This is a genomic window from Nostoc sp. KVJ20, from assembly GCF_001712795.1.
Taxonomy (GTDB): Bacteria; Cyanobacteriota; Cyanobacteriia; order Cyanobacteriales; family Nostocaceae; genus Nostoc.
Map to the genome: position 1 here is coordinate 1 of NZ_KV757764.1, position 43,370 is coordinate 43,370.

At 39.6% G+C, this 43,370-nt stretch carries 42 protein-coding genes; 26 read left to right on the forward strand and 16 right to left on the reverse strand.

Annotated elements, in window-relative coordinates; genetic code table 11:
- Positions 1–220 precede the first annotated feature (220 nt).
- The 9 genes from A4S05_RS35720 (at position 221) to A4S05_RS35760 (ending at position 4,836) form a co-directional block, all read left to right on the forward strand.
- Positions 221–826 (forward strand): hypothetical protein, encoded by a 606-nt coding sequence (locus A4S05_RS35720; RefSeq protein ID WP_256091380.1) that lies wholly within the window; start codon positions 221–223, stop codon positions 824–826.
- 76 nt (positions 827–902) lie between these two features.
- On the forward strand, positions 903–1,223 hold the full coding sequence (locus tag A4S05_RS35725; protein ID WP_069074493.1) for a hypothetical protein: 321 nt from the start codon (positions 903–905) through the stop codon (positions 1,221–1,223).
- 57 nt (positions 1,224–1,280) lie between these two features.
- The gene (locus A4S05_RS35730) at positions 1,281–1,607 is read left to right on the forward strand and encodes a hypothetical protein (protein WP_069074494.1); all 327 of its coding nucleotides are present in this window, start codon (positions 1,281–1,283) and stop codon (positions 1,605–1,607) included.
- Entirely contained in the window at positions 1,600–1,815 is a 216-nt protein-coding gene (locus tag A4S05_RS35735) for a hypothetical protein (protein WP_069074495.1), read from the forward strand. Before A4S05_RS35730 ends, A4S05_RS35735 begins: the two co-directional genes overlap by 8 nt.
- Positions 1,816–1,859: 44 nt before the next feature.
- Complete coding sequence (locus A4S05_RS35740) at positions 1,860–2,621, forward strand: hypothetical protein (RefSeq protein WP_069074496.1); 762 nt, start codon at positions 1,860–1,862, stop codon at positions 2,619–2,621.
- A gap of 65 nt (positions 2,622–2,686) precedes the next feature.
- A complete protein-coding gene (locus A4S05_RS35745) occupies positions 2,687–2,956 on the forward strand; it encodes a hypothetical protein (RefSeq protein WP_069074497.1) in 270 nt (89 codons plus the stop codon).
- Positions 2,953–3,276: a hypothetical protein gene (locus A4S05_RS35750; protein ID WP_069074498.1), complete on the forward strand. Its 324-nt coding sequence runs from the start codon at positions 2,953–2,955 to the stop codon at positions 3,274–3,276. The genes A4S05_RS35745 and A4S05_RS35750 overlap by 4 nt, the downstream gene beginning before the upstream one ends.
- 38 nt (positions 3,277–3,314) lie before the next feature.
- Positions 3,315–3,704: a MerR family transcriptional regulator gene (locus tag A4S05_RS39760; protein ID WP_084227386.1), complete on the forward strand. Its 390-nt coding sequence runs from the start codon at positions 3,315–3,317 to the stop codon at positions 3,702–3,704.
- Between the two features lie 46 nt (positions 3,705–3,750).
- A complete protein-coding gene (locus A4S05_RS35760) occupies positions 3,751–4,836 on the forward strand; it encodes an RNA-guided endonuclease InsQ/TnpB family protein (RefSeq protein WP_069074499.1) in 1,086 nt (361 codons plus the stop codon).
- Between the two features lie 254 nt (positions 4,837–5,090).
- On the opposite strand, the gene A4S05_RS35765 is transcribed toward A4S05_RS35760, so the two are convergent.
- Positions 5,091–8,321 (reverse strand): AAA-like domain-containing protein, encoded by a 3,231-nt coding sequence (locus A4S05_RS35765; RefSeq protein ID WP_141699905.1) that lies wholly within the window; start codon positions 8,319–8,321, stop codon positions 5,091–5,093.
- Between the two features lie 36 nt (positions 8,322–8,357).
- On the reverse strand, positions 8,358–9,650 hold the full coding sequence (locus A4S05_RS35770) for an AAA-like domain-containing protein (protein WP_069074501.1): 1,293 nt from the start codon (positions 9,648–9,650) through the stop codon (positions 8,358–8,360).
- 197 nt (positions 9,651–9,847) lie between these two features.
- Between A4S05_RS35770 and A4S05_RS35775 the strand changes: the two genes are divergently transcribed.
- Both A4S05_RS35775 and A4S05_RS35780 read left to right on the forward strand, forming a co-directional pair.
- Entirely contained in the window at positions 9,848–10,222 is a 375-nt protein-coding gene (locus tag A4S05_RS35775) for a TRADD-N-associated membrane domain-containing protein (RefSeq protein WP_256091381.1), read from the forward strand.
- Between the two features lie 30 nt (positions 10,223–10,252).
- Positions 10,253–11,977 carry a strawberry notch C-terminal domain-containing protein gene (locus tag A4S05_RS35780; protein ID WP_256091382.1) on the forward strand — a complete coding sequence of 575 codons (1,725 nt, stop codon included), beginning with the start codon at positions 10,253–10,255 and terminating at the stop codon, positions 11,975–11,977.
- 331 nt (positions 11,978–12,308) lie between these two features.
- On the opposite strand, the gene A4S05_RS35785 is transcribed toward A4S05_RS35780, so the two are convergent.
- The 4 genes from A4S05_RS35785 to A4S05_RS35795 form a co-directional block, all read right to left on the reverse strand.
- Positions 12,309–13,427, reverse strand: coding sequence for a hypothetical protein (locus A4S05_RS35785; RefSeq protein WP_069074502.1), 1,119 nt, complete (start codon positions 13,425–13,427; stop codon positions 12,309–12,311).
- Positions 13,428–13,460: 33 nt separating this feature from the next.
- Positions 13,461–14,141 carry a uracil-DNA glycosylase gene (locus A4S05_RS35790; protein WP_069074503.1) on the reverse strand — a complete coding sequence of 227 codons (681 nt, stop codon included), beginning with the start codon at positions 14,139–14,141 and terminating at the stop codon, positions 13,461–13,463.
- Between the two features lie 92 nt (positions 14,142–14,233).
- Positions 14,234–14,395 carry a hypothetical protein gene (locus tag A4S05_RS41035; RefSeq protein ID WP_176727208.1) on the reverse strand — a complete coding sequence of 54 codons (162 nt, stop codon included), beginning with the start codon at positions 14,393–14,395 and terminating at the stop codon, positions 14,234–14,236.
- Positions 14,396–14,632: 237 nt separating this feature from the next.
- Entirely contained in the window at positions 14,633–15,049 is a 417-nt protein-coding gene (locus A4S05_RS35795; RefSeq protein WP_069074504.1) for a hypothetical protein, read from the reverse strand.
- 523 nt (positions 15,050–15,572) lie between these two features.
- On the opposite strand from A4S05_RS35795, the gene A4S05_RS35800 reads away from it, so the two are divergent.
- Positions 15,573–15,770: a DUF2811 domain-containing protein gene (locus A4S05_RS35800; RefSeq protein ID WP_069074505.1), complete on the forward strand. Its 198-nt coding sequence runs from the start codon at positions 15,573–15,575 to the stop codon at positions 15,768–15,770.
- A gap of 78 nt (positions 15,771–15,848) precedes the next feature.
- Entirely contained in the window at positions 15,849–16,022 is a 174-nt protein-coding gene (locus A4S05_RS42390; protein ID WP_176727209.1) for a hypothetical protein, read from the forward strand.
- Positions 16,023–16,064: 42 nt separating this feature from the next.
- Here A4S05_RS42390 and A4S05_RS35805 read toward each other — a convergent pair whose 3' ends face one another.
- From A4S05_RS35805 to A4S05_RS35820, 4 genes are all read right to left on the reverse strand, one after another.
- Positions 16,065–16,517, reverse strand: a complete 453-nt coding sequence (locus A4S05_RS35805; RefSeq protein ID WP_069074506.1) for a DUF1392 domain-containing protein — start codon at positions 16,515–16,517, stop codon at positions 16,065–16,067.
- 116 nt (positions 16,518–16,633) lie between these two features.
- The gene (locus tag A4S05_RS35810; RefSeq protein ID WP_069074507.1) at positions 16,634–18,880 is read right to left on the reverse strand and encodes an SF1B family DNA helicase RecD2; all 2,247 of its coding nucleotides are present in this window, start codon (positions 18,878–18,880) and stop codon (positions 16,634–16,636) included.
- 207 nt (positions 18,881–19,087) lie between these two features.
- Positions 19,088–20,041 (reverse strand): ParB/RepB/Spo0J family partition protein, encoded by a 954-nt coding sequence (locus A4S05_RS35815; RefSeq protein WP_069074508.1) that lies wholly within the window; start codon positions 20,039–20,041, stop codon positions 19,088–19,090.
- Position 20,042: 1 nt separating this feature from the next.
- Positions 20,043–20,795: a ParA family protein gene (locus A4S05_RS35820; protein WP_069074509.1), complete on the reverse strand. Its 753-nt coding sequence runs from the start codon at positions 20,793–20,795 to the stop codon at positions 20,043–20,045.
- 257 nt (positions 20,796–21,052) lie between these two features.
- On the opposite strand from A4S05_RS35820, the gene A4S05_RS43965 reads away from it, so the two are divergent.
- From A4S05_RS43965 to A4S05_RS35865, 9 genes are all read left to right on the forward strand, one after another.
- The gene (locus tag A4S05_RS43965; protein WP_069074510.1) at positions 21,053–21,592 is read left to right on the forward strand and encodes a hypothetical protein; all 540 of its coding nucleotides are present in this window, start codon (positions 21,053–21,055) and stop codon (positions 21,590–21,592) included.
- 130 nt (positions 21,593–21,722) lie between these two features.
- A complete protein-coding gene (locus A4S05_RS35830) occupies positions 21,723–22,229 on the forward strand; it encodes a hypothetical protein (RefSeq protein WP_176727210.1) in 507 nt (168 codons plus the stop codon).
- A 417-nt stretch (positions 22,230–22,646) separates the two neighbouring features.
- Positions 22,647–23,606 carry a ParM/StbA family protein gene (locus A4S05_RS35835; RefSeq protein ID WP_069074512.1) on the forward strand — a complete coding sequence of 320 codons (960 nt, stop codon included), beginning with the start codon at positions 22,647–22,649 and terminating at the stop codon, positions 23,604–23,606.
- 5 nt (positions 23,607–23,611) lie between these two features.
- The gene (locus tag A4S05_RS35840) at positions 23,612–23,902 is read left to right on the forward strand and encodes a hypothetical protein (RefSeq protein ID WP_069074513.1); all 291 of its coding nucleotides are present in this window, start codon (positions 23,612–23,614) and stop codon (positions 23,900–23,902) included.
- Positions 23,903–24,061: 159 nt separating this feature from the next.
- Positions 24,062–27,271: a DEAD/DEAH box helicase gene (locus tag A4S05_RS35845; RefSeq protein ID WP_069074514.1), complete on the forward strand. Its 3,210-nt coding sequence runs from the start codon at positions 24,062–24,064 to the stop codon at positions 27,269–27,271.
- Between the two features lie 5 nt (positions 27,272–27,276).
- Positions 27,277–28,113 (forward strand): SWIM zinc finger family protein, encoded by an 837-nt coding sequence (locus tag A4S05_RS35850; RefSeq protein ID WP_069074515.1) that lies wholly within the window; start codon positions 27,277–27,279, stop codon positions 28,111–28,113.
- A 134-nt stretch (positions 28,114–28,247) separates the two neighbouring features.
- Positions 28,248–30,464: an AAA family ATPase gene (locus A4S05_RS35855; protein WP_069074516.1), complete on the forward strand. Its 2,217-nt coding sequence runs from the start codon at positions 28,248–28,250 to the stop codon at positions 30,462–30,464.
- A 170-nt stretch (positions 30,465–30,634) separates the two neighbouring features.
- Positions 30,635–31,237: a hypothetical protein gene (locus tag A4S05_RS43970; protein WP_256091383.1), complete on the forward strand. Its 603-nt coding sequence runs from the start codon at positions 30,635–30,637 to the stop codon at positions 31,235–31,237.
- A gap of 119 nt (positions 31,238–31,356) precedes the next feature.
- Positions 31,357–32,412: a J domain-containing protein gene (locus A4S05_RS35865; protein WP_069074517.1), complete on the forward strand. Its 1,056-nt coding sequence runs from the start codon at positions 31,357–31,359 to the stop codon at positions 32,410–32,412.
- Between the two features lie 48 nt (positions 32,413–32,460).
- Here A4S05_RS35865 and A4S05_RS35870 read toward each other — a convergent pair whose 3' ends face one another.
- On the reverse strand, positions 32,461–32,841 hold the full coding sequence (locus tag A4S05_RS35870) for a hypothetical protein (RefSeq protein WP_069074518.1): 381 nt from the start codon (positions 32,839–32,841) through the stop codon (positions 32,461–32,463).
- Positions 32,842–33,008: 167 nt separating this feature from the next.
- On the opposite strand from A4S05_RS35870, the gene A4S05_RS35875 reads away from it, so the two are divergent.
- Complete coding sequence (locus A4S05_RS35875) at positions 33,009–33,860, forward strand: Rpn family recombination-promoting nuclease/putative transposase (protein ID WP_069074519.1); 852 nt, start codon at positions 33,009–33,011, stop codon at positions 33,858–33,860.
- Between the two features lie 172 nt (positions 33,861–34,032).
- On the opposite strand, the gene A4S05_RS35880 is transcribed toward A4S05_RS35875, so the two are convergent.
- A complete protein-coding gene (locus A4S05_RS35880; RefSeq protein WP_069074520.1) occupies positions 34,033–34,707 on the reverse strand; it encodes a hypothetical protein in 675 nt (224 codons plus the stop codon).
- A 392-nt stretch (positions 34,708–35,099) separates the two neighbouring features.
- Between A4S05_RS35880 and A4S05_RS35885 the strand changes: the two genes are divergently transcribed.
- Positions 35,100–35,345 (forward strand): hypothetical protein, encoded by a 246-nt coding sequence (locus tag A4S05_RS35885; protein WP_069074521.1) that lies wholly within the window; start codon positions 35,100–35,102, stop codon positions 35,343–35,345.
- Positions 35,346–35,544: 199 nt separating this feature from the next.
- Positions 35,545–35,886 (forward strand): hypothetical protein, encoded by a 342-nt coding sequence (locus A4S05_RS35890; RefSeq protein WP_069074522.1) that lies wholly within the window; start codon positions 35,545–35,547, stop codon positions 35,884–35,886.
- 161 nt (positions 35,887–36,047) lie between these two features.
- Here A4S05_RS35890 and A4S05_RS35895 read toward each other — a convergent pair whose 3' ends face one another.
- Complete coding sequence (locus tag A4S05_RS35895) at positions 36,048–40,847, reverse strand: hypothetical protein (RefSeq protein ID WP_069074523.1); 4,800 nt, start codon at positions 40,845–40,847, stop codon at positions 36,048–36,050.
- Positions 40,848–40,896: 49 nt separating this feature from the next.
- Between A4S05_RS35895 and A4S05_RS35900 the strand changes: the two genes are divergently transcribed.
- Positions 40,897–41,427 carry a hypothetical protein gene (locus A4S05_RS35900; RefSeq protein ID WP_069074524.1) on the forward strand — a complete coding sequence of 177 codons (531 nt, stop codon included), beginning with the start codon at positions 40,897–40,899 and terminating at the stop codon, positions 41,425–41,427.
- Positions 41,428–41,655: 228 nt separating this feature from the next.
- On the opposite strand, the gene A4S05_RS35905 is transcribed toward A4S05_RS35900, so the two are convergent.
- From A4S05_RS35905 to A4S05_RS35915, 3 genes are all read right to left on the reverse strand, one after another.
- Positions 41,656–42,057 (reverse strand): hypothetical protein, encoded by a 402-nt coding sequence (locus A4S05_RS35905; protein WP_069074525.1) that lies wholly within the window; start codon positions 42,055–42,057, stop codon positions 41,656–41,658.
- A gap of 259 nt (positions 42,058–42,316) precedes the next feature.
- Positions 42,317–42,835: a hypothetical protein gene (locus tag A4S05_RS35910; protein WP_069074526.1), complete on the reverse strand. Its 519-nt coding sequence runs from the start codon at positions 42,833–42,835 to the stop codon at positions 42,317–42,319.
- On the reverse strand, positions 42,751–43,370 hold a 620-nt coding region (locus A4S05_RS35915), incomplete at its 5' end, for a hypothetical protein (RefSeq protein WP_069074527.1). The genes A4S05_RS35910 and A4S05_RS35915, both read right to left, overlap by 85 nt.

Here is a 43,370-nt window from a genome sequence, read left to right on the forward strand (position 1 = left end):
CTGTTTCAACAAAAATCATTACGGCAATCGCCAAAACTCTTGGTGTAGAACTGATTGAGATTATGTCTGACTTACGTGTTGAAGTTTCCAAAAATATTTGTACTTCTAGTTGATTTTTGTACTCTGAGTTGTTATTATAGAGATATGAAAACAAAAGACGACCGCCCCAGCCTACGAAACTTGTGCGATCGCCCTTTGACCCTTTGCAGGAATCTATATTATGACTCAATCAGTTTACACACAGCAAACGGCTTCTAGCTTCAACTACAACACATCAACAACAGTTACAGAAGTTCCCTTCAAAGATGAGCAAGCCCTAGCTCAAGCAGAACTGAACAACTATATCGAAACCCAAGCTGAAGCTGTAGCCCCAACCCAAGATCCTCTCACCAGCAGAGATCGCCGCATCATTGGCGAGATTATCGAAGTTGAACCCGAATCAGTTCGCACAATCTGGATAGAAGGCGGAATCACAGTATGGGTGCAATTAGTCAGTGGTGGACGACTACCATTCGATCGAGACTGGTTCGCCAAAAGAGTTGCACAGGTGAAAGCAACGCTCCCAGAAACACCTCTAGAACGCAACGAACGTCTAAGCAAAGAACTGGAAACAGCTTGCATCAGATTCGGTTTAACTTACGGGCAGATTGACTGGCTTTCCTTCAGCACAACTCTATATCTGAATCACCACCGTGTTGGCTTCGTCGGGTACAACAGAGCAAATCAGTGGTACAGCCGACGTACTCAACTGGGGAGCAGCTACACATTTGACAGCGTTGATGCTGCCATCGCATCACTCGGAGTCAGGCAAGCAGTAGCAGCGTAAATATCGAATGTAGAAAAAGCGATTGCAACCAAAACAAGTGCAATCGCTTGCTACTTCACCATAAGATGGCTTAATCATGGCACACGTCACAATAACTACGCCCTCAGTCAAAACACCTGATTGGGACGAACACGGCGAAAAAATACTCCTGCCACCAACAGATGCAAACGCACAGGTCATAGAAATTTCCGTTTACAAGCTGGTGTATTGCAATGGTGCTTGTCCCAAAAATTACCGTGTCTATAAAGCTGGCTCAATGCTTGGTTTGGTCTTTCAACATATAACCCATTGGTCAAACGAGGTGGATGAGATCCGCTATCCCCAGCCATTGAATGCAGTAATCGCACTAGAGAATTTTCTCAAAACTACAAGTATTGACAAGACTGTTGCAGCGTAAACCAGAATTCTGACTCCTGGCTCCTGAATTCTCCCTAACTATTCACCAATTAAAACAATGGAACCAACAATATCAATTCCACAAGGTTGGAAATATCCACGTTTTACCTTTGGACAACGTACAGAACGAGGCGTGATTATAGGCTTAAAGTACTACTCCGAAGATACACTTTTAGCTCATGAATTTGGCGAAGGCTGGCGTTATGTACTGCTGCCTGACAAGAATTGTGAAGACGAAGAATACCACCTTGAAGACGCACTGGAATTACTCACACCACAGGAATTAAAAGCACAAATAGAAGCAGAGATTAACAAACGTTTACGTCAAGTTGAATTGCTGACACACGAGCTAAAAGCAATTCCTGGAGGCATAGCTAATGGCTAAACCGCCTAAAAACTGCTCTGACCTCACGGCTGCTAGCTTGCTGCTTTTCTTGCGCCGCTATGGTGGTTCTGCTCCTTTACACAGTATTAATTTCTCACGAACAGTAATCCAATCTTTGCTTGATAGAGAACTAGTGCGAGTACAGAATACCAAACACGGTTTTTTACTGACGATTACACAAGATTCTGACAAATTGCCGACTAACTAAGCCCATTAACTCACTAAAACAAACACAACAAATACAACACCATCATGGAAACCATCAAAATCAACAACAGCGTTTTTCTCATCCCACCCAGTCAACCAAAACTACAAGCTAATTGTGCTAAAGAATACGGGCAATTTCTTCTCGATTGCCCTCCAAAACTGACAATTTTAGAAGCACAGGCAGGTGGTTATCTCAAAGGAAATAAGGCAGACTTTGCGATCGCAATCTCTCGCCCTGACCGTCTACTCACAATCAACGAGAACTTCACCAATGAACCATTTACCGAATTGTGGGTGATTCCAGTGACAGGCGGACTTAAAGACCAGTTCAAGGGGCCAGCTTCCATGCTTTTGAGTTTTCTGATGCACCGCCGGAGTAAGGATTCATTTGCTGGACTGTACAACCATTTCGCTCATCGTGCTTTCCAACAATGGTGTGAGGATGGAATGCCCGGAGATCCGAAAGAATTCTGCTACGCCGCGATCGCATCTGTCCTCAAAAACTACATCTTCTGCGCCGAGTTCCAGAAGGTAGAAGGTGCGTTGGGAACGTATTGGTTCATTCAGTGGTCGTACCGTAACCCACAATCTGATTTTGAGCATGATGCTCTCGTTGCAGCCGAGATGATTCGCTCTGGTGCAGAATCAGGGGCAACACTGCAATGGGTGACTAACGAGACTTACGAACGCTGGGCATCAAACGCGATTGTTACCGTGCCTGCATTCCCGGCTGTTTCGGAAGCAGAGGCAAGAGCATCTTTACAAGCTCAAAATCACCAAGTATTGCCACAAGGTAACAAACGGTAATTAAGCATTATAAAGGCGATTCGCTCAAGAGTCGCCACTACATCAATTAGCAACAAAATCAATCAATGAAAATCGGTACTGTCTCGATTAGTTATTCGAGAAAATTTAACTTGGGCAACTACGAATCTCTCGAAGTAGGCTGCTCTCTCTGGGCGCAAGTGGAAGATGAAGAAGATGCTTCGGGCGTAGTTCAATTCCTCTATCACCAAGCCAAAGCAGCAGTCAAAGACGCTGCAATGCCCCTGATTAAAGCTAACGAATTTCAAATCAGTAAAGCCAAATCCCAAAAGAAGGTGGCAACTGATGAGGGTGTTGGGGAATTAGAGGATTTATGAAACAACTAACAGGTTCTATTCCGATCGCAGCACTACCACCATCTACTGCGGCCTGGAGCAAAAAAGAACTCCTTGAAACAATTGAATGGCTCCAATCCGAGGGAGCAGCAACCCAAACCAATCTCAAACTATTGACTGCAATTGTTGAATCAATTCTTTGGTCTGAAGAATCCTATACCAGATTTTTGCAATGCGGGTTTGATGCTGCAATTGAACTATTTGATATTACTTCTCAAAACTGGGAGTTTGAAGAATCAACGTCATCACCTCACAACCCCAGAAATTGGGACGAATACAAGCGGCTAGAAAAACACCAATAATATTTCTTCAGCTTATTTAGTCATAAGAGGAATAAGAAATGAAAAGAAAATGGACTCCTGAAGAATTAGAAATACTCGAAGAAATGTCTGAAGCATATATACCCAAGCAGATAGCATACAGACTCAGAATCCGAGGCTATCATCGTACAACATTAGCTGTTCATAAAAAGCTCTATGCGTTGGGTTATTCTGCACGTCCCACTCTGGACAATTATAGTTGTAACCAAATTGCTCAAGCTCTCTCCTTAAACCCCTGTACTGTTGCTAGATGGGTAAGACTAGGTTGGCTTAAAGCCATGCGACGTTCTGCTAGAAATTATTTAGTCAAGAGTCGGGATTTAAAACGGTTTTTCAAGAATCCTCCACAATCAATCAAAAAGCGGATTGCTGCGATAGATCCGCAAGTTGTTCGGTATTTAGTTGGGTAATCAACTTCGCAAATAGCATAACTAAGTAGTTACGGAGATTAGATAGATGCTGCTAGGCTTTAAAACTGAATTGAAATTAAATAATAAGCAGCTTACAGCATTTTTAAAGCATTGCGGAGTGGCAAGACACGCTTGGAATTGGGGGTTAGCTTTGACCAAGCAAATATTAGATCACAACAAAGCTAACCCAGCAGAGAAGATTAAGTTTCCTAGTTATTTTGATTTGTGTAAATGGTTAGTAGCATTAGTCAAGAAAGAAAATCCTTGGTATTATGAATGCTCTAAATCAACACCCCAGCAATCACTAATAGCATTAAGAATCGCTTGGGATAGATGTTTTAAAAGAATCTCAGGTATTCCCAAATTTAAGAAAACAGGTCAGCATGATAGTTTCACTTTAGAAGGAGATGTAAAAATTTTAGGAAACAACAAAATTCAAGTCCCTAAAATTGGAGTGCTTACAACTTATGAAAGATTACCTCAAGTTACGCCTAAGTCAGTTACAATTAGCCGTAAGGCTGACAGATGGTTTATTAGCTTCAGGCTAGAAGTGGAACAACAAGAGTCAAACTTAAAGAGTATTGTAGGTGTGGATTTAGGAATAAAGAGTTTAGCTACTTTGTCAACAGGAGAAGTAATCGAAGGAGCTAAATCTTATAAAAGGTACGAAAGTAAATTAAGCAGACTACAATGGTTAAATAGACGTAAGGTTATTGGGTCAAATAACTGGAAGAAAATTCAATTAAAAATTGCTAAGTTACACAGAAAGATTGCTAACATCCGTAAAGATACACTACACAAACTTACAACACTGTTAGCCAAAAACCACGGAACAGTAGTAATTGAAGACCTCAACGTTAAAGGGATGTTAGCTAATCGTAAACTGGCTAAAGCAGTTTTAGATATGGGCTTTTATGAATTACGTCGGCAACTAACTTACAAATGCAAGCTCTATGGCTCAAAACTTGTAGTAGTTGACAGATGGTTTCCTAGTTCTAAGACTTGTTCTCACTGTGGCACTAAAAAAGAAACTCTGCTGCTAAGGCAAAGAGTGTTTGAGTGTAAATATTGCGGTTTTACCTCTGATAGAGATTTAAACGCCGCCATCAATTTGTCTAAAGCTGTCAGTTAGACAGTATTAGCCTGTGGACTGGTTGAAGCCGACTTCTCCAGAATGAAACAGGAAATAAACAAAGCCTAAAACGATTTAATAAAGATAATTTATCTATTTATAGATAGTTTTAGGCAGGAGTTATGTAACGGATGAAATGTCCACGCTTTATTAAGATGTTGATAATAGTTTAGCTATTAAAAACTCTACTATTCCCAAATAGTCTGTATAGAAGCATAACTATTAAAGCCGTAACTTCTTAATATTGGCTCTCACTAATTAGCAATTCCATAGTAAATTTGAAATGCTTCGATAGCTTCTTGGGTTTGTGTTCCCCAGATCCCATCTAATGGGCCATTGTAGAAGCCTCTAGCATTTAACCATTTTTGTAACTCACGAATTTTATTGTTATATCTACGAGGAGTAATTTCAAGATTATTAAAAAATTTTTTAGTTAAATTTTGAGAATTGTCTAAACCTTGTAGGTTAATATTTCTTGTATTCAATTTTGAAATACTCATATCATTAACTAATGAGCTGATAGCTATATCACCAACTACTGGGCCTACAGCCCTAGGTAGAAAAGGAACTGCTAGAATAGATTGTTGAGTATTAACAGTTTCTATTCGCTGACTAGATGCTGATTTTCGATTACTGTTACCATCTATAAAAGAAAGCCCTATATTATATCTTTCTCTCAATCTTGTGATAATTTTCTCACCACTTGATAAGGGATAAGATTGAGAGATAGTGGTGATATCACTTGTGTTGGGTGAAAGTAGATTTAATTGTCTGGGGTTTTTATGCACTCTGTTTAGATTTTGGGGGTATAACTCAGCTATATTATTAAGAGAGATTGACTCAGTACTACTAATACCAATTGCTCCACGACCTGTAATAGTAAAACTACCTCTATTTTCAGATCCAAGCTTACCAGTATCATCCTTTAAAATAAGGTTATTAACATTAATACTGATATTTCCTTGGTGTCCACGAAACGTGCCATTGTCATCATATAAAGGCTCAGATATCCCCAAAATTTCACTAGCATTAATAGTTATATTTCCTCCATTTCCAGAAAATACGTAAGGCTTCTCCTCTAAAGGCTTAGATACCCTTGTTAACAATTTTTCTAATAAATGTTGACAGATTCTACCATTAGTATTTATTCCTAAAGCTTTTTGGAATTTCAGTACAGAGGCTTCAGTTAAATCATCAAACTTTCCCGTTAATTCACCATTATAGAATCCTAATTTTTTTAATTGCTTTTGTATTTCAAGTGCTGCTGAAGCATTACTACCAAACTGTAATATCTCTCTACGCCTACACTCTCTGTTTAATGAAATTAAATCTTTATTATTTCTATTTATGCTGGTACTTGAACTTCTAGAAAGCAATGATGATTTTTTTGAATCAGTTATATTTATTTGAGAATTATAATAAGTATCGATTATTATTGGTTCTACATTCAAAGTTGTTGATGTTGGATAACCACTTGGCGAAACTGTGCTAACTTTGTCATTAATATTGGGAAACTCTATAACAGTTTTTTTCTCAGTCAAACTAGTGATACGGTCTCTCGCTACTACAGTTGACTCTCTTGGATCAAATTGAGAAGCTAAACTGTCTCTACCTTCATTATTTGTACCGTGTGTTATGGCGTACAATTGCTTTAAGTCAGATACTGCTTCCTTAAGTTTATCTTGAGCTTTTGTGTATCCAACTTTAAGCTCTTGATACTTCTGTGCTTCTTTTTCTAACTCTTCATTTTTCTTGTTGATTACTAAAGAAATTTTTTCTAGTTCTATTTTTGCATTTATAAGATTTTGTTTTTCGATTTGAGTTTGCTTTTCTGCTCCTTTTTGCTTTTTCTCAGCCAGCTTAATTTTTTCGGAAGCTATATTATTATATTTTTCAAGATTTGCTTGCTTTTTTTTAACATTCTCTACCTCTAAATTTTTCTCATTAATTTGTTGATTAACTTCTTGGCGTTCTTTTTCAGCGTTGTACAACTTTTGATTAGCTTTTTGAGTTTCTATCTGTGCTAATTTTTCTTTTCGTAATGCTATATTTAGATTCGTGCTAGTAAATATTAATAGCATTACTGCTATCGATGAAATCACAGCTAATCCAGTAAATCCCTTACGGATGGTTTTTTTAGCTTGATGCTGGGCTTCTGCTAATATTTGATTTGCTTTTTCTGCTGCTTCTAAAGCAAGTTTAACCTCTTTTTTTTCTAATTCTTGGCTTGCTGATAAAAACTGATAATCTTCGTTACTCAAACTTTTATCTGATGCCCAAGTTAAGGCTTCTTGTAGTGCTTGCCCTCGTAGTAATCTTGATTGATCTTGATAACAAGAAACAATCCAAGCATTTATGGCTTCAGCATAGGGACGCAGAGTAGCAAGTTCTTCGTCTACCCAATTTGAGGTAAAAATTGAAGCATATATGCGATTATAAACTTTTAACTTGCCTTGCTCTTTGACAACTAAGCCTGAAAGTTGAAGTTCTTTTTGTGCAGGACTATTATCAGCTAATATTTCTCCTTGTTGAAGAATTTTTTGATAAAGTCCTAGTAGCCGACCAGCACGTTGCTTACTCCTAATAATACGGTCACGAATAGTTCTTAGATGTTCTGGGTTATCCTGGGCTTCCCAATTTTCAAGCAAGTATAATTTTATTAGTTGTTCTACCCACTCGGACTCTTGCACAACAGGAAGGGGAAATTCACACGTATAGATAATCTGACAGAGCTTTTGAGTTAAAAATGGTTGACCACCTGTCCAGCTTAATACTTGCCTTAAAACTGCTTGTGGGTTGCTAACTTTATCTGTTAATCCTGCCGCTAAAGTTTGAGTTTCATATAAGTTAAAACCACTCAACTCAATAGCTCTCCCAATATTGAAAGGTGTGCGAGTTTTATCTTTAATTAAATCAGAAGGAGTAGCGACACCTAGCAAAACAAATGAAAGCCGTCTATATAAAGGATTATTAACGCGCTGGTTATAACAGGCTCGGATAAATGCAAAAAAATCATCTGTTGAAAAATTTAAACTGAGAGTACTATCAATTTCATCAATAAAAATAACAATATTTTCAATAATTTCTAATAGTAATACCTGCTCAATAAATTCACTTAATTTCTGCACAGATGGTAACTGTTCGCGTTCACGCCACCAATTTCGGCGATTGACTCTATCAGATAACTCAAATTTTCTGACTAGCTCGTAAAAAATTCCCATGTACCACCCATCTGGTGTTACATTTTGGCTACCAATTGTTGTTAAATCAATAGCAACACATCGAATCCCTTCTTCTTCTAGCCTTTCCATTGTACGGACACGTAGGCTAGATTTCCCCATTTGCCGTGAATTTAATACATAACAAAAATCTCCGCTCTTTAATCCTTCATATAAGTCTTTATCTGCTTGTCGAACAACATAAGTAGGAGCATCCGCCGCTAAACTCCCACCAACTTGATATCTGTATGTTTTACTTTCCTTCATGCTCATTTATCTGGTTGTATTGAAAATAATAAATACTTACTCATTGACAAGATGTTCGCGGAAATATTGAGAATATAAATTACATCGTGATTCAATGGCATTTCCATGCAGTTTTACCAAGCCTAAACTTTGCAACTTAAATATTTGATTCGGTTCTAATTGCACAGAATTAGCTGTATTAACTATTTTTTTCATCGCTACAGCTAATTCTGGATATTGTTTAAGATTGTATAAGTGTCCCCGTAAATGGTCATTATAAATACCTGATTCTGTATCAGCCTCCTGTAAGAGCTTTACAAGGCTGATTTTCTGGGTATTTAAATAATAAATTGCCCGTTGCACTAAATAGGGATGCCCCCCTACTAAGTCCATTAATTCTAAAATTTGTGATGTATCTAAATTAAGTCCTTGTCGTCTTGATAACTCTTGTATTTGCTCACTTGTAAACTCTGGTAGTTCTATACCTAGTCCAACATTAAATGGTGAACGATTAATATTTAATGGAATGTATGCTTCTGTCGAGTGTGCCAAAATTAATCGTAGCTTTCGCCACATTTGGCGGCTTTTTGCTTCCTCATGCCATGCTCTGAGCATACCTAAAAAGTCTTCAGCTATTTGGCTATAAGAAAAAATTCGATCTACTTCATCTAAGCATAAAACCAATGGTCTATCTATTTGGGCTAATAAGTGTTCCTCAAAGTACAGTGTACAGTTATAATTACTTCCTAATCCCTTCTCCCAGTAATCATCAAGTTGGGGTGATAGTTTCATCTGTCGGCAAACAACAACACAGAACCAGCGTAAAAATTCATCTAAATTCTTTAAGACGGTTCCATCTGCTAGGAGCAAGCTCAAACGTACTGTTATGTAATTTTGCTTCTGTGCCTGATGAATAATATTGTTTATCAGCCAAGTTTTTCCCATTCGCTTAGAAGCTTTGATTCTCAGCAAAGAACCAGGTTGCACAATTGTTTCATAACAATGAGATTCAATGGGAGGCCGCTCTATATAATTAGAAGCTTTTATTTCTGATTCTTCTGGGAAAAGAGCAATAGGAGCTTGTTCTGTTTCTAAATCTAAAGTCTGGTAAGAATTATTAGCATTATGAATTTCAAAGTCAGCTATCTTATCTAGCTCAAGCCCTAGCTTCTGACAAATTTCATAAAAATTTAAATAATCAACGGGTCGGCCATTGAGAAAATTACTTATTGTAGCCAAGGATAACTGCAAGTTTTCAGCTAAATCTTTTTGGCGAGGAAAACCACTCCGCTTGACAGCTAATTTTACCTGTTCAATATGCTGTTGAGAAACTTTGATTGATCTGGACATAGCTCTCTTAATTGAGCAGAACTGTTCAAATCATAATATTTTTCCCTATTCTAGGACGATAAGTTAGTTATAACTCAGTCATAAGTCAGTTATCAGATGTATGTAAGCTACAACTCAGTTCAACTTTATACTTTCTCAACTTTGAACTAAAGCACCTAGTAGCTTTAATAAAATTGTTGTCGTGGAAAGACAGACAGATGAAAGCAATCTTCAGAAAAACTAATAGGCCTACTTCTGTAGTGCTTAATCAACAAGAGAAAGTTGAGCAAGAACTTCCCTCAAATGGTCAAGATTTAAACTTGATTAGTTCCAACAGTATTCATCAAGAGCGTCTTCGTCAAGCCCGTGTTAGTTTTAACCTTGCTTTTGGATTGACAGCCGCAAGTGGGCTTATCAGCTTTGTAGGTGTTATTCTCCTATTTTCAGGCAATGTATCCGTAGGAACAGTTACAGCAGTCGGAGCAGTTACAGCTGGAACTGTTAGTGGCTCATGCCTTAGACTTGCTAAGGATGCAAATAACAGGCTGAATGACACAGCAAAAGCCTTAGATAACGAGGAAGATGAGTCATAGTAGTACGAGATCATTGCATTCCCAATCCATTTGCACTCCATCCACTCATCCTCTGACGGCTCAGAAAGATCCGAGCCAGTCTTTGACGCTGATGGCTCTCCGGTTATCTCCCAAGAAGCTGTAGCCTTGAGAGATGCCTTAGTAGATAAGTTAGCATGTCTTGATCCAATCCCTGGCGCATTAGAACAATTGCTGTGGCATTTTGGTCACAAGCAAATTGCCGAAGTAACTGGTCGCAGCAAGCGAGTTCTGAAAGATGATTCAGGGCGTTTGTTCGTTGATTCACGGGGTAGTGGGGCGAATATTGCTGAGACTGCTGCGTTTATGCAGGGTGACAAACAAATCCTCATCTTCAGTGACGCTGGTGGCACAGGCAGAAGTTATCATGCTGATCTAAATGCTGCGAATCGTCGGCGGCGATCGCATTATTTGTTGGAAGCCGGCTGGAGAGCAGACAACGCAATCCAAGGACTTGGGCGATCGCACCGCACCAACCAAGCATCAGCACCCGTGTTCAGACCTGTTACCACTAACGTCATCGGTGAACGCCGCTTTATCTCAACCATCGCTCGAAGGCTGGATAGCTTGGGCGCACTCACAAGGGGGCAAAGGCAAACCGGAGGCAATGGGATATTTGAAGCTAAGGATAATCTGGAATCGAACTATGCAGAACACGCGCTGTATGAGTTATTCAGGCAAATATACCAAGGTCGATTTTATGAAGTGCCTTTAGGAAAGTTCGAGCAAATGACGGGACTTAGCTTAACCTCTCACGAAGGCGGGATGAAAATCGACTTGCCCCCATTGCGGCAATTCCTCAATCGCCTGTTGGCTTTACGCATCGATATGCAGAACATCATTTTCGAGAGGTTTGAGTTGTTGCTAAGTCAACAGATTGAAGCAGCGATCGCGGCTGGTGTCTATGAGATGGGTGTGGAGACTTTACGGGCTGAACGCTTTACTGTTGACAGCCAGGAAGCTGTGTACACCCACCCTGCCACAGATAGCGTCACCAATTACTTGAAAGTACAACGCACCCAGAAGAACAACATCAGAACTGCTGACGAGATGTTAGAGTTCGCAACTCAATATCGTGGAAAGCTCATGATCAACTCCAAGTCAGGCAATGCTGCTGTGTCAATTCCAACACATAGTATTTACGACTCTGAGGGTGGAGTTGTACCAAGAGTGTTACTCGTCCGCCCCCAAAAAGAAACCCGTATACCAGTCAAGGATTTAGAATCTTCCACTTGGAAAGCGGTTTGTGTCGATGCGTTCATTGCAGCGTGGTCGAAAGAGGTAGATGCGCTGCCCAAGTTCACTACCGATTATCTGCACTTAGTCACCGGTATTTTGTTGCCCATTTGGAAAATCTTGCCGCAGCACAATAGCCGAGTCTTCCGGTTGCAAACCAGCGATGGACAAAAGATTCTCGGTCGGGTGGTGAATGCTCACGATATTCAAACCGTGCGCGAACAACTTGGACTCAGGAACCAACTGCTTTCTCCAGAAGAACTTGTGAAGCTGGTACTGAACGAGAAATATACACAGCAGTTGCCGGGTGGTGTAACCTTGCGACGTTCTTTGATTGCTAATGAAGCTCGCATAGAACTGGTTAATGCTATCTCAGTGGCAGAGCGGCTCTTAGCTGTGGGTTGCTTCACCGAGATCATCAACTGGAAAAAGCGAGTATTCATTCCGGTTTCAGACAAAGCCCCAGCTATTCTAGCGGCTGTAATTGAAATCTTGGGATAAGTCAAAAGCTGATGTATCTAATAAATACATCAGCTTAGTTTTCGCTCAAACAAGAGTGTGAAAAAAGGGAAATGGGAAAGGGAATAAGTAACTTAAAAGCTCTTGTTTCAAATATGGACCGGAGGCGGAGCGGCTCCGGCTCCGCACTGCTAAGTTATCGCACTACGTGCCTTAAAAATCTTCTTTTTTTATTCGACCTATTTAAAAATAGGGGCTTCATACCATGAATATAAAAAGTTCTTTGTATATTGCCCTTTCCCCTTTCCTTTTCCCCCCTTCTTGGTAATCGGCATCACCGTGTCAGAAAAGAAAAATTGTACACTTAGAGAATTTACAATAATCCAACTTTTTTCAGGCGCGATAGCAATCCAGTCCGGGTGCTATAATTTTTTTGCATCTGCTTAATAGAAGATTTGAACTCCTCTAGCTTTCCTTGATATTCAGCCAATTCCCGTAAGTCAACTAGATGTGCAACTGCTTGGTCATAAGTTTTGGATTGCTTGAATTCAAGTAACTTATATATATCTGACCATACTTTATCTTGATTTTTAGCTAGAACTTCTAACTTCCGGATTTTTTCCTGTTGTGCTGCTAATTTTTCTCGTTGCTGACGCTGTTGCATTTGCTCATTAGCATTTTCTAGTAACTGGGAGAATGAGCGTCTGTGAGTATCATGATTGCTATCACTTTTGGGAATCTTAAATAGTTCTCGCAGTCGGTTTAGAAGTTGTATTCCAACATTAATTTCACCTGTTGCCACTTTCAAAAGGAAATAGTCTTTTTCCTCTGATGACAAAGCTGTAATCCACTCTTTTATGGGTTCAGTATTTTCTTTTTTATCAATACTTACTTGAGATGCCGATGCAATTAAATCCTGGTCAATATCAAATAACTCTATAAAAGTCTCAATTGCAGCAGGTAGTTTTTTCAAGTTTGCTGGGACAGGTGGTTCAACTAAATCTTCTTCATCTTCCCCTTCTTCAATTGCTATTGAAGCTGCTTTTAACCAAGCCAGGTATAAAACTCGATAATCTCCTTGCAAAATATCATCACGCAACTGCACTAATTGTGCTAGCCATCCCTCCCCTTCTATCCAATCTCCATATTCTTCGTCCTGGATACTAATATCCACAATTACATAGTTTTTGCTCCTTGATACAGTAATTTTATCAGCTAAACAATAAGGTTCAAAAACTGATGGAGCAACCACTGTTTTAGGGAAACGAAACATTAATTGTCGCGTCCCCCAATTCGCCATGTATAACATGATGTCGAAACACTTTTCTAGAACTTCCTTGGGTTCACCTCGAAAGTCTCCATAGCTGTAGGTAAAAATTGCGTTTGTTGCACTCAGTTGTACCCGACTAGATAAACTACTTATATATGCTTGTTCTGATGCAGTTAATGGTCGGTCTAATGCCTGGAATTCGTAATACTGGTACTCGCTCATAGTTTTCTTTATCTTTAATAAAGTATTTAATTTTTAAATATTTGGTATTTGCCAATTAATTTCTGATTGTCCATAAGAAATTAATGCAGAATTAATAGCTGAAAAGGGCTTGCTGCCAAAAAAACCATTGTGAGCAGAAAGTGGTGAAGGATGTGCTGATTGAATTATGATATTTTTGTTAGTATCTATCAGCTTTAATTTCTTTTGTGCATCCTTACCCCACAGCACAAAGATCACAGGTGCAGGTTTCTGGCTAATTTTACTAATTACCACATCTGTAAAAGTTTCCCAACCCTTATTTTTATGGGAATTTGCCATACCTGCTCTGACACTTAGTACTGTATTTAACATCAATATACCCTGTTTAGCCCATGTTACAAGATAGCCATTATTTGGGGTTTCAAATCCAATATCTTGTTTAAGTTCTTTAAATATGTTGCCAAGTGATGGAGGCGGTTTTATCCCTGGTCTTACTGAAAAACATAAACCATGTGCTTGGTTTTCATTGTGATATGGATCTTGTCCCAGCAATACGACTTTTACTTGGTCGTAAGGTGTCAGTTCAAAAGCAGAAAATGTCTCTTCTTTAGCTGGATAGATAGTATAAGATAACCTTTCACTTACTAGAAAATCTTGAAGTTTAGTAAAGTAAGGTTGTTTAAATTCTTCAGCTAGTACTTTCTGCCAATCATTAGGAAATTGCAAATTTATCATTCGATGATTATTTAGCATCTAGACATATTATCCTACATCTCGTAACCTCAACAATTCCGTGTTTTTCACAAATAACTAACACTCTGATGCAATTAGAGAATATCTTCTAAACCTGGAAACAGAGGCGCTTCTTCCCGAGCGTATTTAGCTAGATAATCTCTAAAGGATGTACCACCAGTACCAACATCAGCACCAACTGTTTTTAGTTGTGTAATTCCCAACCCTAGATGAGATTTATGAAATCGCCTTTGCAAATTATCATCAGCACTAAAGCACTTTTACAACTAATTACTTCCTCAATATATATATGGGATTTTTAGTAGTGATTCTCACTAATATCCAACATAGTATTAATTAGCAGTAAAGGTTGAAACGTGTAAGATTCAGGCATATTGATCGATATATTGATTGATATTGTTACTTTTTTATCAGCCAAACAATTTTATATTTCTATTTCTATTTCAAAAATCATTAAATCTGTAGAAATTTGATTAATCTAAATACAATGCTGAACTTTGAAATGCCTCTTCTGGTGTCCCATAAAAAGTACCATTATTAAATAAGCTAGGTTCGTATTTTTCATTACTATAGGTATAAAAAGCCTTTGTCCATTTCTCTTCATTCCCTTTGTACCGCAATCGACACAGATGAATTGGTGTATTCTTGGCTCTCTCTATATATTCAGAGCGTGTTATTTTAAACATTGATAGGTCATCATTGTCTGGTAAAAATGGTTCTTTATAAGCATCTATGTAACAGAAATATCCCTTAAAACGCACATCAATACGTATGTATTTTCCTGCATAATGCTGCTCTGCATAAGCTAATATCCGTTGCTTTGTTCTCTGTTTGACTTGCTCCGGGATTTTTACCCCTCCTGAATGTGGATCGTTTACCCATCCTCTCATGATTAGCTCCTTGGGAATACTGAGGCTGATATTACACTGCAACGGCAGAGATTACAAATCTGAACTTTTTGCAATTCTTATCATTACCTCTACTTTTCCTGGCAGATTCCACAGACTTTCCACAGCTATTTCTGCTGTTTTCCACAGTTGTTTTACAAGATAATCGGCTTCTGTTCACCCAATGGGTATTTTGTCATGTCTGTAGCAATCAGTCTGCTTTACTGAGTTATTATTACGCAACGTAAACAAAACCTACTTTTAACCCTAGCTTTCACGTAATTATTTATTTTTTCTATATTTCTCTTTAACATTTTGCAACATTGACAAACTGAGCCAATCAGCACAAAATAAATCCACTAGCCTTTGCCGCCTGTTCCATTTTGAGCATCAACTAACTGTATAAAACTATTCAGTTGTTAGTGCCAGTGGTTCGGCTAGCATTGAATGGGTGAAACTGTACTTGCACTGTATCACCTCTAGCTTGTTGTCCCTATTGATTTGCTTTTTCTGAAGCTTTTATTATATGAACTCAACCCAAAACATCTTTACTACTCTTCCCGAAACGCTACATCAATCTCTCAATACCTACTTAGAAAAACATCCTGATTGGGATGAACATCGCCTTATTACCGCAGCCATCTCCCTGTTTCTGCTGCAAAATGCTGATGGCGATCGCGGTGTTTCCCAAGTCTATCTCGAAACTCTGTTTCGTCGTGGCTAATGTTATTCCCTAGAAGCCATACTAAATAACAAGGTCAATCAAACTATACACTCAGAAAGATTTTTTCAGTCAGGATTAATGGCAACGAAAAACGAGGTAAAAGCGGAAACATCTACTATTGTAGTATCGCAACTTTCAGATGCAGCAGAAGCCCAACTCGTAGAAAATGCTGAAGATGTGGCTCAACCAATGGAAAATTCCCTGGGTAGTGACGACATCTTAAACTCACTCAAAACCAAGAGGAGCGGGTGATAGTAACCTATAGCCTTATTCTTGAATATCAAATGACAATATTTATACACTAACATTAACTAAATCTACATCAGCAAGCCATATTGTTCTGCTTTGGGCAGATACTTCTTCTAAAGTTGGGGAGCGCCACTCTACCCCATAAAGCCAATTCTCTTTGAGACTAAAAATTCCTTGAATAATACGGCGTGTCGGCCGTTCACCGAAATCAACCTCAACTATGTCCCCCAATCTAAAAGCTGGAGTAGAAACAGTGGGCTTTTTTAGGACATTTGTTGTATGAAATTCTTGTTCAGCTAAGTAGAGAGTTTCATTCTGGCAAACAATTGCATAAATCCATTCTTGTCCTGACCACTCAACACCACAGCAATAACCTGACAAGTCTGAGATTGGCAACAAAACTTTTTCTAACATTTCCACTGCTAATGGAGGCATGGTCTTACCCCACCCAGGAGAAATATGCCAACAGGATTCTAAGGCGGTAATTTGGTTAATCATCTGGGAATATAATCCTCTTCTTTATATATTCACTCCGAAGCATCAGTCTGATCCGGAATATAATTTAAAGGCTTCACTCGCTATAGCCATTTTCTATTTTTAATAGTCAAAACATATTACCAATGCAGTCCTGCCTGAAGTAACCTCTGCTGTAACCTTGTATACCTTTGTTGGTCATCAGTAGAGCGCACCGCTAGAGAGATCGCTTTTTTTGCGCCAACTACGATCGCTAACTTCTTGGCACGGGTCAGCCCGGTGTAAAACAGGTTCCGGGTCAACATCATATAGTGCTGCATATAGATTGGCAGAACTATCACCGGATATTCTGAGCCTTGGCTTTTATGAATAGAAATGCTCCAGGCAAGGGCAATTTCATTAAGGTCAGCGTAATCGTAAACCACAGTCCGCTCACCATACAGTACTGTAACTTCCTGCTCGACAGTATCAATGGTGAGGATTATTCCCAAGTCGCCGTTGAAAACTTCGCGGTTGTAGTCGTTGGTTAGCTGGATGATGCGATCGCCCTCGCGTAACAAATTCCCACCTCTGTTAATCTCCACCTTGTCGGGGGCGGGTGGATTAATCAACTGCTGCAACACGGTATTAAGATTGCGAGTACCTACAACTCCCCGTGTCATCGGGCAAAGCACTTGGACATCAGTGGCAGGATTAAAACCCAGGCGAGGGAGCAAGTCTGTAATCAATTCGCAGATTGCTTGCACTCCATGTTCAGGCTGATGACCTCCACCGTGCCAAATACAATCAGACATGGGATTATCAGAAATTGGCTCGATTGTTGGGTACTGGCCCCGGTTGATTTGGTGAGCAGCAGTGATAATTGCACTTGTTTGAGCTTGGCGGAATACCTGAGTTAACCGCACTACTGGCACGCAACCAGAATTAATCAAATCAGCAAGTATTTGACCTGGGCCTACAGATGGTAGCTGGTCAATGTCACCCACCAACAATAGTAGAGCGCCAGCCAATACTGCTTTAACTAAGGAGTAAGCCAGAAACAAATCAAGCATCGAAGCTTCGTCAGCGATAATTGCCGTGTGGGGCAAAGGATTTTCGCTATCGCGCTTGAAACCCCTTGAGCGGGGGTCAAATTCTAACAAGCGATGAATAGTTTTAGCTTCCAGCCCAGTCATTTCACCTAAACGTTGAGCAGCCCGTCCAGTGGGCGCAGCCAACGCAATAGATTTACCCATTGCTTTCCACAGGCTGACAATGGTGTGAGTTGTGAAGGTCTTTCCAACGCCAGGGCCACCAGTGAGGATCATGATTTTGGAATAGGCTGCTGTTTCTACAGCTTGGCGTTGCTGTTCTGAAAGCTGAATTTTACGGCTAGCAGTAAAGCGGTCAATCCAATCACGCACACGCTCAATGTCAGTGCCAACAGGTTTTTCCAAGCGTTGGCGTATCAGTTGAGCTAAATTCTGTTCCGTATGAAAGTAAGTCGGCTTATAGCAAAGTAGCCTTTTTTCTTCATCCCGCTCTCTAATCAGCTCCTCTACAAGAGCCATATCTTTAATAATGATCGCAACCGCTTCTTCTGTGGGCTGATGAGATTCGGTTGTCAGCAGTTTGATTACCGACTCAATCAGTTCACTTTGTGGCAGGTAACAGTGACCATCTTCGGCAGCTTCACTTAGACAATGGATAATCCCCGCACGGTAACGAAATTCTGAGTCAGGCGCAATTCCAATATTTCTTGCAATCTTGTCAGCAGTTAGAAAGCCAATCCCGTAAATGTCGGCTGCTAACTGATAAGGGTTCTTGGTAACAGTGGCAATCGCTTCATCCTTATATTGCTTGTAAATCTTCACAGCATAAGTGGTAGAAACGCCATGCCCCTGGAGAAACACCATTACTTCTTTGATCGCTTTCTGAGTTGACCAAGCGTTTTTGATTAAAGTAATCCGCTTTTTAGCGATGCCCTGAACTTCAATTAATCGCTCGATCTGGTTTTCGATGATATCGAGGGTTTCAAGTCCAAAGTGAGCTACGATGCGTTTGGCTGTTACTGGCCCAACACCTTTTATGAGTCCACTGCCTAAATATTTCTCAATTCCAGTGAGAGTGGCTGGTTTGGTTTCTTGATAATTGATGACTTGGAACTGTGGCCCAAATTGTGGATGGTCACGCCAGAAACCAATTAGCTGTAGAGTCTGCCCTGGCTGGATATTAGCAAAGCTGCCAACAATTGTTGTTAGTTCAGTGCTACGCGGGCGAGTCAGCCTTGCCACTGTGTAACCCGATTCAGCAGAATAAAAAGTTAAACGTTCTACGACTCCGGTGATGGTTTCCTGTTGAGAGAAGGCGCTTACTTGTTGAGGGGAAAGATTAGGAGGAGTGGACATTGCTTATGATCAGATGCCGCACATTATTATAATACTGGAATTCAGATGAATATAGTACATAAATACTATATATTTTTGAGATTACAGTAATATTAGATGAGAAAGTCAAAAATGCTGCTTCGCTATACGATGACTACGAGCGCAAGCTATGCAAGCTACGCCTCAAAGGTTGGTAAGAGTGAGATGTGTTGTAAAAAACCGTAGATTTTACTCTAATAAAGCTTCAATTTGCCCTAACAACTTCTCTAAAACTTTTGCTTTATTAGGATCTTCCCAGACTTTAGCTTGCTTAATTCGCTGATAGGCTTCCTTCATCCGATTAGGCAGGATATTCGGCTGAGAAGACTTAGGAGGTTGAACTGATTGAATGTAACTTTTGATATCTCTAACTGAAAGATTTTCTTCAATAGTTTTCACTAGAAGTTGATGTCGCTGATCTTCGTCTTTCAATTGAGCGATGATACGGGCTTTGGTATATTCTAGTTGTCCTTGGCGCAAAATTTCTAGAATATCTTTAGGTAAATTTAGTAAAGGTAGGCGATGACTACGAAAACTGTCTGGAGTCACCCTACCTATTACTGAAAATATCTTTTCTACCATTTCCCATTGATTACGAACAACGTTGTTCGTAGTTTCTGTTTTTTGCTTTTGGAGGTTAGCAATATGATTGAGTAGGGAAATAACTTCTCCTTGAGAGCATTCCAAGCGGATAGATAACAGTTGCAAAATAGCTTCAGTTTCCTCAACCGGATTTAAATCTTCCCGTTGCAAATTTTCGAGGAGGGCGACTTGGAAAGCATCTTGGTCATTGAGATGGCGGATAATAACCGGAACTTGCTCCATTCCAAGAGTTTGAGCAGCACGGTAGCGACGTTCACCAGCTATCAATTCATAATTACCGGATTCTAACGGTCGGACAAGCAGTGGCTGCAAGATGCCATGTTCACGGATAGAAGCAACTAGGCTTTCCATTGCTTGAGTTGAAAAATAACGCCGAGGCTGATGAGCCGCTAGGTGAATTTGAGTTATTAATAAAGATTGTTCAATAGATTCGTTTTCCGAAAGTTGAGGATTCTTGGTAACTCCTACTAAGTCCAGGAATTGTTTGGTTTTATTCGGAAATTCCATTTCATCTGCCATTGACAAGCGCCGCTTCGCCATATTACTCCTGTTCTGCCATTTCTCTGGCGATTTCTTGATAAGGTTCAATCAATTTTCTTTCTGTGGTATACCGATGAATTGGTTGACGCGCCAAGTTAGACTCTGGAAACTGAACAGACTTAGGAACTGGTTCAAAAATTTTGACCCCAGGGAGTTTAGTTTTAAGAGTTTTGAGAGCATCTTGGGTCGTGAGTGTACGGTCTGCCATTGTAGGCAAGACTCCTAAAATTTGCAAATTGGGGTGAGTGTCTTCATCACGAAGACTTTCAATAGTTTCCAATAATTGTCGTAAGCCTTCCAAAGCAAAGAACTGACATTGAACGGGGATCAAGACTGCATCTGCTGCCATTAGTGCATTTAGAGTCAACATCCCTAAGCTAGGTGGACAATCAATGAGGATATGAGCAAATTCTTGCCGTAAAGGATTCAATTTCTTTCTCAGGATTCGGCTATTATCTGCCGAGGTCAAAATTTGCTTTTCTCCAGATGCTAGAGATATGTCAGCCGGAATCAGCTTGATTCCATACTCGGTGTCAATAATAGTTTCAGATGCGCTCTGTTTACGATCTGTAAGTACTTCATAGGCAGTCATCTGCCCTGGCTGAATCTTGATTCCTAGACCTGTGGTTAAATTGCCTTGGGGATCAAAGTCAACTACAAGGCAGGAGGAACTTTCTGCCAGCAATCCACTTAGTGCAATAGTAGAGGTTGTCTTGGCTACTCCTCCCTTTTGATTAGTAACTGCGATAATCATATTTTCTTAGTACTATGCGATTTTTGATGAAAAAACATATATATATTAGTTACAGAATGAACTGATTCTATGACAATTTAAGTAGACCGCAAAGATTTTCACAAGTTTTACACCAAAGTAATGAAAAACTAATGTTCCAAATTGCTTGTTACCTAAAAAGCTAACTATACTTTCATTCTGGCGATGAGGAGCGATTTAGTGAAATAAATTGGCGCTTAAAATAAACTTATTTCCCCAAGTCCACATAAAATTTTCTGATGAAATCAAAAGAGCGATCGCCCAAGCCACCTAAACAACAGCCAAAACCCAACGAACCAAGTTCAAAGCTTGACCTTGTTGCTTATAAACCAGTAGATAAACAGCAGCCAATCTCTCAGCCTAACATTACTCCCAGTGTTGATCTGCCGTCAGTTGAGCAGCCAGCCCAAGCAGAGGTAATACCTCTTGTAAGGTCAAAGACAAACGCTGCTGGAAAACCGCAACATTTAGAGAAAAGTAAAGCCAAACGTACCTCTGCTGACAAGAGAAAATCCAAATTACCGCAACAGCCCAAGCAACAGGGTCAATTGACAAAGAGCGATGAAGAAGAAGAAGAAGAAGAAGAAGAAGAGTTACCGCCAGAACCCTGTCAGCACATGCAATTCCTGGATTGCAACTCGGAGGTAGGGCGTGTGATATTCGAGTGCTACCACTGCAAGCAAGGGATAATCAGCGAGTACACTGGAGATCCCGTAATGGGCGAGTACAAAGGACGACCAAAGAGTGATTTTCACAAAGGTAAAATGCCCCAACTGTGAGCAAACAGCGATTAGGCTGGAAGCAAGGGAAGTACTTTCAACAACAGCGATTCCTTCACCTTGGCAGGAATGATGGCACACTCCCTCTTCAAGAGTGATTGGAGAAAGATATTTACGATTGATAATGCAAATGAGATTTTTACACTCAATAATAATTGTACTAACAGCACTGACACTAACTAGTTGCAGCACTACTACTGCTGAACAGTATGAAGCTACAGCACTCACCAGTTACTCCTGGCAAGTTAAGTATGCTAATGATCTAACTAGTCAACCACAGCCACGCATTGAAACCTTTGCTAACACTTCAGTGTTGAATAGGAATGGATTGAAACCGGCAGGAGCAGTTGTTGGCCCAGATGACAAAGGGCTATGGTGGCCTACTGTACCGCCACGACCAAGTGTTGATGAAGTTGAACAACGCAAAAAATCTCAATCCGAGGCAGGCAAACCTGAATTGGTGAAGAATGTAAAGTACAAATTGACTTATGGAGTGGGTAATTCTCAGCAGACACTGCCTGCTAATTATGATGTTTATCGGCAAGTAGTAAAAGCTTACCCCCAAAAAATTCCTTTGGAATTAACTTTGGGTGTGAATGATAATTCAGTTGAGAAAGCTGAACCTGTAATCAAGTAATAACGCACTCATTACTTAGTTAGCAAGAAGTTAAAGATCAAAACTGAATTGCTTTTCAACAAAAAATTGACAGTAAAGTATAAATCAAAAAGTCAACGATGATCTAAATTAATTTTTGCTGCGTTGATAAAAAGATTTCAAAAAATCCTTTTGGGGGCTATATGGGGGCTATATATACCCCAATAATAGCTCAAGGCTTTGGTGAGATTTTGACCCCTATATAGGGTGCATATAGGTGCTAAATGGGGTATATTTGACTGGTTAATATTTTGTACCCCATTTAGCCCCCAAGGGGTTATGATAAGCTCTTGAGATTAGGCAAAAAAGGGGAAGTTATTTTATTCTTCTTTCTCTTGCTCTTGCAGATCACTTCAACAGATAATTTTCACTTTCTCAAAGTGTATTACCTTTGTATTTATGTCAAACATTCACACGTTGCAAAAAATTTTTCCTGCGGGTTTCGATAACGGTTACGGAAGCCTAAAACTTTTAGTCGATGGCTTTGAAGTAGTTCGTGTCCCCAGCTATATAACTAATGCCGAGATGGAAGATGTACCCGGACGAGTAGTTTTTAACGGTACTGCTTATACAGTTGGAGAGTCTGCTTACCGTACAGGAAATTATTTTGACCGAAACACAGACAGTAATGAAAATAAAGTCAACAACGCGTTGCTGACTTTATTGGGTGCATTGGCGCATCTCCCACACCGTAAAGCTTGGCACTTAAAATTAGTCGTCAGCTTACATGATGTTGCTCTGGCATCAGAACTACAAAAAGTACTCAATGGAGAATATCAGCCAATACTTGCTGGCAAACAATCAGACGTGAAAGTAGAAGTGCTGAAAGTTGTACTAGAGGGGATGGGTGCATTATTTGGGCATCCACTGCCAAAAAAATTAACCATTTTAGACTTTGGGAATGGTACGACCCTGTATTCTCGTTACAACCGCGGTCAGCGAGAAGTTCACACTGCTTACCCCATCGGTGTAGAAGTTCTCATCGATGATATTTCCCAAAAAATGAAACATTTGAATGGCGGAAAAATCGGAGACCCATCCAAAATCCGATTTTGTTTGGAAATGGGGCATACTCGATACAGTCGTGACATCGATATCAAAGATATATACAGTGCAAGTTTGAAAGATTGGTATGAAAAATACTTGAAGAAAGTGGTGAATCTGACACTTGATGCCAAGCACCAGGGGGATGAAATCTGGGCGATTGGTGGAGGCTGTCTCTTACCAGGATTTAAGAAGCTGTTGGAGAAAAACGGCTTCAAAATCCTGGACAATCCGGTAGAAGCCAATGTCTTTGGGCTTTTAGAGATGGCAAAGACCATTTCTGCCAAGAATTCAGCATCTACATCTATTAAGTGATCGCAATGGCAGACAAACTTGACTTAACCCCAGAAAAAGTTCGGATCAAAGATAGCTACCGTGAGCGGATATTTGCCGAATCACAGCAACTAGGCAAGAGTTACCTAGAGACGCTCTACTTTATTATTGATTGTTATTTTGCTTTCAGAAAGGGTGCATTTCCCACACAACAAGTAGCTTTCACGCCGACTAATACTGAAGATAACAAACTTATTCAGCCGACTCAAGAGCCATCTATTATCGAAAACCAAGAGGATTCTGATGACCAAACCTTCACTCTTGATTTTGAGTTGTAAGGGAAGTATGGGACTGCTGCTTCTATAGTGCGTAAGTCAAGCGATCGCACGATAGCGTCATCGCTTTCTTTTGCATAAAGAAGACAATTCTAGCACCTCTGTTTGCTAAAGTAATTCTAAGGCGCGTGAAATTCCAAACCATCCAGAGGCATTATAACTATGAGAATACTTCATGGCACCTGGATACCAAACGAGGAAACTGACTTTATTCAGTCAGGGTCTTTTTACTTGTGGGTAGAAACTCAATTATCCCAAAAAAGTTACACCAATAGTCAACAAATTCATCCTGGACACTTGGAAGAATCCCAATTAATCGCCTTTTTAGTAGAAGAATTGGGAATTAAAGAAGACAACACTAAATTTTCCCAACGCATATCTCCTAAATACTTTGCCTTACCAACCACCAATAATCAGCCCCTACCCTCACCAGAATTAACCAAGTATTTAGAAATTGAGTTGACTGATAGCTATGAAGAATTTCAATATTGGCAGATTGATTGTTATGAAACAGTAGTGTCTACCAAAAACGGAACAGCACTTAATATTATTAAACTACTTAAAGATATCCATTTTTTAGCAATATATAATGCCCAGAAGTTTCAAATTGGTTCAGATTTATTATTTTGGTATCATTACACCCAAAGTTTTCAACAAGTAATCCTCAAAGACCAATTTATTCCCGCACTGAAGTATCGACATTTATCAACGGAAAATCCCCACAAAAAAGGCAAAAAAAAGACTGCTAAAGCAGCATTTGAAATTTATGCCACCTGGGAAATTATTTCCGAACAATATGAAGCAAATATTCTTAAATATATTGACTATATGCCACTAATATGTGTGGCAGGTAAAGCAACAGTTAGCTATCCTATTGAGTTTTTTGATCAAGAAACACTATTGCGTCACTTTTCCGAATATGTACTTGACGATTTAGTGACTCACACCCCATCAACAGCCGCTTTTGACAAACAAATTTCTGATTCTCTAATTGAATCTTGCTTTTATCCTCGTCAGCATAACCCACTCACAACAAATACTGCCCTTGAGGAATATCGGCAATGGTTGATGTGGAAAACCAAAATTACCCGCACTCAAGCTGATTCACCTTTTCATCTGTGCTTCCAGTTACATTCTCCTGATAATGAACAAATAGACAATTGGCAAATTCAATTTCTAGTAGCCAGTAAACAAGATCCATCCTTGAAGTTAGCGTTAGCAGACTACTGGACAATGAATCAATTTACCAAAACTGGCGTACATAAAGATTTTGGTAAAGATTTTGAAACAAATTTACTGCTGAATCTGGGGTATGCAGCCAGGATGTATCCCAAACTATGGCTTGGGTTGGAAACAGCGAGTCCAATCGCAATGCAAATTACCTTAGATGAAGCATTTGACTTCCTTCAAGAAAGTGCTTGGGTACTGGAAGACTCAGGATTCAAAGTAATTGTACCTGCTTGGTATACTCCGGCAGGTCGTCGTCGCGCCAAAATTCGCCTCAAAGCATCGGGTAGCAAACTTGCTGCAACGAAAGGGGAAACAAAAAGCTATTTTGGCTTAGACTCACTGGTGGAGTATCAGTATGAGTTGGCAATTGGGGAGCAAACTGTCACACCTATTGAATGGGAACAACTGATTAATGCTAAAACTCCCCTAGTGCATTTTCGCGGTCAATGGATGGAATTAGACCGGGATAAAATGCAGCAGTTACTCGAATTTTGGCAGTCCCACGGTAACGAACAACCCCAGATGACCTTACTGGAGTTTCTACAACGCAGTGCTGAATTGGGGTCAGAATGGGAAATTGAACATGACGAAGCTTTGTCAGAGATGATAGCAAAGCTACAAGATAAAAGTCGCCTAGAACCAATTTCTGAACTTGATAATCTGCAAGGCACACTCCGAGAATATCAAAAGCGTGGTGTTTCCTGGCTACAATATCTAGAAAACTTGGGATTAAATGGCTGTTTGGCAGACGATATGGGTTTAGGTAAATCCGTGCAGGTGATTGCCCGATTAGTGCAAGAGAAGGAGTTACATGAAGCTCTGAAAGTAGGAGGAAAAATTACTTCTTTATCTGCCCTGCCCACACTATTAATTGCTCCGACTTCTGTTGTTGGCAACTGGCAGAAGGAAATTGCCAAATTCGCACCTCATTTAAAAACTATGGTGCATCATGGTAGCACTAGGCTACAAAATCTAGCTGATTTCAAAGCTGCTTGTGAACAAAACGATGTGATAATTAGCTCCTTTACTCTAGTCCGCAAAGATGAAAAGTTATTGAGCGGCATCGAGTGGCAACGTTTAGTACTGGATGAGGCACAAAATATTAAAAATCCGAAAGCTGCCCAAACTAAAGCTATTTTAAAATTAAGAGCTAAACATCGGCTGGCATTGACAGGCACTCCTGTAGAAAACCGCTTACTGGATTTATGGTCAATTTTTAATTTTCTCAATCCTGGTTACTTGGGTAAAGAAGCCCAGTTTCGGAAAATTTTCGAGATTCCGATTCAAAAAGACAATGACCGTGTGAAATCTGCCACCTTGAAAAAACTGGTAGAACCTCTAATTCTGCGAAGGTTAAAAACTGACCAATCTATTATTAATGACTTGCCAGACAAAGTTGAACAAAAACTTTACACTAACCTGACCAAAGAGCAAGCATCGCTTTATGAAGTGGTGGTACTAGATGTAGAAAAACAATTGCAATCAGCAGAAGGAATTCAACGCAAAGGATTGATTCTTTCAACCCTGATGAAATTGAAGCAGATTTGTAATCATCCAGCCCAATTTCTGCAAGATGGGAGTGATTTTTCACCACTACGTTCCCACAAACTCAGTCGGTTAGCAGAGATGGTTGAGGAGGCAGTTGATGAAGGAGAAAGTTTACTTATTTTTAGTCAATTTACGGAAGTGGGTGAAAAGATTGAAAAACATCTCAAACATAGTCTGCATTGCAATACTTACTATTTGCATGGTGGCACTAGTCGCCCACGTCGAGAACAAATGATTACCGAATTTCAAGACCCAAATACAGAACCATCGGTTTTTATCCTTTCCTTGAAAGCAGGGGGCGTAGGTATCACCCTCACGAAAGCCAACCATGTCTTTCACTTTGACCGTTGGTGGAACCCAGCAGTTGAAGACCAAGCAACTGACCGTGCTTTCCGTATTGGTCAAAAAAAGAATGTCTTTGTGCATAAATTTGTTGCCATTGGAACTCTAGAAGAGAGAATTGACCAAATGATTGAAGATAAGAAAAAACTCTCTAATGCTGTTGTTGGTAGCGATGAATCTTGGCTCACCGAATTAGATAATGAAGCCTTTAAGCGGTTGATTTCATTGAATAAGAGTGCAATTTTGGAGTAGATATTATGGCTAAATTTAGTCGAACTTGGTGGGGCGATCGCTTTATTCAAGCACTAGAAGCTTTTACAGATGATAACCGACTCAAAAGAGGACGGTCTTATGCTAGCGGTGGTAAAGTCAAAAGCTTTGAGATTGACTTAAATAAAATTACTGCCAAAGTCAGAGGCTCAGTTAATCCCTATTTTGGAGTCTACAAAGAACCAACTTATAATATAGAGATTCAGATTACACCTATTGCTAAAACCCGTTGGAATGAAGCTATCCAAAAGCTTTCTTCTAAAGCCAGTATCATTTCTCGATTGCTTCTAAATGAAGTCCCGGAAAATATTGAAGATACTTTCTCTCATTTGGGACTACATTTATTGCCCCATAGTAGTAAGGATTTCAAAACTAAATGCTCTTGCCCAGATTATGCTAATCCCTGTAAGCACATTGCTGGAGTTTACTATTTAGTGGCTTCTCAATTAGATAATAATCCCTGGTTGTTATTTGAATTACGGGGATTATCGAAAGCAGAACTTCAAGCCAAATTAGCTGATTCTCCTTTGGGAAAAGCTCTATCTGAGGAATTGAATACTAAGGAAATTCCTTTAGAACTTTCTAATTCGCTGTACACTAAGCTAGAAAAACAATCTCTTAACCAAATGCCAAATGCCAGAGAATTTTGGTTAGGTACAAAACGATTACCACAAACTATTGAAGTGGCGACTCCAGGTAGTATCTGTGCAATTTTGATTAAGAAACAAGGGGATTTTCCTGATTTCTGGCACAATGATGCTTCCTTTATTGAAACAATGGAAGAACTGTATCAGCGAGTCAAAACCAAAAATCATCAGTTCTGATTTCAGCGCTGATAACGACATCGTAAAGTAATTTCTTTTTAGATATTAATTGCCGTTATAATTTTTTACCTTGAAAAAGCATACGCACATATTTTATGCCTTGAAAAACTCCACTTCTGAAGACGTATTTAATAATGGATTTATTTGACCAGCATCTTGCAAAAATAACTGAAGAATCAGCACCCCTAGCGGCTCGGATGCGTCCACGGACACTTGATGAATTTATTGGTCAAGAGCATATTATCGGGCAAGGAAGGCTACTGCGGCGTGCTATTAGTTTGGATCAACTGTCTTCCTTAATCTTTTCTGGGCCACCAGGGACTGGCAAAACTACTTTAGCCCGTGTTATTGCCAACAGCACCTGCGCTCACTTCATTGCTATCAATGCCGTACTTTCGGGAGTTAAAGAAATTCGAGCGGCAATTGAAAAAGCCCAACAACAGCGCAAGTTCCATAATCAACGAACTATTCTTTTTGTCGATGAAGTCCATCGTTTTAACAAGTCTCAGCAAGATGCTCTATTGCCTTGGGTAGAGAATGGTACAATCATTCTCATTGGTGCTACCACCGAAAATCCTTTTTTTGAAGTCAATAAGGCACTCGTAAGCCGTTCGCGGATTTTTCAACTTCAGCAATTAACTGATGAAGATTTATACAAAATTATTGAGCAAACACTCTTCGATTCTGAACGCGGTTATGGCAAGTTAACAGTACAAATTGACACAGATGCTTTAGCTCATCTAATTAATGTTGCCAATGGTGATGCTCGTTCATTATTGAATGCTTTGCAACTAGCTGTAGAAACTACACCCCCCGATACTACAGGTGTTATTCATATTCCCCTAGCAGTGGCAGAAGAATCAATTCAACAACGTGCTGTTTTATACGACAAAGAAGGGGATGCCCATTTTGATACCATCAGTGCTTTTATTAAGAGCTTACGAGGTTCTGACCCAGATGCAGCACTCTATTGGCTAGCCAAAATGGTTTATGCCGGTGAAGACCCGCGCTTCATCTTCCGTCGGATGTTAATTCTTGCCAGTGAAGATATCGGATTGGCTGACCCACAAGCAGTTGTCGTTACAAATGCTTGTGCTGAAGCTTTTGACCGCGTGGGAATGCCGGAAGGACGTTATCATTTGGCGCAAGCAGTACTTTATTTAGCGACTGCACCAAAATCTAATAGCATTATGGGCTTTTTTGATGCTTTAGCCGCAGTAGAAAATGAAAATGTTGCAGAAGTCCCCGCTCACCTTAAAGATGCCAATCGGGATAAAAAAGGCTTTGGGCATGGGGCTGGTTATCTCTATCCTCACGCTTATCGAGATCATTGGGTAGAACAGCAGTATTTACCCAAGAGCTTGCAAGGCCAATTGTTTTATCAACCATCAATCCAAGGTTATGAACACCAAATCGCAACACAAGTGGCGCGTCGTCGAGAAGCTCAACTTGCCGCAATAGTAGAAGGTATTGGTGTTGCACCAATGGAAGTCATGACTTATGGAACTGTTGACCGAGCAGATGAGCGCTGGTTGCAACGCACACTTTCTCAAGTCAGTACACAATTAGCATCTGTGCGCGATCGCATTTTCAATTTTGCTCAATTACAACGTCATCACTTAGTATTGGATCTAAATACCGCCACTGGTTTACTTACTTGGGAAGCAATCCGGCAAGTTCCTGAAGGTGGGGTTTATGCCTGTGTTCGCAATCGCTCTGATGCCAATGCTTTAAATGAACTTGCTGCGGCACTTCCTGAAACAATGCGACCAATAGTTTTTACTGCATCTGTTGCACAGATACCTGCTATGCTGGCATCTCTTGCACCAAATGTACAGTTTGACTCTATTATTGGGCGCAATGTACTAGCCTCGGAACTAGACAAGGGACTTGCTGCTCAAATTTTAGCTCAATTGCTCCCGCACTCAGTCAAGCTTATTTTAGCTGAGACAGTACCTCGTCATACCCAAAGGTTTTACCGCTTACTGCCCAGCCAAAATTTAGATGCCCAATTGTATAAGCGATTAGTTTTAGCGGAAGAAGCTATTTATACAGATGTCTCTGACCCCATGCTTAACTGGGACGCTGATGATTTGCGTCACGCTTTTGCCTCAAATGGACACTGCGTACAAGTAGTTCTTCAGCAGTATTTGACACCTATGCACATCTCTGATAATTTTATCAAGCGTTTATTTACTGCTAATCCTAATCGACCAAGTTATGCAGATCGTCTAGCTGCTAATTTGACAAGTGAGGAAATAAATATTATTAAAAATTTATTTGTTCGTTACTTACTCAACCAATCCGTTAATTGGTCAAGCACTGTGGCATTTTTAAATATTAGCGCATGAACATAATAGGCTATCAAATCACAGTCATTTATAATTATGATTTTCACTCCTGCAATTACTCGGAAGTACGTCTTGATCAAGACGGAGAACTGAAGCTTAGGTAATATTTTTTCTTGCCTTCGCTTTATTTGTAGATGAGTATGAACTGTTCAAAAGGATTTTAGAGAATTATGCCAATTAAAAAACACATTAATCTGAATCTTGGAAGTTTTCTTAATACCGCAGATAAAAAGATAGTTGTCAATTTAGCTAGTGAAGATATTTTAACTTTAATCACGCAAGAGTTAAAAACTCGTTACTCTCCAGAAACTCAAAAACAAGCCCTTGAAGGAAGTTCTCAGCTATTACCTGATTTTGTATTACAAGAATTATTAAAGCGCCAAGACCAGGTAGTAAACGTTAACCCCGATACCTTGATAGTGGTTAACTGTCAAATAGCAGAGGTAGAGGTCGATGACTTGGGATTTGATTTAAATGTCGAAGCATATTTTGTAATTAGAGATGCTAATGGTCAAAATCATTTTCGCGCTAATAGGATCGGACTTTGGTCAAATATATGGGGTGATGAAGAACGGCTTTTCGATTTAGAAGATGAACTAGGTGAGCAATTCTGGACAAATTATCAAATCCAATTGCTTTTTGATGAAAAAAATCAGCAAACAATCGAGCTAGAAATATCACTTACAGATGACTATGAAGCAAGATTACAATTTTACCCTTCTTTTCAAAAGTTTTTACCATCCATAGTTCCCTTTACGGATAATGACTTTTAAAATCCGCGATTAAACCAGAATACGCCTAGCAATTATGGCAGTCCAAGATGTGTCTTTTTTCGCATTCCCTAAGTAAGGCGACAGTTCTATTTTAAACTTTAAACTTACATACGTGTTTCATGCCTCGAAAAACTACAGTTCCATCGCAATCAATTAAAGTAACTCCGCTAGCTCTGTCTCAATTACATATCCGCTTAGAGTTTCTAGAAAAACAACATCAATCACTACTCAAACAGATCAAGAAAAAGCGCACAGAACTGAAGAACTTTGTCGAACAGATGCGTTCTTTTGGTGCGGAATTTCTTACTAAAGCTACTCCACTATTCCAAAGAATGGCTGAGTTAGATCGGGAAATTCATACTCTGTTTGATGAAATTTTTACTACTAGAAAGCTTGGTAAACAAACCCTCAAAAAGATAGAAGCAGTTTACTGGAATCTACAAGTGGCAGGAGTCATCAGTGTAAACCCCAATAGTAGACATTTAGATATAGAGTTAGACAAACCGTTTGATAATGAAGATGAAAATACAACTAGAGATTTTTCAGAGGAAACTACTTCAAAACACTATCAAAATTGGCAATCACAACAGCCTATAGAATCTCCCTCCGTAGCTAGAACAGATGAGCAAAGAAAAATTCGTCAAACATTTCTGAAGTTGGCTGAAATCTTTCACCCTGACAAAGCTAGAGACAGCGAAACACAGAAATATCATACAGAAATCATGAAAGAAATCAATAAAGCTTACCAAGACGGGGATTTAGCAAGACTTCTTGAAATTGAGCGAAGTCAACAAGCTGGAGAAATTATTGATAACAATAGCGAAGATGATTTAACTCGTCGATGCCGAACTCTAGAACAACAAAATCAAATTCTCCTCACTCAATACGAAAAGTTAAAGCAGGAACTGCGTTTGACAAAAAATACTCCCGAAGGAACGATGGTTGCTGATTCTCGAAAAGCTGCTAAAAAAGGTATTGACGCTATGACTGATATGGTAGAAACAATTGACAATCAAATTAACGTCGTTTCTGAGATTCGGGATTTTGTTAAAGGCTTTAAAGAAAAGAAAATCACTATTCAAGAATTTCTTGATGGCCCAGTTTCTTTGCGCTCCACGGACGAGTCAATTATGGAAGATATTCTTGAGCAAATGTTGTCCGAGTTAATGAGATAGTAGTTTAATTATTATTGAATAATATTTGAAAATCCTAACGTAACAGGATTATTCAAAAACTCCTGCTCTTTCAATAATAAACCATTCATGATATAAAACTGCTAAAAAAAATTCCTCTCCCTTCAAGCGATCGCATACCGCCATAAATCCAGAGAAAAAAGGATCATCTTCATAGGTAGTATCAGACAGAAAAACAGTTACAGAGTTGTTATCTATACTCCAGATACACCGAATTATGGTGATATTAGGATGATGTGATTTATCTACAGGTAATAATATCGGGCATCCTTGAACTGACAAAAAGTCTGGCTGTTCATATCTGAGAACTGATTCCCAATCCTCTGCCCCTTCATGTTTCTCAATAATCCTATCCCATCTAACTGCCTTAATTTTTTCTAGGCTTTCTGCTGATAAGTCTGATAATTTCATAGCTTGTATCTCATGAAGTCTGTTTTAATAGCTAATATACATAAATCAGATTATCATCTCTTTATTCTAGTGGATTGCAGAGATATTTAGTATATGCGATACTGAGCTTTAGTAAAAATCTTAACCTGAAAATAGAATGATTCTTATGAAAGTTAAAGATAAATATTATGATTGACCACGACCGCCTTTTCAAAGAATTATTATCTACGTTTTTTATTGATTTTCTTGATTTGTTTCTACCTCAAGTAGCCAGCCAAATAGATCGTAATTCCATCCAGCTTTTACCCCAAGAAGTATTTAATGATGTCACTTCTGGCGAAAAGAAGGAAATTGATTTACTGGCGCAGGTGCGTTATCAACAGCAAGATACTTGTTTTCTAATTCATGTTGAAAACCAGTCTTACACTGAAACAGCCTTTGCAAAGCGGATGTTTAAATATTTTGCGCGCCTACATGAAAAGTATGATTTACCGATTTACCCAGTTGTAATTTTTTCTTTTGATGAACCCAAACGCGCCGAACCCCAAAATTATCGCGTCACCTTTGGAGATTTAAAAGTGCTGGAATTTCAGTTTGTAGCAATCCAGTTGAATCGTTTAAGTTGGCGCGATTTTCTCACGCAGCCAAATCCGGTGGCGGCAGCATTAATGTCAAAGATGAATATTTCCAAGCAAGAACGTCCACAGGTGAAGGCGGAATGTTTGCGGCTGCTGGCGACCTTAAAATTAGACCCAGCAAGGATGCAACTAATTTCTGGGTTCGTTGATACGTATTTGAGGCTCGACGATACTGAGAAACAGGTCTTTCAAGCGGCAATCAGTACAATGGGATTAGATGAACAGGAGGAAATTATGGAGATTGTTACAAGTTGGCAACAGGAAGGCGCTCAAAAAACAAGAGAAGAGATTGCATTAAATTTACTCAAAAGAGGAATGATTGTGCAAGAAATCTCACAAGTCACGGGTTTAAGTCTTGAACAAGTTCAGCAGTTACAAGCTCTTCTTTCTCAAGAAAATTAATGTCAGTTGTACAGATGGGTGAACAAGAAAATGAGTGCGATTACCCTGACAGCGAATCGCACCCAAAATCTTATTCAAACCACAACAGAATTAACAGACTTTTTATAGGAAAAACCCCAGTAAGGGCAAAAGCGAATTTTAACAGACTTAATCGGTTCATTACAGCACAAAGTTACTCTTCCTCATCCTCATAATCTGCATAGTCTTGACCGTGTTTTTCGTACCACAAACGTTCTTGCTCTTGAGCCGCCTCTCGCTGTATCCTTTTCCGTTCTGCCATCTCTGCTTCTAGGCGTTCTTGCGCTAATTTCTCCTTCTCAATTCTTTCTTTCAAAAGCCTTTTCCGCTCTTGGGTTTCTTGCTCTACCCTCTCCCTCTCAAGTCTGATTAATCGCTGCTCGATTCGCCAACAGTAAAAATCTAATGCTTTACCCGTCGCGGCTCCAACTGCACCACCGACTAAAAAGATCAGTCCAGTTTTCCAGCCTTGAATAGGGCCACCACTCCACTCTAAACTTTTTTGATTCAGCCACACCAACACAGAGAAGACAAAAATTCCAAACACTGAGTTGATAAGCGCAAAAATCCTGGGTGTTATCTCAGTCTGTCGCAGTATTAGCCACTGTCCCAGCCAAAGTATTGCACCAAAAATCACCGCAGCGATCGCACTCATGACAACATGATCTGGATATCTGAACGGATCTAGTGCCATGTTAATGATCAATGGCGTAAATATCAGCGCACAGAGCAAAAAGCCAATTAATAAGCCAACAACGCTTATCAGGCTCCAGTAGCGACCGAGATAACCAAGGCGGAATTCCAATATCCACTCTTGTACTGGCAGCATCGTGATGTAAAACGCGATTCCTGCACTGACTTAAATCTTGCATTGGCAGTTGTTTTACCTTTGTAATCGAGCATATTTGGCATAGTAGGGTATCCGCCGAGAGGTCTATGTGCAAAATCGGACACGTCGTAAAGTTTGGTAAAGTTTATTATCAAAAACCTTAATTTACCGTTGTTTCAGCCTCGACCTCAACTTGACCATTCAAATGAAAACATTCCCTAAAAGGGTTATTTATGGGCAAGTTTTAAGGACAAAAAGGGGTGGAAGCTCCCTCTGAAAAATCACCACTCAACGCCGACGATCGCTACCCTCGACATATCTACCTTGCCTTTATCTGTAAGCATTTATCATAAGACTAGCTATTTGACAAGATATTTGTTATACTTATTTACATGAACAATGATTTCGACTTCAAATCTCCTGAGCTATTTGGTTCTGTTGTTTTCAGACCTGATTTTAATAGCTTTAAGACTATCAATGCTTCCCAAGCTTGGTCTTTATTCTTTACAGGTGGTAGAGAAGACAAAAAACTAGATTCTAACCCTCGAATAGGTCTTTTGTTTACTAGTATTTTGCTAGGTCTTAGTGTTTCTGGGTTCGCCAGCGCACTGATTACCCGGACAATATTTCCTGTTTAAGTGCTTGACTAGTAGCTAATACGAAGTATAACTCAGAACCACCAACTTCTTGGTGGTTCAAATTTTTAGTATGTCTTCACTAATATCTGAGTAACGCCATAGTTTCGGCTAACCTACAAATCTTTTAAAGTCTGACTAGCCTTGAGGATATCAGGACAAATATTCATCTAAAATTTGGCAATTTAATCTAGGAGAATTCATGTTAGACTTTAACACCTTGACGGTATTCTCAAGCACTTACTGCATTGGTATTTGTGCTTTTTTAATCCCAGCCAACCTAATTGCTACCTCGTTAACAATAGGTTTGACATTATTGTGTCGTCCAGCTATTGAGATTTGGCGAAGTGCTGCAATTGCCAGTACCTTTGCTTTATTAATCATACTGCACGTATTTGCTTGGTTCATGATTGGAGTTGTCATGGCTCCCACATACATTTTATTGGGACTAGGAAGCATCTGTCTGGGAGCAAATTTCGGAGCAATTCTCCTATACAAACGCTTTGCAAATGCTTATGTAGCGATGAAAGTTGAATTTTCCTAAGCTCCATATTCCAAGCTCCTGAATTTATTCATGGGGTTATTAATTACGGATTACGTAAAGCCTGCGGCATAGCTTTGCTTAGAGCGTAGCGGGGCGCAGCCCATTAGTAATTACGAATTGGAGCAAAGCAACTTGGCTCCTGGCTGCTGAATTCTTCAAATCTATCTTTGTAAGTCTACTTGTTGTATTTGAGATTTAGCTAATATTTTATCAATTTGAGTATTAACATCTTCAAAAGTCTGTAATATCTGTGGAGTTAGTTTATTAGTCTGTACCTGACCAGATTGCAAGTTTAAAATTACCTCCCCATTTTTCTGCGAAATAGTTAAATCTCTCTGCTGGGTATTGAAAGCCAAGTCATAAATTCTCCCTTGGACTTTAGTACCATTTTCATCAGATTTACCCCAGGCCATGCCAATCTTTTGAGCAATTTGAGTGAGCCGACTGATGGCTTCAAGTTCAAATTTATCTTTATTCATTACTGTCAATGCTTCGGCTGATAATTGCTCACCAGCTTTAAACCCATAAGCCACTTCTACAATGCGTTTTTTGTAATTTTCCGACTTCCCTAACTTATCTGCGGCATTATACCAATTTCTCAAGTCATCAATAGTAACTGTCGGAGGCTTCTCTACACCTAGAGGTTCTGTTTTTGTACTATTACTAATGTCTGTTGTAGAAGGAGTAGTGGAGAGTAATAGAGTTGATTGGTTAGGTGGGGATTGTGCTGTTTGTTCTGGTGGTTTCAAAAACTGTGGTCGTGTGGCGAGGGAATTAACTCTTTGTTGATACTCAAGAGTAGATTCAATCACAGCCCCAAATTTCTTGGACATGCTCTCTAAAGTTTTGGCAGGGATGGAGCTATCAACCAAGTTAAATACAGCTAGACCTTTTTTAGTTTCCCTGATAACATCTTCTATTGGTACTTGCTCCCATTCAACTTTTTGAGCAGTTAACCATTTTGTCACAGTATCAGCTTTCTGGTTGTCAACAGCCAAGCCCATGACTCCAAGTTTTTTGTTTGATTCTGTCGAAAATAAGAAAGTAGGACGCTCTTTAATATGATGTAGAATTTTCGCACTACTCTCAATCATCTCTTGTTGTTGAGGATTAACTGATTGAGTCCCAAAAGCCTGAAATTCCTTCGTCCAAATAGTAGGATATTCAACGGTATTAGGGTCAATTTGAGCGCAAATCACAGAGAAATTACTTTGAATAATAGCGGGGGCTGGGGTAAGTTTTCCGGTTTTGAGCAATCCAAGTTGTCTGAGCGCGTCTTTGTCTTTTTTGAAGTGCAATACTCCCAAGGGTTCACCATTCAAAAATACAGCATCTCTAGTTTTATAAGCTGAGGTTTCGATAGTCAGTTTTCGGTAATCTTGATCATTGAATGTCTGACCACAAAAATCATAAAAGTTAATTTTATTAATTTTGAGAAGATTCCCATTGGGAGATTCACCCAGAACAAAAGCTTGATCTCCAGTTTCGGAGATAGAAGTAAGTTTTAACTTTAGAGGATTACCATTTTTCAGGTAATCAATTTGTTTTAACTGTTGGACAGAATCACTGTCTAACTCCCCCAGAGTTTTGCCATCAAGTTTGATTTTCACTGTTTTGTCAGTCACCGGCACAGTGCCAAATTCTAAGTTAACCGGTTCAGCATTAAAAACAAGTCCTGCATAAGAGAAGTTCTTGAGTTCACGGATAGTAATTTCAACTGGCTCGTTTCCTGGCAGTCCAATGGTTGCTTTGGCAGTGGCAGGTTCTACCCCAACCATACTTGCTTGTGCTTTCGTTCCAATGGGAAGCTGTGCGGTTCTGGTTTCAAGCATGGCGAATTCCTTATATTCGCCGTTACTATCCTGTACAAACATTAGCCTGGAAACATGGCGCTCATGCCCAACTGGGTGGTGAGAAGCTCTAATTTCTATCGGGTGCAACTCATCCTTGTTCCAGTCTCGACCCAAAAATTGATTCGCTTCATTATTTAATGTGACTAACTTCGGCTCAGTGAATTGCAATTTATCCAGGCGAGAGATAATCTCATTGGGGAAAGCAGCGAAGGCGAAATTGGAAACTTTTTTAGCGATCGCTTGGGGGTTTGCGTTTTCTTTTCTTGCAACTTCGAGTTCATTCTGGCGGGATGCACAGATGTTCCAAGCGGCGGCGGCGGATGCAAGTTTTTCTGACTCTGGGATCGAGGCATAAAATGCTTCTGCCGTCTCTTGTGCCTTGTCGAAAAGTAATTTAGTTTGGCTTCTAGTAAGTTCTGGTTTTAGTTCTAGGAGTTTAGTTCCCTGCATGGTCATCCCCGCCTTGAGGTTGTGGTCAGTCACAGATTGTTGGCTAACTGTCCCCAGGTTGCGGTAAGCGGGTTTTCCATCTTTCCCAACCTCGCCGTTTATCTGTGCAACTACTAATAATCGGTGAGGGCGTTCAAAACTTCTGAATTTCTCCAAAATTTCATCTAAGCGAATGTTCAACGTCTGGGCTTTCCAGATTAAGGGGTGTCCGTAGCGGGTGAGGTTGGTAATTTCCAGTTTCGCCCCCTGTGGAGTTTGCACTATTGCAGATGGCCCTTTCTCAGTTTCACGCCGTTGGGATATCCGAACCGCAGCGTTGAATTTCCGATCAAACTCGTACTTGGCGGCGATCGCTGTAAATTTCTGCTGTGGTGTAAATTCTACTCCTTTGAATAAGTCTTTAAACTGGACTATGGGACGCGATTCTAACTGTGATTCTTGGAAATATTTATTGGTTTGGCTAATTAATAATTCTACTGGTGAGTAACCTTTTGGTGTTATCCCTGTGCTTAAATAAACTGACGAAGATTTCTTATCTTTAATATAATTAACATCACGATACAAGTAGCGGCTGTTCTCCCTGATTAAATTCATCTCAGGTTTTTTAGCACTTTTGAATAAATCAACCGCTATTTGGTTTTGATAGCACCCCTCACCAATCATTTCTCGGTACATCAAGCGGTTAACATCCATCGCCTGCTGAATAATATCTGGCGTTCTGTTAGGATTCTTTGCTAAAGCTACAACAGATTGCATGAAAGGTTTGTACTCTGCTCTAATTGGTTTGGGCTTCTCGCCATGTTCCTGTTCAAATAAACTTTGATAGTGCTTAGATACTTGGTCTAAATAAGTTGACTCTTGTTCTAAGTTACCGTAAGTTTTAAGTACCTCAATTTCCGATTCTAATGCCTCCAGTGCTGTCACTTGATTGTTGATTATGCCCACGCTAATGCTATCGCTCATGTGGATAGCTATTTCTTCAAATGGAGGCTGGCTTCCATCGCTGGGATCATAAAATGACTGTTTTTTGAGCTTAACTGTCGGAGCATAAGCATTCTGGGGTTGGTTTCTGTACTCGGCTTCGGCTGTTAAGTTAGGGTATTTACTAGCTAGTGCTACACCAATGCAGTCACCATCAAAATCTCGTGCTTGGCGTTCTGATTCGGTTTCTGCTGGGTCAACTTCGCCAACATCAACCCCTTGTGTTTCTAACTCTGTAATTCTGGCTTGTATGCGCTTGTGGTCTTCGTCATTGACTACAATTATGCCTTCTAAAACCTTCCCATCTGGCCCGATTTGATCTTCAACGTGCTTGTTGGTAGACACACACAATCCATTAGAATTCAGAAAAGGAGAGCGAAAGTTAAGAACTTTTTCTCCAAGCTTCAGCCAAGGGGCACAGATTTCACCATTTTTGAGTTCCTTGGAGGGAATAATCATCCCTCGGTCAAAAGTGAGCGTTTTCCCAATAGCAATATCTCGCCACTCACTTTGTACAAAACGACTTAGCTCCTGCTTTACCTTCTCTGTTTCTAAAAGCTGTTGATGACCAAGTAAATCAGCTTTAATGAGTTTGTACATGAACAAGTCATCTTTGCCGAGATCATCATCCAATTCCTGATCTGCATCTAAGTCATCATTTGTCCCTAAGTTTTTAACATCTGTTTCTTGATTGATAATGTCTGATGTTTTTAATTTATTTTGGATTAATGATTCTTTACGTTTTTCGTATCTTTCACAATAATAAGTAGCAACTCTTCTTGGGTCATCTTCAATAGAGGCTAATCTTTGAGCTTGTACCTCTAGCTCTTCGGCAAAATCTTTAATTCCTTGGGGGAAAGATGCCAGCAGTTGGGAGATAGACATCTGTCCTTGTTGAGATTGCCCTTTTTCAGCTAACCAAATATTTTGCTGATATAATCCTGGCTTAATCTGCGGTTTAGTGGCCCCTTCGGGTCTATCCTTGTCTGCTCCCTTAAAACTGCTTACGGGGAGAATTATGTCTATTTCTGGTTTGTTATTTGGATCTGCATATTTGATTTCGTCTAACCTGTATGGTCGCAATGTTCCTTTGCCAAAACGGTATTTAGTAGTATCCTCTCCAACTCCATCCACCCAACCAAATCGATGCTGAATTACACGATAGCTTTTATCTGCAAGGGATTCTCTTAAGGTTACTTTGTCATAAAGTTGTGTTGAAATCTGCCCATAACAGTCACCAACTAATTTATATGCCAAATCATTCGATAATATCCCTCCATTTTCACCAGCCTTTTCAGTAGAATCATCTACTACCAAAATGTTTAGCTTTTCGTGAATTGCATTTTTACAAGCCCCAAGGAAGATTGAACCATAAGCCCCACGGTCTTTACTATCTGGACAAATTTTTTGAATCGTTTCTAAACATTCTTTATCTCCATAAAGTAAACGAGTCTTAGAAGACAGTAATAAAATCTGTCCATCTGGATGATTCTTTAATTCTTCGGCTGTGCTGTATTCATCTGAGTGTCCAAACGAGAATTCTTTGCCAGGAAAGTAAAATTCTAATAAGGTATTACTAAGCTTTTCAGTTAAAATTGATTGAGAGTTACTTTTGTTATCCTCTGTATAGATCCACTGATTTAAACGAGGATCGAAATGCTTCAATTCCAGAGTCATAAATGTTAAGTAAATTGATTAAATTTCATCAATTTCTGAGGAGATTTATATGTCAAGGATTAAGCGTTGGATAAATATGCATAAGAAAGAGTTTTATCCAGATGGCAGCTTGAAAAATGAAGCTCGACAAGAAATGTTATCTGTGGGAATGAGTAACGAGGCAATTGATGATTATGCCTCTAGGCTAAAAGCAAGATACGACGAATGGAAACACCTGGACGAGACTGATCCAGAACCGTGGCCAATCTACACAGCCTACGATTTCTTTACTGAACAAGAGAAAAGGGAATTTAACCCTGATGGTTCTCTCAGACCTGAATATGTAGAATATGCTCAGAAAATTGGTATCAGTGAAAGTGCCCTGGAACAACTTGAGTGGCGTAAGAAAATGGAAGTCGAGAATTATGATGCTGTGTCTGCTGATTACGCAGAACAAGGTATTAACTTTGGTGAGCAGAAAATGAATGCTCGGATTGAAGACAGCAGAACTTACGTTCAACGCCGCCGCCAAATGGAACAGGACTTGCAGAACTTCGAGCCGGAAGATAGCTTGCCTTTTGATAAAAACACCTCCTATTAGAGTAGGTGAAGTTACGCTATAAGACCGTTTTTATCCATCAAATACAGTGATTTTACCTGAATATGTGAAAGAAGAAAGAAAGCGATCGCCTCACCTTGGGTATGAAAGTAAATATTCATAAAGCTGCCTTTTTACTTCGTTAACTTGAAATATTTTAGAGATTGCTGATGGAGTATCATAGTCAGTAATTGCAGTGCGATCAAGAAATATACTGCACTGCGATTATGTTTATTTGTGATGTTTTTTACCGTGTGGTGGGGTGTTTTTTGATAATTGTTTGCCCTGAGATAATTCCGACGAAGAATTATTAGATATTGATGAAATAGCTATTTTATACATGGCAAAATAGCAAGAAATAGCGACTAGGGAGATTAAGGTAGCCTGACCAATTATTTTCCACGAGTTGGAAGTCAGTTGAGACTGAACTCGCTTAAAGAAAACAGATTCTAACTTTTGGTGAGTCGTGCAATTTTTCAAGTACTCTAAAACTTGCAGACATTCAGATATGTCCTCGCCTTTGTAGACTTTTTGACACAGCAGAATTTCTAAGCGTTCAATGCGACGTTCTGGAGTTGATAAATTGATATCGTCCCAATCATCCCAAAGTTTAATTTCTTTTAGTTCGTTCATAACTTCATCCCTCTATCAAACTATTGATGCTGTTCCGAATGGCACGCTTGTTAAGCGTTAACGCTTGGTATTACTGGTTTTGGGGTGTAGGGAATTACGAACAACTTGGTTTTGTCTAGCGCACTAAAATTCAATTTTTATTAACACTACACCCAACACCCTGCCCTGACGATATTTCACATGAGTCTTCGTGCCATTCGATGCTGTTCCAAAGATAGGGAAAACCAAAACAGACAGTTTCTCTTTCCCCAAAACTTAATTACTTGCGTCGTTTAGGTTTACTCTTATTGCGCTCATACTCAGCAATAATATCCTTGGTCTGTTGTGGAAGAATCACACTTTTATTGTTAAATCGCATTTGGTATACCAGATAACAGGGACTTTTGGGATCAGGACAGGAAAGATTTGTTGGCAGATTAATGATTGTTACTCCTGCAAAAGTCGCAGAAGCTAACATGGCAGAGCCAAAAAAGAAAATACCAGAGCGGCCAGAACCGACCCAACCACCGAGCCAAAAAACAAGTCCTTTGAACTGTTCAAAGCGTTTTTGACGAAGTTTTTGACGTTCTAGTTGTGCTTCGTTCCATGCCTGTATTTTTTCCAGCTTGTGGGCAGCTAATTTATTGGCTTTAGCATCGGAGGCTTTTTCGACTTGAATATCAATAGTGCGTTCTTTGGCTGCAATTTCTTGTTTTAATCGGTATTCGTTCCATTCTCTAATGCGTTGGGCGACAGCATCGGCGTGGGCGAAGAAGATGGTAAGGGTGTCGTCTCCCAAGTCACTCCAGATAACTGTAGCCTCTGCTGCTTTTTTTCGGCGATTCTCGCCATGATTCTTTCTTCTAATTGAGCGAAGAGGTTATTTTCAGAATCGCTCTGTTGTAATTTCAGTGCAACATTTTTAAGGTAAAGTGATTGAACTAACTCTGGGGCTTCTTCAGCCTGAGCAGCAGTAATTTTATCAATCAAGCTAGATAAATCTTCTCTTGCCGCTACAGCTTTTTCACTAACATTCTCAATCACTGCATCTAATTTTAATTGTTGAGAATTTTCGCTTTTACCTAGAGTTGTTAAGCTGGCTGCAACTTCTTCAAAGGATTTGTTTTGCTCTTTTATTGATTTGTAGGTTTCAAGAAAGCGTTCGCACTCATCTGGGCTATACTCATCTTGCTCAGATAGTCCGCAGACTTGGAGAATTATTAAAGCCTGAGAAAGTGCGATTTTATAGCCTCTTTCACGAGCAATAACTAGTAATTCAGTGATATCTAATGGTAATTGGGCTTTCTTCCCTTGTTTTTTTCCCCCATTCTTCG

What these genes read in the sequence shown, in the direction of transcription:
- A4S05_RS35750 (WP_069074498.1), top strand. Translation starts at nt 2,953, where the DNA reads ATGAAACAACTAACAGGTTCTATTCCGATCGCAGCACTACCACCATCT.
- A4S05_RS42390 (WP_176727209.1), top strand. Translation starts at nt 15,849, where the DNA reads ATGGCAACGAAAAACGAGGTAAAAGCGGAAACATCTACTATTGTAGTA.
- A4S05_RS43965 (WP_069074510.1), top strand. Translation starts at nt 21,053, where the DNA reads ATGAAATCAAAAGAGCGATCGCCCAAGCCACCTAAACAACAGCCAAAA.
- A4S05_RS35740 (WP_069074496.1), top strand. Translation starts at nt 1,860, where the DNA reads ATGGAAACCATCAAAATCAACAACAGCGTTTTTCTCATCCCACCCAGT.
- A4S05_RS35725 (WP_069074493.1), top strand. Translation starts at nt 903, where the DNA reads ATGGCACACGTCACAATAACTACGCCCTCAGTCAAAACACCTGATTGG.
- A4S05_RS35885 (WP_069074521.1), top strand. Translation starts at nt 35,100, where the DNA reads ATGAACAATGATTTCGACTTCAAATCTCCTGAGCTATTTGGTTCTGTT.
- A4S05_RS35730 (WP_069074494.1), top strand. Translation starts at nt 1,281, where the DNA reads ATGGAACCAACAATATCAATTCCACAAGGTTGGAAATATCCACGTTTT.
- A4S05_RS35790 (WP_069074503.1), bottom strand. Translation starts at nt 14,141, where the DNA reads ATGATAAATTTGCAATTTCCTAATGATTGGCAGAAAGTACTAGCTGAA.
- A4S05_RS35775 (WP_256091381.1), top strand. Translation starts at nt 9,848, where the DNA reads ATGAAAGCAATCTTCAGAAAAACTAATAGGCCTACTTCTGTAGTGCTT.
- A4S05_RS35765 (WP_141699905.1), bottom strand. Translation starts at nt 8,321, where the DNA reads ATGAAGGAAAGTAAAACATACAGATATCAAGTTGGTGGGAGTTTAGCG.
- A4S05_RS35870 (WP_069074518.1), bottom strand. Translation starts at nt 32,841, where the DNA reads ATGAAATTATCAGACTTATCAGCAGAAAGCCTAGAAAAAATTAAGGCA.
- A4S05_RS35865 (WP_069074517.1), top strand. Translation starts at nt 31,357, where the DNA reads ATGCCTCGAAAAACTACAGTTCCATCGCAATCAATTAAAGTAACTCCG.
- A4S05_RS35770 (WP_069074501.1), bottom strand. Translation starts at nt 9,650, where the DNA reads ATGTCCAGATCAATCAAAGTTTCTCAACAGCATATTGAACAGGTAAAA.
- A4S05_RS35880 (WP_069074520.1), bottom strand. Translation starts at nt 34,707, where the DNA reads ATGCTGCCAGTACAAGAGTGGATATTGGAATTCCGCCTTGGTTATCTC.
- A4S05_RS35890 (WP_069074522.1), top strand. Translation starts at nt 35,545, where the DNA reads ATGTTAGACTTTAACACCTTGACGGTATTCTCAAGCACTTACTGCATT.
- A4S05_RS35855 (WP_069074516.1), top strand. Translation starts at nt 28,248, where the DNA reads ATGGATTTATTTGACCAGCATCTTGCAAAAATAACTGAAGAATCAGCA.
- A4S05_RS35830 (WP_176727210.1), top strand. Translation starts at nt 21,723, where the DNA reads ATGAGATTTTTACACTCAATAATAATTGTACTAACAGCACTGACACTA.
- A4S05_RS35760 (WP_069074499.1), top strand. Translation starts at nt 3,751, where the DNA reads ATGCTGCTAGGCTTTAAAACTGAATTGAAATTAAATAATAAGCAGCTT.
- A4S05_RS35900 (WP_069074524.1), top strand. Translation starts at nt 40,897, where the DNA reads ATGTCAAGGATTAAGCGTTGGATAAATATGCATAAGAAAGAGTTTTAT.
- A4S05_RS35735 (WP_069074495.1), top strand. Translation starts at nt 1,600, where the DNA reads ATGGCTAAACCGCCTAAAAACTGCTCTGACCTCACGGCTGCTAGCTTG.
- A4S05_RS35840 (WP_069074513.1), top strand. Translation starts at nt 23,612, where the DNA reads ATGGCAGACAAACTTGACTTAACCCCAGAAAAAGTTCGGATCAAAGAT.
- A4S05_RS35815 (WP_069074508.1), bottom strand. Translation starts at nt 20,041, where the DNA reads ATGGCGAAGCGGCGCTTGTCAATGGCAGATGAAATGGAATTTCCGAAT.
- A4S05_RS35810 (WP_069074507.1), bottom strand. Translation starts at nt 18,880, where the DNA reads ATGTCCACTCCTCCTAATCTTTCCCCTCAACAAGTAAGCGCCTTCTCT.
- A4S05_RS35845 (WP_069074514.1), top strand. Translation starts at nt 24,062, where the DNA reads ATGAGAATACTTCATGGCACCTGGATACCAAACGAGGAAACTGACTTT.
- A4S05_RS43970 (WP_256091383.1), top strand. Translation starts at nt 30,635, where the DNA reads ATGCCAATTAAAAAACACATTAATCTGAATCTTGGAAGTTTTCTTAAT.
- A4S05_RS35745 (WP_069074497.1), top strand. Translation starts at nt 2,687, where the DNA reads ATGAAAATCGGTACTGTCTCGATTAGTTATTCGAGAAAATTTAACTTG.
- A4S05_RS35905 (WP_069074525.1), bottom strand. Translation starts at nt 42,057, where the DNA reads ATGAACGAACTAAAAGAAATTAAACTTTGGGATGATTGGGACGATATC.
- A4S05_RS35805 (WP_069074506.1), bottom strand. Translation starts at nt 16,517, where the DNA reads ATGATTAACCAAATTACCGCCTTAGAATCCTGTTGGCATATTTCTCCT.
- A4S05_RS35795 (WP_069074504.1), bottom strand. Translation starts at nt 15,049, where the DNA reads ATGAGAGGATGGGTAAACGATCCACATTCAGGAGGGGTAAAAATCCCG.
- A4S05_RS35800 (WP_069074505.1), top strand. Translation starts at nt 15,573, where the DNA reads ATGAACTCAACCCAAAACATCTTTACTACTCTTCCCGAAACGCTACAT.
- A4S05_RS35820 (WP_069074509.1), bottom strand. Translation starts at nt 20,795, where the DNA reads ATGATTATCGCAGTTACTAATCAAAAGGGAGGAGTAGCCAAGACAACC.
- A4S05_RS35785 (WP_069074502.1), bottom strand. Translation starts at nt 13,427, where the DNA reads ATGAGCGAGTACCAGTATTACGAATTCCAGGCATTAGACCGACCATTA.
- A4S05_RS35875 (WP_069074519.1), top strand. Translation starts at nt 33,009, where the DNA reads ATGATTGACCACGACCGCCTTTTCAAAGAATTATTATCTACGTTTTTT.
- A4S05_RS35850 (WP_069074515.1), top strand. Translation starts at nt 27,277, where the DNA reads ATGGCTAAATTTAGTCGAACTTGGTGGGGCGATCGCTTTATTCAAGCA.
- A4S05_RS35720 (WP_256091380.1), top strand. Translation starts at nt 221, where the DNA reads ATGACTCAATCAGTTTACACACAGCAAACGGCTTCTAGCTTCAACTAC.
- A4S05_RS35895 (WP_069074523.1), bottom strand. Translation starts at nt 40,847, where the DNA reads ATGACTCTGGAATTGAAGCATTTCGATCCTCGTTTAAATCAGTGGATC.
- A4S05_RS39760 (WP_084227386.1), top strand. Translation starts at nt 3,315, where the DNA reads ATGAAAAGAAAATGGACTCCTGAAGAATTAGAAATACTCGAAGAAATG.
- A4S05_RS35835 (WP_069074512.1), top strand. Translation starts at nt 22,647, where the DNA reads ATGTCAAACATTCACACGTTGCAAAAAATTTTTCCTGCGGGTTTCGAT.